Below are 55598 nucleotides of genomic sequence, written 5' to 3'. Positions count from 1 at the left end.
TGCGTGTCAGGCATCCGGCGATGGCCGGGAAGGCCGGTGAGCCGCTAACATGGCCGCCCCGCGGGCGGTGGTCGCGCACTGTGCCGGATTCGTCGGAAGCTGGGCTTCTGGCCCTGAGTAACTTCCAACGAAATCAATCCCTTATCTCGCCCCCCGAGTGTAACAGAATAAACAGCCTGATGACCGCCCAAGACCCCACCAAGCCAGCTGGCGACAAGCCATCCGTGCGCATGATCACCGTTCCCGCCGACCGCGCCGGCCAGCGCCTGGATAATTTCCTGCTCGGCCAGCTGAAAGGGGCCCCGCGCAGCCTGGTCTACAAGCTGGTGCGCAGCGGGCAGGTGCGGGTCAATGGCGGCCGCGCCAAGGCCGAGCGCAAGCTGGAGGCGGGCGACGAGGTGCGGGTGCCGCCGGTCCGTCTCACCGAGGAGGGAGACAAGGCTGGTCCTCCCGAGTCGTTCATGCGCCGTCTGGAACAGGCCATCGTCTTCGAGGACGCACGGCTGCTGGCGCTGAACAAACCCTCGGGCGTGGCCAGTCATGGCGGCAGCGGGATCAGCTTCGGCGCCATCGAGACCCTGCGCGCCCTGCGCCCGGGCCAGACGCTGGAACTGGTCCACCGTCTCGACCGCGATACGTCGGGCCTGCTGGTGGTGGCCAAGAAGCGCTCGGCGCTGAGCGAGCTGCAGGCGCTGCTGCGTGAAGACCATGGCGCCGGCATCCGCAAGCGTTACCTGACCCTGCTGACCGGACGCATGCCCGACGGGGTGATGACGGTGGACGCGCCGCTGCACGTGGGCCTGCGCCAGGGCGGTGAGCGACATGTCCAGGTCAATGCGATCGGCAAGGAATCGATCAGTCATTTCCGCGTGCTGGAGCGGCGTGGGGGCCATTCCTATTGCGAGGTGCGCATCGAGACCGGCCGGACCCATCAGATCCGGGTGCACGCCCAGCATCTGGGGCATGCGGTGGCCGGTGACGACAAGTACGGCGATCCTGCGGTGAACAAGCGGCTTCGTGAGCAGATCGGCCTGAAGCGGTTGTTCCTGCACGCGGCCTCGCTGGAGTTCGCGCTGGACGACGGCAAGACCCCCTACGTGCTGAACGCTCCGCTGGCGGATGAGTTGGTCGAGGCGCTGGACCGCCTGCGCTGACGGCGGTTCGGCGGCGCCGGGCGCTTGGTCGGCACCGTCGCTTCCCTGCGATGAGTGGGCTTGTCACTTTCTTTGCTCGTGCAAAGAAAGTAGCCAAAGAAACACGCCGCCATCCGCGCCGGCGCTGCGCGCCGGTGCCCTGCGCTCCTCGGCTCGCTACAAGGCGGACCTGACAGCCGCAGCGTAGACCCATACCCGCACGCAGCCCTTGTACAGTCGAGCCACGCTCGACTGACGCGCGCAGCGCGGGCTTCGCTTTTTCATTCTTTCATCGCGCGGCTGGCGCGCGCCTATAGCCTGTCAGAGCCTGGTCCAACCCCGGGATCTCGCTCCGCCAGCCGCGAGGGGGCTCAGCCCGTTGGTCGCAACCCGCTCACCACTTGAACAGCACCAGGCTGACCGCCAGCGTTCCCATGCCTGCAACCAGGCCGTACACCGTTTCGTGACCCTTGGCGTAGCGCTTGGCCGCCGGCAGCAGTTCATCCAGGGCCAGGAACACCATCACGCCGGCGATCAGGCCGAACACCCAGCCGAACGTGGCGTGCGACAGCGATCCGGACAGCAGCCAGTAGCCCAGCATGGCCCCCACCGGCTCGGCCAGGCCTGACAGCAGGCTGGCGCCGAACGCATAGAACTTGTTCTGGGTGGCGAAGTACACCGGGACCGCGATTGCGATGCCCTCGGGAATGTTGTGGATGGCGATGGCGAAGGCCAGCGGCATGCCCACCGACGGGCTTTCCAGCGTAGCGAAGAAGGTCGCCAGCCCTTCCGGGAAATTGTGTGCGGTGATCGCCACCGAGGTCAGCAGCGCGACCCGCTTCAGGTACTCGCGGCTGTTCTCGCGGAACGCAGGGTCCTGCTTGTCCAGGCTGTCGTGCGGATTGGGAATGAAGTGATCGATCAGCACGATCACGATCACACCGGCCAGGAACGCCAGCGTGCCGTAGGTGAAGCCGGTGCGCTCGCCATAGGCCAGGGCGAACGACGCGATGGACTTGTTGAGGATCTCCGACAGCGACACGTAGACCATCGCGCCGCCGGCGAAGGCCAGGCCGAACGCCAGCAGGCGCGGGTTGGGGCGGCGCGAGAACAGCACCAGCAGGCTGCCGATGGCGGTCGCCAGGCCGGCCGCGAGGGTGACCGCCAGCGCGATCCAGATGTTTTCGGGGGGGATCTGCAGCATGTACCGACGCGGTCCTGGTCAACAGACAACCGCCCCGGGCACTGCCGGGGCGGCAAGGGCGAGGCGGGCGTCGGCTGGCCTCGTCATGGTGTGCGGTCAGCCGCCGCGGCGCAGGCGCTCTTCCACCGCGAAACACTGGTCCGGCTTCGGCTGCGGCGGGTTGAAGCTGACCGGCACCTGGATGGTGGCGGGCACGGCCTGGCCATTGCGGGTGGCGGCCTTGAACTGCCAGCCCTGCACGGCATTCCTGGCCAGCTCATCCAGCTGCGGGTTGCCCGCGCCGCTCAGCAGGGTCACTTCGCTGGGCTTGCCGTCGGTGCCGATGGTCACCTTGAAGGTGCTGGTGCCGCCTGTACCGGTACAGGCCAGCTCGAGCGGGTACTGCGGTGGCGGCGTCTTCACCGCAGCCACCTCGGTCGGCGGCGGCACGGGCGGCGACGGCTCGGAGGCGCCACAGCCGGCGAGGCCGGTCACAGCGATCAGGGACAGGCTCAGCACTCGCACATTCATGGCAGTTGCTCCGTGAGGGCCGATGTCTTGGCCGCGCAGATGAAGTCGTTCTCGCTCAGGCCGCCGACGTCGTGGGTCGAATAGCGCACCACGGCGCGGTCGTAGTGCACGCCCAGGTCCGGGTGGTGATCCTCGTGGTGGGCGATCCAGGCCAGTGCATTCACAAAGGCCATGGTGGCGTAGTAGTCCTTGAAGCGGAAGGTGCGCAGCAGCGCCTGGCCGCCTTCGGTCAGTTCCCAGCCGGGAATCTGCGGCAGCAGCTCGGCCAGGCGGGCCTCGCCCAGCTTGTGGTCGCTGCCTTTGCGCGGCACGCAACGGGCCTGGGCCAGTGGAATCAGGTCGGCCATGGGAATCTCCACCTCGTGTTGACTGAACAATGCGCCGGACGGTGTATAAACCGAATGAGCGGTTGACACTTACTTGGCTAGAATAGCCTGATGATCCAGATCTCCGACACTGCCCAGACCCATTTCCGCAAGCTGATCGAACGCGAGGGCGCGCCCGGCATGGGCGTACGCCTGAGCGCGGTTGATCCCGGCACTCCGCGTGCCGATGCGCGGCTGGAATTCGCCGAACCCTCGGACCTGCACGGCGACGAGTGGGCCGTGGACTGCGACGGGTTCACCCTGTATGTCGACGCCGGCAGCGTCGGCTGGCTCGATGGCGCGGAGATCGACATCGTGGCTGGCGCGGCAGGTGCCCAGCAGTTGACCATCAAGGCGCCGCGCATCAAGGGCGAAGCGCCCGGGGAGGCCGCTTCGCTGGTCGAGCGTGTGCACTGGGTGGTGGAGAATGAAATCAATCCACAGCTCGCCTCCCATGGCGGCAAGGTCGCAGTGCAGGAAGTCTCGGCCGAGGGCGTGGTGCTGCTGCGTTTCGGTGGTGGCTGCCAGGGCTGTGGCATGGCCGATGTGACCCTCAAGCAGGGCATCGAAAAGACCTTGATGGGCCGGGTGCCCGGCGTGACCGCAGTGCGCGACGCGACCGACCACGACAGCGGCCACGCGCCGTACATCCCGCGCGGCAACGCCGCCTGATCGCCGACGCGTGCCTCTGCCCAGAGCCGAGCAACTCATCGACCTGCTGCTGGCGCGCCAGCAGCAACCGATCATCCTGGAGAAGAACACGCGCCTGCCTTATGGCTGGGCGCTGTGGCTGCGCTCGCTGAGCCCGTTGCCACGCCCGTTCCATGCGCGCGAGGTGATCGCGGTGCTGCTGCCCAGGCCTCTGCCGGGACGCCCCGGGACGCTGCCGGCGCTGCCCCGCTGGCAGGCGCTGCGGCGCCTGTTGTGGCAGGACTGGGAGCCGGCGCCGCGTGACCAGCGCTGGATGCGCTGGACGTCGGCCGTCGCCAGTGCATTGCTGCACCTGCTGTTCTTCCTGCTGCTGCTGTGGGTGGCGGTGATCCGCACCTCGGTGCCCGCCGAGCAGGGATCCGACGGTGAGCGCGTGCAGATCGAGTTTGTCGGCCGCGCCAGCCAGGAGGGCGGAGGCGACCAGCCCGGCGCCGAATCGGCTGCAGCAGCTGCAGCCGGCCGCACGGCTGCAGGAGACGCGGCAGGATCGGCAACTGCGCCGCAGCCGCGACCGGTCGCGGCGCGCCCGCAGCCACCCCCTGCTGCGGCCCCCACTGCCGCCAGTACGCCTCCGCAAGCCATGCCGACCGAGCCGGCCCCACCGGCCACGCCGCCGCCTTCGCCGGTCCAGGCGACCGACGTGGCGCAGGCCACGACCGATTTCGTGGTGCCGCCGGTCAGCGTGCCGCGCACCGAAGTGAGCATCGTGCCGCGCGACACAACGCCCAGCGTACGCGAGCGCAGCGTGCAGCCGCTGGAGGCGCCGCCCACACCGCAAGCGCTGCGCACACCGGATGTGCAGGTGAGGGTGCCGCAGATCCGCCAGCCGCAGGTGCAGGAACGTGAGGTGGCCATCGTGGAGACACCCGTTGTGGCTCCGGCGGTGCGCGCAGCGGAAGTACCGATCCGCGTTCCGCAGCAGGATGTGCAGGTGCGCGAACGCGAAGTGCAGGCGGTTGTCGATCCGCAGGTGCGGATGGCGCCGATCGCAGGCCGTGAGCCTGCAGTACGGGCGCCCGCGGGCCGCGACGTGCAGGTGCGCGAACGTGAGGTGGCGTCTGCACCGGTCGCTTCGCCTGCGCCTTCCGGTGGCAGTGCCGCAACCTCCGCCCCCGCAGCCCAGGGCAGCGCGGCTGCGGTGAGCAGTCCCGCGGCGCGCCCATCAGCCGTCGCCACGACACCGGCACAGGCCGGTGCCCGCCCGACGCCGACCCCGGGCAACTGGGCTACGCCGGCCCGGGGCGACGACTGGGGGGCCTCGGATCGCACTCGTGATGGCGCCCGCAGCGGTGCCGCGCAGGCGAGCAGCGCGGGCCGGGGCAACGGCCTGTTCAACGCCGACGGCAGCGTGCGTGTACCGGGGCAGGACGGCCCCGGCAATGCGGAGCGCGGCGCTCCCGGGGGGGACAACGACGGCTGGAGCAAGGAACGCATCGCCCAGTCGGGGACATGGCTGAAGCGACCGCCCTACGACTACACGCCCACCTCGTTCGACAAATACTGGGTGCCGCAGGAGTCGCTGCTGGCCGAGTGGGTGCGCAAGGGCGTCAAGGCGATGGAGATTCCGCTTCCCGGCACCAGCACCCGGATTTCCTGCGTCATCTCCATTCTGCAGGCGGGTGGCGGCTGCGGCCTGACCGACCCGAACATGCAGGACCAGCCGGCCGTGGCCCGGCCGCCGCCGGATATCCCGTTCAAGAAGGAACTGCAGGAAGACAATGGGAGCCGCTAGCGGCTCCCATTGTCCACGCATGTTTCCTTATCTCCGCGCCGTTGGCGCGCCCCCTTTGAACAACAAGGGGGCTCTTCGCCGGAACCATTGCGGGCGGCCGGCCTTGGTCGGCGTCGCCCCTTTACTCGCTCTGTGACAGGAACACCCAGAACGGCACGTCGCGGCCGACCCAATCCCGGCTGGCTTCGTCCAGCACGTCGAGCAGGGTGTCGAAATCCTTGGCTGCGCCAGCGCGCAGCGCGTCGACATCCGCCAGGAACAGCGCATAACCGCTGGCCGGCAGCCACTGCAGGTCGCGAAGATTGTCCGACAGGGCATCCCAGTTGCCGCCGAAGCCGGCCGGGAAGTCCAGCTGCGCGGACAGCCGCGCCAGCAGGGTGCGCTTGTCGGTCACGCCCTCCAGATCGATGCGGATCACCCTCAGGCCGGCATCGCGCATGGCCGCGGCAAGCGCGCCGATGTCCGCGCTGTCGATGGCATACACGCCGGCGTTGTTGATGTCGTGCAGGCCGAGGCCGAAATCATCGTGGCTCATCGAGCGTCTCCGGGGGATGGAACGGTGAAGCTGCGGAATGAGCCGTAATGGTCATCGGTGTAGTACCACGCCTCTGCCGGATCGCCGCCCGTGACGATGCGGCGTGCCCCCCGGTTGCCCGCACCGGGGGTGTCGACCGTGTACTCGCGGTAGTAGCCACGCGGCCGCTGCGGCAGGCGCTGCTCGCGGTTACCGAAGGTGCTGCCATCCTGGCGGTGCGGGAAGGGCCCGCCCCGCTGGATCAGGGTGATGGTCTGGCGTGCTTCGGCGGGAAGGAAGGCGGGCAGGCCGCTGCGTGCGCCATCGCCGTGTGCCGGGGTCGGGGCACTCCGGGCCGGGGCGCCCTGCAGGTCCGGCGCGAACTGCGGTGCCGGCGGCCGCTGCATGACGTGGTTGACGACCAGGCCGAGCAGCAGCAGGGCGATGGCAGTGATCAGCAGCCGGGGGTTGCGCATGGGCACGAACGGGTGAGGGTGGTGCATGCACTGTAGCGCCTGTGCGCTGCACGCTGCATGAGGAACCGCCGCGTCACCGCTGCGTAACAATTGCCGGCATGCTCACCGGCAGGACGCAATTTCCTTTACATCCCCCTTGGTAATCTAGTGGTCTGTCCCCATCATTCACCGCGCTACACCCGACACCGTCGGGTGCCCTCGCAATCAGGAGATGCATCATGGCCTATACCCTGCCCAAGCTGTCCTACGCCTACGACGCGCTGGAGCCGCATATCGACGCGGCGACGATGGAGATCCATCACACCAAGCATCACCAGACCTACATCAACAACGTCAACGCGGCGCTGGAAGGCACCGAGTACGCTGACCTGCCGGTGGAAGAGCTGGTGAAGAAGCTGAAGTCGCTGCCGGAGAACCTGCAGGGCCCGGTGCGCAACAACGGCGGTGGCCATGCCAACCACTCGCTGTTCTGGACGGTGATGGCGCCGAACGCGGGCGGCAACCCGGTGGGCGACGTGGCCAAGGCCATCGACAAGGACCTGGGCGGTTTCGACAAGTTCAAGGACGCCTTCACCAAGGCGGCGCTGACCCGCTTCGGCAGCGGCTGGGCATGGTTGAGCGTCACCCCCGACAAGAAGGTCGTGGTGGAAAGCACCGGCAACCAGGACAGCCCGCTGATGGAAGGCAACACGCCCATCCTCGGTCTGGACGTGTGGGAGCACGCGTACTACCTGAAGTACCAGAACCGTCGTCCGGAATACATCGGCGCGTTCTTCAACGTCATCGACTGGAACGAAGTCGAGCGCCGTTACCAGGACGCGATCGCCTGAAGGCGGTGACGGGATGACATGAGAAGGCCGGGGGAGACCCCGGCCTTTTTGTTTGCCAGCTTCTGGACGTCGGGCGGGACCTGGTGGGTGCCGAGGGCGGGCCTATTCCGCGGTGGCCGTATCGCCCTGCAGGCGCAGGGTGGCCATCATCCCCAGGCGCAGTCCAGGCAGCTCGCCGTCGGCCGGCAGCAGGATGGGCTGCTGGCGGATGCCGCCGAAATGCTTGACCTGGAACAGCACATCCAGACCGTGACCGCTGGCGCCGCCGGCACCGGAGGCTGACGCTTCCGCCCGGCCGCCCGGGCTGCGCCGGGCCGGCTGGAAGCCCGGCGTAGCGCGCACCAGTTCCACCGTGCCGGCGGAAAAATCGCCTGCGATCACACTGGGCAGGCCTTCGGCGGTCGCGCTGATCCAGGCCATGAGATCGCTGGTCTGGTGCTGGCGGGCCGCCGCTTCATCCGGCTCCGGGCGCAGGCGTGTCACGTAGACATTGACCAGGGCCTCGCCCAGCCGCAGCCGCATCATGCCCGCCGCGCTGAACGTACCGGGCGGGTGCAGCAGGGTCACGCCATCCTCGCTGACCGGCAGCCGCGTCAGCATCGCATTGCCGTGCCGCAGCGGCTGGCTGGGCGGGTCGGCCGTGACGAAGTCGCAGCTGTAGCGCAGCCGGTTGGCCAGCCAGCAGGCCGGGTTGCGCCCCTGCTGCTGCCGTACCTGCTGCACCGAGATGACGTCCGGCTGCAGCTCGGTCAACAGCTGCGCCACCTGTTCGCGGCGTTGCTTCCACTGCGCATCGTCCCGCCCGGGCAGTTCCAGGGCCGCCACGGTCAGCTGCCGGGCCTGCGCGTCGAGGGTCGCGGTGTCCGCGGCCTGCTGCGGCCGCGCCGGTGCCGGCAATGCAAGCAGCAACAGGCAGCAGCCGAGCAGGGGGCGGACGAGGACGAGGGCGCGCATAACGATAAGTTTACGCTTTTGTCGTGCAGGTGCCGTGACTTCCGGCAGGGCACCGGTACCGCCTGCCATGGATCGGCGGCGCTGTCATGCAGCCCCGCAGCGTGCTTCCAGCCCGCAGGTTCCGGTAACCTTGCGGCTTTCGCTTTGCAGGAATGCCTTACAGGATGAGCCACGACGCAGTCGCCCCCATCGCCGGCCAGGGAAAGATGCCGCGCCAGATCCCGTACATCATCGGCAATGAGGCCTGCGAACGGTTCAGCTTCTACGGGATGCGCAACATCCTGGTGCAGTTCCTGATCACCTCGCTGCTGCTGCAGGAAATCACTGCGGAAGGCCGTGCCGGTGAAGCCAAGGACATCATGCACAGCTTCATGATCGGCGTGTACTTCTTCCCGCTGCTGGGCGGCTGGCTGGCCGACAGGTTCTTCGGCAAGTACCACACGATCCTCTGGTTCAGCCTGGTCTACTGCGCCGGCCACCTGTGCCTGGCGCTGTTCGAGAACAGCCGCCAGGGCTTCTTCCTCGGCCTGGGCCTGATCGCGCTGGGTGCCGGTGGCATCAAGCCGCTGGTGGCCTCGTTCATGGGTGACCAGTTCGACCAGAGCAACAAGCACCTGGCCAAGCTGGTGTTCGATGCCTTCTACTGGATCATCAACTTCGGCTCGCTGTTTGCGTCGCTGCTGATTCCGCTGGTGCTGAAGAACTGGGGCCCGCAGTGGGCGTTCGGCATTCCGGGCATCCTGATGTTCGTGGCGACCTTCGTGTTCTGGCTTGGCCGCAAGCGCTACGTACTGGTGCCGCTGCCGCCGAAGGACCCGCATTCGTTCGCCAACGTGGCGCGCACGGCGCTGACCGCGCGGGTGGCGGGCCAGGGCCGTCCGGGCCTGGCGATCGCCGTGGCCGGCCTGGTGCTGGCGGTGGCATCGTTCGGTCTGGTCGGCTCGTTGGGCATCGTGATCTGCCTGTGCCTTGCGCTGGTGGCGATCCTGGCTGGTGTCGGTGGCGGCACCTGGCTGCAGCTGGACCGCGCCCGCGCGCACCATCCGGCCGAAGCCGTGGAGGGCGTGCGTTCGGTGCTGCGCGTGCTGGTGATCTTCGCGTTGACCACGCCGTTCTTCTCGCTGTTCGACCAGAAGGCCTCGACCTGGGTGCTGCAGGGACAGCAGATGCAGATGCCGAGCTGGTTCACCGCCTCGCAGATGCAGGCGCTGAACCCGCTGCTGGTGATGATCCTCATCCCGTTCAACAACCTGGTGCTGTACCCGGCCCTGCGCCGCTTCGGCTTCGAGCCGACCGCGCTGCGCCGGATGACCGCCGGCATCGCCTTCAGCGGCCTGGCCTGGATCGTCGTCGGCAGCATCCAGGTGGTGATGGATGGCGGCAATGCCATGTCGATCTTCTGGCAGATCCTGCCGTACGCGCTGCTGACCTTCGGTGAGGTCCTGGTGTCCGCGACCGGCCTGGAGTTCGCCTACAGCCAGGCGCCCCAGGCGATGAAGGGGGTGGTGATGAGCTTCTGGAACCTGACCACCACCATCGGCAACCTGTGGGTGCTGCTGTCCAATGCGGCCGTACGCAACGAAACGGTGACCCACCAGATCGCCGGCACCGGCTTGAGCGAGGCGGCCTTCCTGATGTTCTTCTTCGCCGGCTTCGCCTTCATCGCGGCGTTGGCCTTCGGTTGGTACGCGAAACGCTATCGTATGGTCGACAACTACCGCGCTGCCTGAGCCTGACATGACCCCCGTCAATCTGCTGTTGATCGCCATCACCGCCATCCTGTCATGGAGGGCGTTCAACCACCGCGCGCTGGCCGACCGCCTGATCCTGTGGCCACCGGCCATCGACCGCCACCGCCAGTACGACCGGCTGGTGACCTATGGATTCATCCACGCGGACTGGTCGCACCTGATCTTCAACATGATCACCCTGTTCTTCTTCGGGGGATTCATCGAGAGCGTGATGGTGCAGCTGACCGGCAGCTACCTGACCTATCCGGCGTTCTACATCGGCGCGCTGGTGGTCTCGATCCTGCCGAGCTACCTGAAGAACCAGAAGAATCCGAACTACCTCAGCCTGGGGGCTTCGGGTGCGGTGTCGGCGGTGCTGTTCGCCTTCATCCTGATCAAGCCGTGGTCGATCATCCTGGTGTTCTTCATCCCCGCACCAGCCATCGTGTACGCCGCGTTCTATGTCGGCTACAGCATCTGGATGGACAAGCGCGGCGGCGACCGCATCAACCACAGCGCGCACCTGGCCGGCGCGGCATTCGGCGTGATCTTCATGCTGGCCATGCAGCCGAGCATCTTCACCCACTTCCTGCGCGAACTGTCCAACCCGACCTTCCGCTTGGGCGGCGGTTGAGGGCCTGGGGTCGGATCCGCTGGATCCGACCCCGGGGCAGGGCCCCCGCTCGTGGTCAGGCCCGGGTCTGCTGGCCGTAGGTGTCCAGCAGGCGGGCGAAGACTTCCTCGCCGATACGCTGGAAGGCCTGCTCGCCGGTCTGGCCTTCCACGGCGAGCTGGAGCAGGCCCTCCAGCAGGGCGCGGTCGGTATCGGAATGGGAATCGCTGGGGTGCATCGGGGGCCTCCACGGCAGTCGCACGGTCTACGGTCGCAAGGGCCGTGCCAGCGTGGCCGGACCCCTCCGCAGGCGATAGCGGCCGCGGGCGCTCCAGCTTTAGGGTCGCAAACTGACGTGGAGGGCCTGGACTTGCCCCTGTTCAGGCTTCACGCGATCATGGCGCCCGGCTGCGCACCATCCACGCAGTCGCCGCAGGAGACAGTCCCATGGCTTCGGTCACGCCCCCCGGTCTGGCCTACGAGGTCGATCACGACCAGGCCAACCATCGCTTCACTGCCCGTGTGCGTGGACAGGTGGCGGTGCTCGATTACCAGATCAAGCGCAGACGCATGGTCATCACCCACACCGAGGTGCCCGAGCCGATCGCCGGCCGGGGCATCGCCGGCGAGTTGACCCGCGTGGCGCTGCGGTTCGCGCGGGAGCAGAAGTACAAGGTCGTGCCGGCGTGTGCCTACGCCGAGGCATTCCTGCAGCGGCATGAGGAGTATCACGACCTTCTGGCGGGATGACGCCAGCGGGCTACGCTTAAGCCAGGGCGGGCGATGATGGATGAACATGAACAGGGGATCCCGATGAAGATTGGAAACAACCGGCTGCTGCGCGGAAGCGTGCTGGCCGGTGTGGCAGGCGTGCTGTTGCTGGCGGGCTGCCAGCGTGAAGCCGAAACCCCGGCACCGGTGGCCGACGCGGCGCCGGCCGCCGATGCCTCCGCCACGGGCGAGGCGCCCGCTGCGGAAGCACCGCTCGACCTGCGCGACGTGATCGAGAACAACGAACGCGAGGTGGTGGGCATCAGCTATCCGGCAGGCATCGACCGCTATCCGGGCCTGGCGCGTGCGCTCCAGGACTACGCCACCACGGCCCGCAGCGAGCTGCAGCAGGCGCTCGATGGGCTGGGCAACGACAAGCCGACCATGCCCTACGAACTCTCGCTGAGCTTCGAGAAGGTGCTGGAGACGCCGCAGCTGGTGGTGGTGAGTGCCGATGGCAGCCGTTACACCGGCGGCGCCCACGGCGAACCCCTGGTGGCACGTTTCGTCTGGCTGCCGGAGCAACAGCAGATGCTCAGCGCCGACAAGCTGGTGACCGACAGCAAGGGCTGGAAGGCGATCAGCGATTTCGTCGCGGACCAGCTGCGCGAGCGCGTGGCGACACGCCTCAGCGGCGAGGACATGGAGCCGGCCGAGCTGCAGGAGTCGCTGCGCAATGCATCGCGCATGATCGCCGATGGCACCGGCCCGCAGCCCGACAATTTCAGCCAGTTCCAGCCGCTGACCGACGACAAGGGGCAGATCACCGCGCTGCGCTTTGTTTTCCCGCCCTACCAGGTGGGTCCATACTCGGATGGAACGCAGACCGCCGATGTGCCGGCGGCGGTGCTGTTGCCGCACGTGGCCAAGGATTACGTGGAGCTGTTCGCACGCGGTTGAGCGCAGACGAGGAGGGGGCGTGGATACAGGGTTGCAGGAGCGGGTCAGCGGCCTGCTCCACGAAGCCGGGGTCCGCATTGGCGGCTCCCGGCCACAGGACATCCAGGTACATGATCCGAGGTTCTTCGCACGGGTCATGGCGCACGGTTCGCTCGGCCTGGGCGAGAGCTACATGGATGGTTGGTGGGACGCCAACGTCCTGGACGAATTCCTGGTCCACCTCATGCAGGCGCATCTGGACGAACGGGTGCACGGCTGGCGGGAAGTGGCCGACGCGCTGAAGGCGCGCCTGTTCAACCTGCAGGCCGGGCAGGGAAGCTACGAAGTCGGCCGTCGCCACTACGATCTGGGCAACGATCTGTACCAGGCGATGCTGGGCCGGCGCCTGGTGTACAGCTGTGGCTACTGGCGGCAGGCCGATGACCTGGACGCTGCACAGGAAGCCAAGCTGGACCTGGTCTGCCGCAAGCTGGGATTGCGCCCGGGCCAGCGGGTGCTGGATATCGGCTGCGGTTGGGGTGAGGCCCTGAAGTTCGCTGCCGAACGCTATGGAGTCAGCGGGGTCGGTGTAACGATCTCGCAGGAGCAGGCGGAATTCGCGCGCGAGCTGTGCGCCGGTCTGCCGATCGAGATCCGCCTGCAGGACTACCGCGCGCTGGACGAACCCTTCGATGCGATCTTCTCGATCGGCATGTTCGAGCACGTCGGTGACAAGAACTACCGCAGTTTCTTCGAGGTGGCGCGGCGCTGCCTGTCGCCACGTGGCCTGCTGCTGCTGCACAGCATCGGGACCAACGTGTCGCGGCATCGTACCGATCCGTGGATCGCGCGCTACATCTTTCCCAACTCGATGCTGCCCTCGGCGGCGCAGATCAGCAGGGCGTTCGAGGGGCGGTTCGTGTTGGAGGACTGGCACAATTTCGGCACCGACTACGACCTGACCCTGCAGGCGTGGCGGCGCAACGTGGAAGCGGCGTGGCCCCGGCTGGATGCGCGCTATGACGAGCATTTCCGGCGGATGTGGCGCTTCTATCTGGCCGGTTCGATGGCGACCTTCCGTTGCCGGCACGCGCAGTTGTGGCAGCTGGTACTTTCGCCGGAAGGTGTGCCGGGAGGCTATGTGGCGCCGCGATGAAGCCAGAGCGGGGGCAGATCCCTTTCGCAGAATAGGGCTCTGACCCCAACCACAACGAAAAAACCGCCCGGTTTCCCGGGCGGTTCTGTTTTCAGCTCAGCGTACCGGCGATCAGTTGCCGGTGCCGGTCAGGCCACGCTTCTCCAGCAGCGGTTCGATCTGCGGCTCGTGGCCGGCGAAATCGCGGAACAGCTGCATCGCGTCGACGCTGCCGCCACGCGACAGCAGGGTAGCGCGGAAGTGGTCGCCGTTCTTGCGGCTCAGGCCACCGTTCTCGCGGAACCACTTCTGGGTGTTGGCGTCCAGCACTTCCGACCAGATGTAGGCGTAGTAGCCGGCCGAGTAGCCGCCCATGATGTGGCTGAAGTACGGGGTCTTGTAACGCGGCGGAACCGGTGCGTAGTAGATGCCGTCCTTCTCCAGCGCGGCGCGCTCGAAGGCCATCACGTCCTTGGCGGCCGGCACCTGGTCCGGGCCGATCTGGTGCCAGCGCTGGTCCAGCATGGCCGCACCCAGGTACTCGGTGGTGGCGAAGCCCTGGTTGAACTTGGCCGCGGCGATCACCTTGTCCAGCAGTGCCTGCGGCATCGCCGTGCCGTTCTGGTAGTGCTTGGCGTAGTTCTTCAGGATGGCGCTGTCATCGGCCCACATCTCGTTGACCTGCGAGGGGAACTCGACGAAGTCACGCGGCACCGAGGTGCCCGAGAAGTACGGGTACTTCACGTTCGAGAACATGCCGTGCAGGGCGTGGCCGAATTCGTGGAAGGTGGTCGTCACCTCATCCCAGGTCAGCAGGGTCGGCTGGCCGGCCGGCGGCTTGGGGATGTTGAGGTGGTTGGCCACCACCGGCTTGAAGCCGGTCAGCTTCGACTGCGAGACATACGAGTTCATCCATGCCCCGCCGCGCTTGGAGGCACGGGCGTACGGGTCGAACAGGAAAATCGCCAGCTGGCTGCCGTCGGCGTCGAACACGTCGTAGACGGTGACATCATCGTGATAGACCGGCAGGTCGGTGCGCTGCTTGAAGGTGAGGCCGAATTCCTGGTCGGCGGCGAAGAACACGCCGTTCTCCAGCACGTTCTTCAGTTCGAAGTACGGCTTCAGCTGCGACTCGTCGAAGTTGTACTTGGCCTGGCGCACCTTCTCGCTGTAGAAGGCCCAGTCCCACGGCTCCAGCGCGAACGTCGGCTTGCCCGCGGCCTTCTGCTCCTGGTCGATCATTGCCTGCAGGTCGGCCGCTTCGCGCTTGGCGTTGGCCACTGCGGCCGGGGCCAGCTTGCCCAGCATCGCGTTGACCGCCTCTGGGGTCTTGGCGGTCTGGTTGGTCAGGTTGTACGCGGCGAAGTTGGCAAAGCCCATCAGCTTGGCCTTGTCGGCACGCAGCTGCATGATGCGCGAGACAATGGCGGTGTTGTCGAACTCGCCGCCGCGGCTGCCACGGCTGACCGACGCTTCGTAGATCTTCTGGCGCAGGGCGCGGTTGGCCAGGTTGGTCAGGGGCGGCTGGCCGGTGGTGTTGAGCAGGGTGATCACATACTTGCCATCCAGGCCACGGGCCTTGGCGGCTTCGGCGGCGGCGGCGATCTGCTCCCTGGACAGACCATCCAGTTCCTTCACGTCATCAACGGTGATCGCCGAAGCGTTCACTTCCGACTGCACGTTCTGGCTGAAGCGGGTACCGAGGTTGGCCAGCTCGGCGTTCATTTCCTTCAGCTTCGCCTTGTCCGCGTCAGACAGCTTGGCGCCGGCGCGCACGTAGTTGTCATAGTACTTCTCGACCAGGCGCACGCCTTCGGCGTCCAGACCCAGCTGCGTGCGGGTGTCATACAGCGCCTGGATGCGCGCGAACAGCTTGCTGTTCAGGGCGATCGCATCGCTGTGCGCGGCGAACCTGGCCGAGTAGTCGGCCTGCAGCTTCTTGCGGGTGTCGTTGGTGTCCGCGCCGACCAGGGCGAAGAACACGGTGGTCGCGCGGTCAAGGATGTCACCGCTCTTTTCCAGGGCGATGATGGTGTTGTCGAAGGTCGGCTTGGCCCTGTTGTTGGCGATGGCCTCGATTTCCTTCAGCTGCTGCGCCATGCCGGCGTCGAAGGCCGGAGCGAAGTCGCTGTCCTTGATCTTGTCGAACTGCGGATAGTGCAGTGCCAGCGGGCTTTCGGCGAAGAACGGGTTGGCCTGCTGTGCGGTGGTGCTGGCAGCCGGGGTGGCGGCGCCGGCGGAATAGGCGGGCAGGGCAAGGCCGAGGGTCATGGCCACGGCAAGGGCAAGGCGGGTGGTCAAGGCGGTACTCCGGTAAGGCAGACAAGTGCCCGAGGTTAACCCGGGGTAATGGGATCGGGCTTGTGTCGAAAGGCATGGGCGGGGATACCATCGGAAGCCCCCATTGCGGAGATCTGCCATGACCACTGCGTTCGATTTCGGTTTCACCGACCTGGACGGCCAGCCGCAGGCCCTGGAGCAGTACCGCGGCAAGGCGCTGCTGCTGGTCAACGTGGCCAGCAAGTGCGGTTTCACCCCGCAGTACGAGGGACTGGAGGCGCTGTGGCGCGAGTACGGCCCGAAGGGCCTGGTGGTGATCGGCTTCCCCTGCGACCAGTTCGGCCACCAGGAACCGGGCAATGCCGAGGAGATCCGCAGCTTCTGTGCGCTGACCTATGCAGTGGACTTCCCGCTGTCGGAGAAGATCCAGGTCAACGGCGACGGTGCACACCCGCTGTGGAAGTGGCTGAAGTCCGAGAAGACCGGCCTGCTGGGGCTGAGCGCGATCAAATGGAACTTCAGCAAGTTCCTGGTCGGACGCGACGGGCAGGTGCTGAAACGCTACGCTCCGACCGACAAGCCGGAAAGCCTTCGCGGGGACATCGAGAAAGCGTTGCAGTCCCGGCAGTAAGGGCTGCCGCTTCCCGCAGCAGCGCCGGACGCAGGCCCGGCGCTACGGGTTACTTCTCGACGAAGGCGCGCTCGAACACGTAGTGACCCGGCTGGCCGATGCGCGGGGAGACCTGGAAGCCACGGGCGTCGAGCACCGTGCGCAGGTCGGCCAGCATCTGCGGGCTGCCGCAGATCATCGCGCGGTCATTCTCCGGGCTCAGTTCCGGCAGGCCCAGGGTGCGCTGCATTTCCCCGCTTTCCATCAGCGAGGTCAGGCGCCCCTGGTTGGCGAACGGTTCGCGGGTGACGGCCGGGTAGTACAACAGCTTGTCGCCGATCATCTCGCCGAGGAACTCGTGCTCACGCAGGTCCTTCTCGAAATAGTCGCGGTACGCCAGGTCCTTCTCGTAGCGCACGCCGTGGCACAGGATCACCTTCTCGAAACGCTCGTAGGTCTCCGGGTCCTTGATGATCGACAGCCAGGGCGCCAGGCCGGTGCCCGTGCCCAGCAGGTACAGGTTCCTGCCGGGATGCAGATCGCTGATCAGCAGGGTGCCGGTGGGCTTCTTGCCTACCAGAACCTTGTCGCCGGGCTTGATGTGCTGCAGGCGCGAGGTCAGGGGGCCGTCCTGCACCTTGATGCTGAAGAACTCCAGCTGCTCTTCCCAGTTCGCGCTGGCGATGGAGTAGGCGCGCAGCAGCGGCCGGGCGTCGGTTTCCAGGCCGATCATCACGAACTGGCCGTTCTCGAAGCGGAAACCGCTGTCGCGGGTGAGGGTGAAGCTGAAGTAGGCATCGGTCCAGTGGCGGACCTCAAGCACCGTTTCGGCGCCGAAAGCGGAAGACATGGGCGTATCTGTTGGAAGTCGTCGGGGTAATTCTATCTCAAATGAGACAGGTTCTCATTAGGCGGAACGAGAGGCGTTCTCAGCGGTAGCCGGCGGCCTGCAGCTCGAACAGCTCGGCGTAGCGGCCGCCCTGGGCCATCAGCTGCTCGTGGGTGCCGCTGGCCTCGATCCGGCCATCGGCCAGCACCAGGATGCGGTCGGCCATGCGCACCGACGAGAAGCGATGGGAGATGAGTACGGCAGTGCGATTGTCCGCCAGTTCCCTGAACCGCTGGAATACCTCGAACTCGCTGCGCGCATCCAGCGCTGCGGTCGGCTCGTCCAGGATCATCACCTGCGCATTGCGCATCCACGCGCGGGCGATGGCGATCTTCTGCCACTGCCCGCCGGAGAGGTCCACGCCCTCCTTGAAGCGACGCCCGATCAGCTGGTCGTAGCCGCGTGGCAGCGACTCGATCACTTCCTGGGCCATGCCCCGGCGCGCGGCATCGGCAACCCGTTCCCGGTCCGCCATCGCCTCGACCTGGCCAACGCCGATGTTCTCGCCGGCGCTCAGGTTGTAGCGCACGAAGTCCTGGAAGATCACCCCGAGATTGGCGCGCAGGTCATCCAGGTCATAGTCGCGCAGGTCCCGGCCGTCGAGCAGGATGCGCCCCTCGTCGGGCTCGTACAGCCGTGCCAGCAGTTTGACCAGCGTGGTCTTGCCGGCACCGTTCTCGCCGACCAGTGCCAGCACTTCGCCGGCATGCAGCTGGAAATCGAGGTGGCGGACGGCCCATTGCTCGGCATCGGGATAGCGGAAGCCGACGTTCTCGAACACGAAGCCCTGGCGGATGGGCTGCGGCACGGCTGCGGCGCCCTCGCGCGAATGGATCTCCGGCTGGATCTGGAAAAACGAGAACAGATCGTCCAGGTACAGGGCCTGGCTGGCCACCTGCGAGAAGCCGATCAGCAGGCCCTCCAGCAGCTGGCGCAGGCGCAGGAAGCTGCCGGCGAGGAAGGTCAGGTCGCCGATCGAGAAATCGCCGCGCACCGTGCGCCAGGCGATGTAGGCGTAGGCGGTGTAATAACCCAGCGTGCCCAGCGCGGCCAGCAGGGTGCCCCACAAGGCACGGCGCCGGGCCAACGCCCGGTTGGCCTTGAACAGCGCCACCGACAGGCTCCTGTAACGCTCCACCAGGAAGCGGTGCAGGTTGTAGATCTTCACTTCCTTGGCCGTCTCCACGCTGGCGCCGAGCTGGCGCAGGTAGTCGAGCTGGCGGCGCTCGGGCGTCCATTGGAAATTCAGGCTGTAGCCGGCGGCGTTGAAGTGCGATTCGCCGATGAAGGCAGGCACCAGGGCCAGCGCCAGCAGCAGGATCAGCCACGGCGCGTAGACCAGCAGGCCCACCGCCAGGCTGACCACCGTGATGGCGTCCTGCACCTGGCCGAACAGCTGGCTCATCAGGTTCATCCGGCCCATCGTCTGGCGTCGTGCGCGGTCCAGCTTGTCCTGCAGGTCCGGATCCTCGAAGTCCTCCAGATCCAGCGTTGCGGCGTGCTCCATCAGCCGGATGCTGGTGGCGTTGGCGAACAGCTCCGACAGCAGGGCATCGGCGTAGGCCACCATCCGGCCCAGCAGGTCGGAGACGATGGCCAGGCCCAGTTCCAGGGCCAGCAACCCGAGCAGCGGGTTGAGCAGGCCGCTGGCCAGGGCCTCGCCCAGCGGCGGAAAGCCGGCGTCGTGCCGGCTCAGCTGCAGCGCGCTGTCGATGATCAGCTTGCCCACATACAGCATGGCGACCGGCAGCAGGGCACGGATCAGGCGCAGCCCCAGGCTGACCAGGGTCAGTGCGGGGCTGGTCTTCCACACCAGCCGCAGGAACGGTGGCACGTTGCGCATCGCATTGAAGCGCTGGCGCAGGCTGGGTTTCTTTTCGGCTGAAGGCATGTCGCCATTGTGCGCGCCGGAGCCGTGGCGAAGGCATGAATGCGACGCCCGCAGGGAGCGTGCGCGTCAGCGCGCCACCGGTGCGGAGCCGCGCCGGGCGAGGCCCCGCATTCTTGTGGATCAGGGCAGCGGCGGCAGCAGGCCGGCGCCGAGGCGGTTCCAGGCGTTGATCACCGCGATGCCCATGCTCAGGTCGCTGATGCCCTTCTCATCGAAGTGCGGTGCCAGCGCATCGAACGCTGCCTGCGATGGCGCGGCGTCGGTGAGCCGGGTCAGGGCCTCGGCCCAGCCCAGCGCAGCGCGCTCACGCGCATCGAAGAAGCGGCTTTCGTGCCAGGCGGGCAGGGTGTCCAGCTTGCGCGGCTCGATGCCACTCTTGCGCAGCGCCGTCCCGTGCATGTCCATGCAGTAGCCGCAGCCGTTGAGCTGCGACACGCGCAGGAACACCAGTTCCATCAGGGTCGGATCGATCGAACTGTCATGCACTGCCTGGCTGGTATCGAGCAGGCCCTTGAAAGCCTTGGCGGCCAAGCGGGTATAGGGAACGCGGGGTGAGGCGGGGTTGGACATCGTGGGCTCCACGGCGGCCCCGATGGCCGCCTTCCCTTACCAGGACGCCGCCGCGTCTGCGTGCGTGACAACCGCGGGCAGTTTTTCCGGATTGAGCACGCTGTACAGGCGCGCGATGCGGCCATCGATCACCTCGATGGTGGTGACCGAATGCAGGCGATCGCCGTCGAAGCCCAGGATCGCCGGCTCGCCGTTGACGTAGCCCAGCCGGGCCGGGTGCGTGCCGCCGCGGCGGGCAATGGCCCAGAACAGGCGGCCGATGCGTTCGGCACCCCGCAGCGGGCGCACCGCTGCGGTGACCACGCCGCCTCCATCGGAGACCATCAGCGCGTTGGCATGCAGCAGGGCCTGGATCGCCTCGCTGTCGCCACGCTGCGACGCATCCATGAAGCGTGCCAGCAACTGCCGGTGCTGGCCGGCGTCGGCATTGAAGCGCGGCCGGCCGGCCTGCAGCCGCTGCCGGGCCCGGTGCACCAGTTGCCGGCAGTTGGCCTCGCTATGGCCGATCAGGTCGGCGATCTCGCGATAGTCGTGGTCGAACGCTTCCTTCAGCAGGAACGCGGCGCGCTCCTCCGGGCCGAGCTGTTCAAGCAGGGTCAGGAAGGCCACCGATACATCATCGGCCAGGGCATGCAACTGGGCCGGGCCGGGCGCCGGGTCGGGCTCCAGGGTGACCGCCATCGGTTCAGCCAGCCACGGGCCCACGTAATGCGCGCGCTCGCGCTTGGCCGCACGCAGACGGTCCAGTCCCAGGCGCGTGGTGGTGGTGACCAGCCATGCCTCGGCATCGCGGACGCTGGCCGGGTCGGCGCCGGACCAGCGCAGCCAGGCGTCCTGGACGACGTCCTCGGCGTCGGCGCGGCTGCCCAGCAGGCGGTAGGCGAGGGCCATCAGGCGCGGACGGTGGGTCTGGAAGGCGGTTTCGGCGTTCATGCGGGCAAGGACGCCGCAGCGGGCAGGGGCGTGACAAGGGCTTGGGGTCAGAACCCTTTCCCCGGGAAAGGGTTCTGACCCCATAGACTCTACCCGCAGCCGGGGAGGGGGTAAAATGGGCGGATTACCCCCGCCAGCCTCGAGCAAGCGAGCAAGCCGTGACATCGATCAAGCAGGAAGACCTCATCCAGTCCATCGCCGACGCGCTGCAGTACATCTCGTACTACCACCCGGTCGACTACATCAAGAATCTCGCCGCTGCCTACGAGCGCGAGGAGTCGCCGGCCGCGAAGGAGGCGATGGCCCAGATCCTGATCAATTCGCGGATGTGCGCCGAAGGCCATCGTCCGATCTGCCAGGACACCGGCATCGTCACCGTGTTCCTGGAAATCGGCATGGATGTGCGCTGGGACGACGCCACCATGGGCGTGGAAGACATGGCCAATGAAGGCGTGCGCCGCGCCTATCTGCATCCGGACAACAAGCTGCGTGCTTCCGTGCTGGCGGATCCGGCCGGCAAGCGCATCAACACGAAGGACAACACCCCGGGCGTGGTCAACGTCAAGGTCGTGCCGGGCAACAAGGTGGATGTGATCGTGGCCGCAAAGGGTGGCGGTTCGGAAGCCAAGACCAAGTTCGCCATGCTCAATCCGTCCGACTCCATCGTCGACTGGGTGCTCAAGACCGTGCCGACCATGGGGGCCGGCTGGTGCCCGCCGGGCATGCTGGGCATCGGCATCGGCGGCACCGCGGAGAAGGCCATGCTGCTGGCCAAGGAAGCGCTGATGGAGCCGATCGACATCACCGAGCTGCAGGCCCGTGGAGCGTCCAACCGGATCGAAGAGCTGCGCCTGGAGCTGTACGAGAAGGTCAATGCGCTGGGCATCGGCGCGCAGGGCCTGGGTGGCCTGACCACGGTGCTGGACATCAAGATCAACGATTACCCGACCCACGCGGCCAACCTGCCGGTGGCGATGATCCCGAACTGCGCCGCGACCCGCCACGCGCACTTCACCCTGGATGGCAGCGGTCCGGTGATGCTGGATCCGCCGTCGCTGGAGGACTGGCCGAAGCTGACCTACGACGCCTCCAAGGGCACCCGGGTGGACCTGGATACGATCACCCCGGAGGAGGTGGCCAGCTGGAAGCCGGGCCAGACGCTTCTGCTCAACGGCAAGCTGCTGACCGGCCGCGACGCCGCGCACAAGCGCATGGTTGACATGCTCAACAAGGGCGAGCAACTGCCGGTCGATCTGAAGGGACGCTTCATCTACTACGTCGGCCCGGTCGATCCGGTGCGCGATGAAGTGGTCGGTCCGGCCGGGCCGACCACGGCAACGCGCATGGACAAGTTCACCCGCCAGGTGCTGGAACAGACCGGTCTGCTGGGCATGGTCGGCAAGGCCGAGCGCGGCCCGGCTGCGATCGAGGCGATCCGTGACAACAAGTCGGCGTACCTGATGGCGGTCGGTGGCTCGGCCTACCTGGTGTCCAAGGCGATCAAGGCGGCCAAGGTGGTCGGGTTCGCCGATCTCGGCATGGAAGCGATCTACGAGTTCACCGTGCAGGACATGCCGGTGACGGTGGCGGTCGACTCCACCGGTGAATCGGTGCACAAGACCGGCCCGCGCGAATGGCAGGCCCGCATCGGCAAGATTCCGGTGGTGGTGGAGTAAGCGCGGCACACGCTTGGTGGCAAACGGCGCCTGTTGGCGCCGTTTGTCGTTTAACGAGCCGGCACGGAACATCTGCTAGTTTCCATGCGACTCGAACCGGGAACGTTCATGCCGCTGTTACGGAACTTCGCGCTTGCCGGGCTGTTCGCACTGGTCGGCTGCAGCAGCACCTCCTCCTCGTATGAAGGAGCGGATTTCAGCGCATCGGCGCAATGCCGCATGCAGTGCCAGGCCAGCCATCGCAGCTGCATGGCGCAGGCGGACAGCCTGGGCAGTCGGCAGAGCAGCTGCGAACAGCAGATGGCTCCGGCTGCCGACAAGCGCTGCAAGGACATCGCCAATGCCGATCTGCGCCGCTCGTGCGAACTGAAGGCGCATGACTGCACGCTGCGGCAGCCGATGATGAGCTGCGGCGAACGTCGCGACACCTGCATGAGCAGCTGCGGTTGAGCAGTGGCCGCCGGGCGGGCGCATAATCGCTGGCTCCACCCGCAACGGATCCCGCGCATGAGCACCACCCTGTATGGTTCGTCGAGTACCGCTTCGCTGGTCGTGCACTGGCTGCTGATCGAACTGGGCATCGAGCACGAACTGGTGCTGCTGGATTTCGACAGGCGCGAGCACAAGGCGGCGGACTACCTGGCGTTGAATCCGGCCGGGAGGGTGCCGACCCTGAGGATCGATGGCCTGCTGTTGACCGAGGCAGCGGCCATCGCGCTGTACCTGGCCGACCGCCATCCCGAAGCGGGGTTGCTGCCGGCCGTGGGCACGCCCGCGCGGGGCGAGGCCTATCGCTGGATGTTCTGGTGCGCCAACACCCTGCAGCCTGCCTATCGTGCATGGTTCTATCCGCACGAAGCGGCGGGCGAGGCCTGCGTGGAGGCAACGCGTGCGATGGCCCGGCAGCAGCTGGAGGCGGCCTGGCAGCATGTGGCGGCGCACCTGCAGGCGCACGGGCCTTACCTGCTGGGCGACGCGCCCAGCGTGGTCGATTTCATGCTGGTGATGCTGATGCGCTGGTCGCGCAACATGCCCCGGCCCACTGACACCTGGCCGGTGCTGAAGGCGCACGCAACCGCGCTGAAGGCGCGCCCCGCCTTCGCGGAAGTCTATCGACGCGAAGGCATCAGCGACTGGCGGTGATCGCCGGCGTTGAGCCGAGCGCGTGCCGCCGGGCATGGCCCGGCGCTGCCGGGTGGTGCGTCCGGGCTACAGGATCTCCAGCACCGTTTCCGGCGGGCGGCACAGGCGCGTGCCCTTGGCCGTGCGCACCACGGGCCGGTTGATCAGGCGCGGGTGCGTCGCCATCGCCGCCAGCAGGGTCGCCTCATCGGCCCCGGCCAGCGCCAGACCGGCAAACTCCGGTTCCTTGCTGCGCACCAGGTCGGCGGCGGCCAGCCCGGATTCGGCAAGCAGCTGGCGCAGGGTCGCCACGTCGGGCGGTGCCTGCAGGTACTCGATCACCTCCGGCTCGATGCCGGCGTCGCGGATGAGCTTCAGTGCGCCGCGCGAATTGCTGCACGCCGAGTTGTGCCAGATCGTCACGCCCATCAGAACCATTCCAGCAGCGACACGCCCACGCCCACGTAGGTGGCCTTGTGGTTGTAGTCGATCAGGCTTTCGCCGTATCCGTCGAAGACCTGGATGTGGCCGCGCAGCAGGTTGCTGATCGGGAAACCGTAGTCGAGCTGCAGGGCGCCATGCGAACGGTCGCCGGTACGCAGCGAATGGCGCGCCATCAGGGACACTTCGTGGCCATTGCGGTTCCAGATCAGGGTCGCGTCGCCGCGGCCCATGTAATCCTCGATGTCCGGGTTGTTGTCATCGCTGCGCGTTTCGGGAATGCGGTACCAGGGCCGCAGCACCAGCGCCCAGTTCTCGCGGTCCAGCCCGACGTTGAGCATCACCCGGTTCCAGCTGCGCGAAAGGGGATCGGCGCGGCCGTTGGACTGATGGTTGAGGCTGATGCCGGTCATGCGTCCGCGCCAGCCACCAATGGAGTAGCCGTTGCGGAACACCATCATCACTTCCGGCTCGTAATTGGTCTCGCGGAACGGGCGCGAATTCTCGGCGTTGTAGGCCTGCCAGCGCGAGCTCTGGGTATAGCCGGCCCAGATGTCGCCGTTGTCGCCGAACAGGTTCTCGGCGATCTTGGTCTTGAAGCTGATCTGGAACTTCAGCTCGGCACTGTCCAGCGCCTGCGGCTCGGTCACGCTGTTGGCCGGATTCGGCGACTGCGGCATCTGGTTCTTGTCGCTGGTCCAGAACGCCGGCAGCAGGTACACCGGCTTGTAGGCCCGCAGCTGGAACGGTCCCAGCTTCGAGTCTTCCGCCAGTTCCCAGCGGCTGTCCAGCAGGGAACCGCGGCCTGCATTGGCCAGGGCGCTGTCGTCGGGGGCGGGGCGCAGCACATCGCCGACCCGCGCCCGCAGGTTCTCTTCGCCCTGGCTCAGGCGGGCGGCGCGACGCTGTTCGCGCAGCGCCTGCGCGGCCTGCTGCGCGGCGGCATCGGCCTCGGCGGTGGCCGGTGCGGTACGGCCGAACAGGCGGTCGTAGCACGACAGTCGGGCGGCGTCGGTTTCAATGGCCGCGCAACCGGCCGGCGTGGTGGTCGTGGCAGGCGCGATTTCCTGCGCGGCCAGCGGCGCGCTGGCCAGGGCAAGCGCCAACGGCGCCAGACGGGGGAGCAACGGCGGGAGGGTCATTGCAGCAGGCCCTTCGGGATGACTACGGGAAGACGCACAGTGTGGCGGCTGCCCGCAGCAACGGCCAGCCCTACGGAGTCTTATGCCCGGCGCAGGTGTGCGCGCGGCGTGAAGACCGTGCGGTATGTGTTACAGGAACCAGGCAAATGCGAACAGCCCCAGCATCGCGATGACCATCGCCAGTTTCAGCGCCAGGCCCAGCAGGATGCCCAGCCAGGTGGCGAGGCCAACCTTGGTCGAGCGGCCCAGTTCGCGCGTGTGCCAGTACTCGCCCAGCAGAGCACCGACCAGCGGGCCGGCGAACAGGCCGATGGGCATGAAGAACAGTCCGGCGATGCTGCCGATGAAGGTGCCCCACAGCGCTTTGCGACTGGCCCCTACGCGCTGGGCCCCGACCACCGTGGCCAGTACATCGGCCAGCAGCGAAAGCAGGGTCAGCACGCCCAGTACCAGCAGGGTTGGCCAGCCGACATGGGTGAAGCCGTCGGCCCACGCTGCCAGCAGCAGGCCGACGAACACCAGAGGGACGCCTGGAAGTGCCGGCAGGACGATGCCGGCAATACCAACGAGGACAAAAATGACCGCTAGCAGATACAAGATGAATGAGAGGCCCATGCTGTCCCGTATGGTTGTCTTTTTGGGGTTGACAGTGAAAGATTTTGCCAGTTGCTTTTTCGTTTTGGCCGGGTTAAGTTGCAGTCGCTGAGCTTGGCAAGGTCACCGTGGATCGTGGCCTGATGAAGCAAGATCTTCCCGATCCGCTGCATCGATGCACCTCGCTTCCCCCTTGCTTGTCAGCCGCCCACAAGGCGTTTCCAACAACAAGAGAGAGTCATCAGGGAGTTAGTGAGATGTCCGAACGCGAGAACGGTACTGTCAAGTGGTTCAACGATGCAAAGGGCTTTGGCTTCATCAGCCGTGAAAACGGCGAAGACGTGTTCGTGCACTTCCGCGCCATCCAGACCCAGGGCTTCAAGAGCCTGAAGGAAGGCCAGAAGGTCACCTTCACCGTCGTGCAGGGCCAGAAGGGCCTGCAGGCCGACGCCGTGCAGCCGATCTGACCGGTCTGCAGCCGTCACATGAAAAAGGCCCGCGCAAGCGGGCCTTTTTCTTTGTCCGGGGCCGGCAGCGGATCAGCGCAGGATCACCCGGCCGTTGACCACGCGAACGTAGGTGTTTTCGCGGATGCCGCCCAGATCACGCTGGTTGACGACGATGGTGCGTCCGTCATCCATGCGCACGCTGATGTCATACGTATCGCTGGTCACGTTCTTCTGGATCTGGTTGCCGGCCAGCGCGCCACCCACGGCACCCGCCGCTGCGGCGATGTTCTTGTTGCCGCGGCTGCCGCCGGTGTGGTCGGAGATCTCATGGCCGGCAACCGCACCCACGATGCCGCCGAGGATCGCGCCGGTCGCGCTGGGCGCAGTGCGGCCGGACTGCACGGTGTTGATGCGGGTGACGATGCCGCAGTCGGCGCAACGGCCCTGGTTGTAGCCGGAGTTGTTGCCGTAGCCGCCGTTGTTGTACCCATTGTTGTAGCCGCCGCCGCCGTAACCCGGCGAGGTGGCGCAGCCGGCCAGGGCGAGGGTGGCGATGGCACTGGCGGCGATGAGCTGGATCTTCATGGGGCGTCTCCTGGCCGTGAAGGCGGATGTGTTGGGTGGTACTGCGTCATGCAGCAGGGTGCGCGAATCGTCTCCTTTCCAACGTGAACAAGACGCCAATCAACGCCGCCATGACCGGCTGCGGGATGAACGCTGTTCAACGGAAATCCTGATGGCAGGCGCGGCAGTCCGCCTGCAGCGTCTGCACCACCTGGGCCAGCGCGGTGCAGTCTGCCGGTGGCGTCGCCAGGGCGGCATTGAGGCCGGCCCGGTACTGGCTGGCATGCTGCTGGAACTGCGCGCTGTCCTTCAGGCCGGGGAAGGCCAGGTCCAGGTCGTTGGAGAGCAGGCGCAGCGTCTGCAGGCGCGGCACGCTGTCGGCCAGGCTGCAGCGGTTCTGCTGTTGAGCCTGCTGCAGCAACTGGGATTGCCGCTGCATCACCTGCATCAGGCTGTCCGGGAAGGGGTCACGGCGGGCCTGCAGGGCGCGGCCGACCATCACCGTGGCGATCAGGCCGATCAGCAGACCCAGCGCGAGCACGAACAGGTAGCGATAGGCGGTAGACGGCGGGCGAGGGGGGCTGGCGTTCATGGCGGGCTCTCCGGGTGTGCAACGGTAGGTTCGACCCGGCGTGCTGTGGACGCCGGCCGCTGCACGTTAAAATAGACCGATGAACGAACAGGTCAAACAACGCTTCGCCGGCATCGAACGGCTGTATGGCGTGGGTGCGCTCGAGCGCCTGCAGGGCAGCCGCGTAGCGGTGGTCGGCATGGGCGGGGTCGGCTCGTGGGTGGTCGAGGCGCTCGCGCGCTCGGCGGTCGGCCATCTCACCCTGATCGATGCGGACGACATCTGCGTGTCCAACACCAACCGGCAGCTGCCGGCGCTGGAGGGCAATTACGGGCGCAACAAGGCCGACGCCATGGCCGAGCGCTGCCGGGCGATCAACCCGGAACTCGATGTCGACGCGGTGCAGGCGTTCCTGACCACCGCCAACATGGCGGAACTGCTTGATCGTCGCTTCGATCTGGTGATCGATGCCTGCGACAGCTTCCGGGTCAAGGTGGAGACCATCGCCTGGTGCCGCCGCCGCAAGCTGCCACTGCTGACGGTCGGCGCCGCGGGTGGCCGCACCGATCCGACCCTGGTACGCATCCGCGATGTCTCGCGCACCGAGCACGACGCGATGCTGGCGCTGATCCGCAAGAAGCTGCGCAGCGAGTTCAACTTCCCCAAGAACGCCAAGCGTTACTTCGGCGTGCCGGCGGTGTACTCGCTGGAGAACGTGAAGTATCCGCAGGCCGATGGCAGTGTCTGTGGCCTCCGTCCCAACCTGGGGGCGGACGCTGCGCTCAAGCTTGATTGCGGCGCAGGGCTGGGGGCAGCCACCCATATCACCGGTGCCTTCGCCTTTGCCGCCGTCGGCAAGGCGCTGGAAATGCTGCTGGAGCCGAAGAGGGTCAAGTCCGAATCCGTTGAGGCTTGACCGGTAGCGCCGGGCCATGCCCGGCGAAACGGCGATCAGGCGGCCGGCAGCGCGAACAGCCGCCGCGCGTTGTCGGTCGTGGTCCTCGCTACCGTCTCCAGGTCGGTCTGCCGCAACGCCGCGACGTGGCGCGCGATGATCGAGAGGCGTGCCGGCTCATTGCGCTGCCCACGGATGGCCGCGTCGGGCTGATCGGGCGCGTCCGTTTCCAGCAGCAGCTGCTCCAGCGGCATCTCCCGGACCAGCCGTTGCAGGCGCTGTGCCCGTTCGTAGGTCAGGGGGCCGCCCAGACCCAGCAGGAAGCCCTGCCGATGCAGCTGTGCCGCCTGCTCCGGGCTGCCGGAGAAACTGTGCACCACGCCGCGCAGGCCACCGATGCGGCGGATCGCTGCGATCACCGCATCTACGGCCCGACGCGCATGCACGATCACCGGCAGGTCGAAGTCGCGCGCCAAGCGCAGCTGGCCGGTGAAATAGGTCTGCTGCGCCTCCGCATCCAGGCCTTCCACGAAATAATCCAGGCCGCATTCGCCGATCGCCCGCGGACGCTCACGCTCGATCCATTCCCGCAGCAGCGGAAGGTGCCCGGCACGATGCTCGGCAAGAAACATCGGATGCAGCCCGTACGCGGGGTACAGGCCGGGTGCCTGCTGGCAGACCTCGCGCAGCTTCGGCCAGCTGGCGGCGGTGACGGCCGGCACGACCTGGAACTGCACCCCGGCCGCGCGCGCGCGCTCGATCACGGCGGCACGGTCGGGGTCGAACTCGCCTGCATCGAGATGGCAATGGCTGTCGACCAGCACGCTCAGCGCTGCTCCAGCGGTGGCGGCGTGCGGGTGCCGCGGCTCTTCCAGTTGGCCAGCAGCAGTGTGGCCAGGCCCAGCACCAGCTCATCGACGAAGGGAAGCGGATCGGGAATGAACAGGGTCAGCGCGAACAGCCCTGCCGTGAGCTTGAACAGCGTGGGGTAGCGCAGCCGGCGCGCCCATTGCAGTACCGGCAGCAGCATCGGGTTGGCCATGGCGGGATCCTCCTGGTGAATATGCAAACGCTACCACGGGCCCAGCATTTCCCGATGCTGAATGGGTTACGGCGACGAGCAGGAAATGTGGAGATTCCGTTCAGGGAGGCCGTGCTGCAATCTGTGCCGAGAACGTTGCGGACGGTCCGCAAGGAGCAGGTCATGAAAAGCACAACTACAACTGTCCTGGTCGCAGCGGGCGCGCTGCTGGTGGGTGGTATCGCCACGGCCGCCTTCATGAAGAGCGGCAACCCGTCGCCGGATTCCATCAGCGCCGGCGCCCCCAACGGCGAATCGCGCCTGGCCGATGGCAGCGGCACCGACGATGGTGCGCGTGGCAACCAGCTCGATGCCACCGCGCCGCGCGGCCTGGAGTATGCCGATGTGCTGAAGGTCGACCCGATCACCGAAAAGCAGAAGGCGTACGCCACCGTCATCGGCACCGACGCGGTGCGCGAGACCTCCACCACCCAGACGCCGCACGAGGTCTGCCAGGATGTGGTCGTGCAGGAACGCCTGCCCGAGCGTGATGGCAACGTCGGTGGCACCGTCGCCGGCGCGGTGATCGGTGGCCTGCTGGGTAATCAGGTTGGCGGCGGCAATGGCAGGAAGGCGGCGACCGCAGCCGGTGCCGTGGCCGGCGGCCTGATCGGCAACCAGGTGGACAAGCGCCACGTCGGTGGCCGTGTGGTCAACCGCACCGAGCGCCAGTGCCACACCGAGACCGCCACCTCCGAGTCGAGCCGTGTCACCGGCTACAACGTCACCTATCGCAACGAGGACGGCACCACCGGCACCATGCGCATGGCCAGCAAGCCCGGCAACCGCATCGCCATGGGCACCAACGACGTGGTCAAGGGTTACAACGTGACCTACCGCTATGATGGTGCCGAGAAGACCGTGCGCATGGACAACAAGCCAGCCAGCGATCGCCTGCCGGTGGTCGATGGCCAGCTGGTCACGCAGACAGCGGCAGCCGGCGCCACGGCACCGACCCGCCAGTAATCCCGCCGCTGCAGCGGACAGGCGACAGGCCGGCTTCTGCCGGCCTGTCTGTTTTTGTGGCCGGGTGACATTTGCGATGATGGCGCTCCGTCATCGCCCTGGAGTCGGCATGAGCATCTTCGACCTGCGCCTGGAAACCGAGCGCCTGATCCTGCGCCCACCGCATCGCGAGGATTTCGAGCCCTATCTGGCGTTCTGCGCGGATGAAGAGGTGATGCGCACGCTGGGCGGAGTACAGCCACCGTCAGTGGCATGGCGTGGATTCTGCAGCCTGGCTGGCGCGTGGCAGTTGTTCGGCTTTTCGATGTTCAGCGTGATCGAGAAATCCAGTGGTGAGTGGGTCGGTCGCATGGGGCCCTGGCAGCCACAGGACTGGCCGGGCACCGAGGTCGGCTGGAGCATCCGGCGTGCCAGCTGGGGCAAGGGCTACGCGCCGGAGGCGGCGACCGCTGCGATCGACTGGGCATTCAACGCACTCGGGTGGGAGGAGGTGATCCATACCATTGCCGAGGACAACGAGAATTCCCGTGTCGTGGCCCGCAAGCTGGGCAGTACGCTGCTGCGCATGGGCGAGCTGCCGCCGCCGTACCAGGGCAAACCGATGCAGATCTGGGGGCAGTCGCGCCAGCAGTGGCAGCAGCGCGTGCGCTGAGGGGCCCGACGGGCTGCATCCAGCGGCGGGCTGCGCGGTGGGCATGCTGCACCCGCGCTTGGCATCGGCGGGCGCGCTTGCCAGACTGCGCGCAACCGGTCGTCGGCCGGGTCTCCTGGAGCAGGCAATGGTGGAAGAACGCGTTCCGTTGACGGTGCATGGCATGTCCGTTTCAGGCAATTGCCACAAGGTGCGCATGCTGCTGGAACACCTCGGCAGCCGCTATCGCTGGGTGGAGGTGGACAGCGCCCATGGCCAGACCCACACGCCGGAGTTCCTGGCATTGAATCCCAATGCGAAGGTGCCGTTGATCGTGCGCGAGGACGGCCGCGTGTTGACCGAATCGAACGCGATCCTGTTCTGGCTGGCCGAGGGCACGCCCTACCTGCCCGGCGATGGCTGGGAGCGGGCGCAGGCGTTGAGCTGGATGTTCTTCGAGCAGTACACGCATGAACCCTGCGTGGCGGTGGCCCGTTTCATCCGTGGCTGGACGCCGGCCGACTCCCCGCGGCGCGCCGAACTGCCGCGCCTGCAGGAGCGCGCCAGCACCGCACTGGCGGTAATGGAACAGCACCTGCGGCAGTCGCCCTGGTTCACCGGCCGCAGTTATGGCATCGCCGATATCGCGCTGTTTGCCTACACCGACGTTGCCAGCGATGGTGGCATCCGCCTTGATCCGTTCCCGCAGGTGCAGGCCTGGCTACAGCGGGTCCGGGCGCAGCCGCGGTTCGTGCCGATGCCGGCCGTGGGCGCGGAGGTGCTGGCGCGATTCAACGCGGTGGCCTGATTCCAAGGGGAGCGTCGGGCAGGCCGACTGCGGGGGAAGCCGGGCGGGCCCGCGCCACGCTACGCAACAACGACACGGAGGGTGTTCGATGTTCGCTGTGGTTCCAGATCCCATTCCCGCGCGCATGCGCGGGCTCAACCGCGCCGAAGTGTGCGACGTCAATTTCCTGGAGGCGGTGCGCGGCTGGCGGGGCACGCCACGGCCACGGCCCGCGCCGCACGCGCCGATCCTGCCAGGCAGCACGCTCAGCGCGGCGGCCTTTGCCGACCTGTTCGATTCGCAGCTGGCCAGCCGCCAGCTGGACCTGATGGCACGCGTGCTGCGCGTGCAGAACAAGGTCTTCTACACCATCGGCTCGTCCGGACACGAGGGCAATGCGCTGTTGGCGCGGGCCTGCCGGCACACCGATCCTGCGTTCCTGCACTACCGCTCCGGCGCCTTCATGGCCGAGCGCGCGCGGCAGGTGCCGGGCATGGATCCAGTGCGCGACGCGGCACTGTCGTTCGCCGCCAGCGCCGACGATCCTGCCAGCGGAGGCCGGCACAAGGTGTGGGGCAGCCGGCCGCTGTGGGTGTTGCCACAGACCTCGACGATCGCCTCGCACCTGCCCAAGGCGCTGGGCACTGCGTTGGCCATCGAGAGCGGCAAGCGCCTGGGCCAGCCGTTGCCGATTCCGGCCGACAGCATCGTGGTCTGTTCCTTCGGCGACGCCTCGGCCAATCACGCCACCGCACAGACGGCGTTCAACACCGCCATGTGGTCGGCCTACCAGAAACTGCCGGCGCCCATCCTGTTCGTCTGCGAGGACAATGGCCTGGGCATTTCGGTGAAAACACCGGAGGGATGGATCGCCGAGCGCTTTGGCGGCCAGCCGGGACTGGACTACTTCTTCGCTGACGGGCTGGATCTGGCCAGCGGCCATGCGCAGGTGCAGGCCGCGGTCGAGCATTGCCGGGCAACCCGCAGGCCGACCTTCCTGCACCTGCGTACCACGCGGCTGATGGGGCATGCCGGTACCGATTTCGAGGTGGAGTGGCGCGCGTTGCCGGAGCTGTGTGCGGCGGAGGCGCAGGATCCGCTGCTGCGCTCGGCGCAGATCGCGATGGAGTCGGGCTGGATGGATGCCGCGGCCGTCGAGGCGGCCTATGAAGCGATGCGTGTGCGCTGCATGGCGGCCGCCGCCGACGCCGAGCGCCAGCCGAAGCTGCAGTCCCTTGAGCAGGTGATGGCACCGCTGGCGCCCTATACACCTGCAGCGGTGCACGCCGAGGCCCGGCGCGCGGTCGCGGACGAGGCGCGACTGTCGCTGTATGGCGGCGCCGACGCATTGCCGGAGCGACAACCGCCGCGTCATCTGGCCATCCAGATCAATCACGGACTGCAGGAACTGCTGTGCAAGTATCCGCAAAGCCTGTTGTTCGGCGAGGATGTGGCGCAGAAGGGAGGCGTGTACACCTTGACCCGCGACCTGCTGCGTCGTTTCGGCCCGCGTCGGGTGTTCAACACGCTGCTGGACGAGACCATGATCCTGGGCATGGCGCAGGGGCTGGCCAACATGGGCATGCTGCCGATCCCCGAGATCCAGTACCTGGCCTACCTGCACAATGCCATCGACCAGATACGTGGCGAGGCGTGTTCGCTGCAGTTCTTCTCCAATGACCAGTTCCGCAACCCGATGCTGGTGCGGGTGGCAGGGCTGGGCTACCAGAAGGGATTCGGTGGCCATTTCCACAACGACAATTCGATCACCGCCCTGCGCGACATTCCCGGCCTGGTGGTGGGCTGTCCCTCGCGTGGCGACGACGCCGTGATGATGCTGCGCACGTTGGCGGCGCTGGCCCGGGTGGATGGCCGCGTGGCGGTGTTCCTGGAGCCGATCGCGCTGTACATGAGCAAGGACCTGCACGAGCCGGGTGACGGCCAGTGGCTGTTCGACTACCCGCAACAGGGCCAGGCGCTGCTGCCGGGGGAGGGCCGGGTGTATGCCCCCGAGGCGCAGGATCTGGTGATCTACACCTATGGCAATGGCGTGCCGATGGCGCTGCGTGCCGCGCGGGTGATCGACCAGCAGCTCGGGTGGCAGGTGAGGGTGGTTGACCTGCGCTGGCTGGTGCCGCTGGACGGCGGATTCATTGCCACCCAGGCGGCCACGGCGCGGCGCGTGCTGGTGCTGGACGAGGGGCGTCACAGCGGTGGCGTGGGCGAGGGGGTGGTCACGGCCCTGGTCGAGGCCGGCTTCGGTCACCTGCCGCTGCGTCGGGTCTGCGGCGCCGATACCTATACGCCGCTGGCGGGGGCAGCAATGTTCGGGCTTCCAAGCGACAATGCGGTGATTGGCGCCGCCCTCGACCTGGCGCAGGAACCCTGATGCATGTGTGGATTGGCGGGAATGCTGTTGCCGGCACCGATGGTGCCGGCCGAGGAACTGCAGGCACAGGCCCTGGCCATGGGCCAGGCGCTGCACCATCGCGGGCCGGATGATGGTGGCACCTGGGTCGATGCCGCTGCCGGGATCGCACTGGCGCACCGCCGGCTGAGCATCCTCGATCTGTCCCCGCTGGGCCACCAGCCGATGGCATCGTCCGACGGCCGCTATGTGATGGCCTACAACGGCGAGGTCTACAACTTCGCGGCCCTGCGCGCCGAACTGGAGCCGCTGGGCCATGCGTTCCGTGGCCACTCCGATACCGAGGTGCTGCTGGCTGCGATCCTGCAGTGGGGCCTGGAAGACACCCTGCAGCGCTGCAACGGCATGTTCGCCATCGCTCTGTGGGACCGCAGCGAGCAGTGCCTCTGGCTGGCCCGCGACCGGGTCGGCAAGAAGCCGCTGTACTACGGCTGGGCCGGTGACGCGCTGGTGTTCGGTTCCGAGCTGAAGGCACTGTGGCAGCATCCAGCGTTCGACAACGATATCGATCGGGATGCGTTGACGCTGCTGTTGCGGCTGGATTACATCCCGGCGCCGCACAGCATCCATCAGCGCTGCTACAAGCTGATGCCCGGCCGGGTGCTGCGGGTGGATGCGCCGATGGTTGCCGCCGGAGCCGGCGCGCACCGGCCGGAGCAGGCGCAGCGTCCGTACTGGGACGCGCGTGCGCGCATGCAGGCCGCACTGGCTGCACCCTTCCAGGGCCGCATCGAGGAGGCCGAGGAGCAGCTTGATGCCCTGCTGCGCGACGCCGTGGCGTTGCGCATGGTCGCGGACGTGCCCGTCGGCGTGTTCCTGTCCGGGGGGACCGATTCGTCGCTGGTGGCGGCGCTGATGCAGGCGCAGAGCAGGCAGCCGGTGCACAGCTTCAGCATCGGTTTCCAGGATTCAAGCCACGATGAGGCACCGCTGGCCAGGGAACTGGCCGCGCATCTGGGCTGCGACCACACCGAACTCTACGTCAGCGGGGCCGACGCACTGGCGGTGGTGCCGCAGTTGCCGACGATGTTCGACGAGCCTTTTGCCGATGCCTCGCAGGTGCCGACCGCGCTGGTGGCCCGGCTGGCAAGGCAGGGGGTGACCGTGGCCTTGTCCGGCGATGGTGGCGATGAGCTGTTCTTCGGCTACACCCGCTACGTGCGCGCGCTGCGCAACTGGCAGATGCTGGGTCGCGTGCCGGGCCCGCTGCGGCGCTGGATGGGGGCCCGCGCGCAGCAGCAGGGCGAGGCGTCGCGCACGGGAGGTCTGGCGGCGCTGCTGGCCGAAACCGGCGCCCGCGGCATCGGCGATGTGTACCGCAACCGCATTTCGCGCTGGCGTGACCCGGCGGCGGTGGTGCCCGGTGCGCAGCCGGCTGGCAGCTTCTATGACCTGGCCGATCCGCTGCACGGTGCGGGCACGCCGGCAGACGCGATGATGCTGGCCGATTTCGTGACCTACCTGCCTGATGACCTGCTGTGCAAGGTCGACCGCACTTCGATGGCGGTCAGCCTGGAGGCGCGTGCGCCGTTGCTGGACTGGCGGGTGGCCGAGTTCGCCTGGTCGCTGCCGCTGGGCTTCAAGCGCAGTGAAACGACCAGCAAGGTCCTGCTCAAGCGCGTGCTGGGCCGATACGTCCCGCACGCGATGGTGCACCGGCCCAAGCGTGGTTTCGGTGCGCCTGTCAGCGACTGGCTGAAGGGCGACCTGCGGCCGTGGGCCGACGATCTGCTGCAGCCTTCGCGGCTGGAACGCGAAGGCGTGCTGTCGGCGGCCGCGGTGCAGCCGCTGTGGCAGCAGTTCCTTGGCGGCCAGCGCAAGTGGCACACGCATCTGTGGAACGTGCTGATGTTCCAGGCATGGCAGGCCCACTGGCGCCAGGTCCGGGCCAGCATCAGCGGCTGACCTTCACTGCCTGGAAAGGGGACGGTGAATAGGATGGGTTTCCCGCACCATGAGGAGTCCGTCCGATGTCCGTTCCCACCATCGCCGTGTTCGTCGGAAGCCTGCGCCGGGAGTCATGCAACCGCCGGCTGGCCCATGCACTTGAAAAGCTTGCCGGCGACCGGGCCCGGTTCCAGTACGTGCAGATCCGCGACCTTCCCCTGTATGACCAGGATTTCGACGCCGATTACCCGCCATCGTGTGTCCGCCTGAAGGAGCAGGTGCGTGCCGCCGACGCCGTGCTGTTCGTGACACCCGAATACAACCGTTCGGTGCCGGGCGTGCTGAAGAACGCCATCGACATCGGCTCGCGCCCCTATGGCGACAGCGCATTCGCAGGCAAGCCGGCTGCGGTGATCGGTGCGTCCATCGGCCAGATCGGCACCGCGGTGGCCCAGCAGCACCTGCGCAACAGCCTGGCCTTCCTCGACATGCATGTGCTCGGCCAGCCGGAAGCGTTCATCCATTTCAAGGACGGCCTGATCGAGGCCGACGGCACGATCAACAACGACGCCACGCGGGAATTCCTGCAGGGGTATGTGGACCGGTTCCTGGCGCTGATCGCGGTGCACGTGAAGGGCGATTGAGACGTATGGGGTCAGAGCCCTCTGCGTTGCAGAGGGATCCGACCCCAGCCACATCCGGGGTCGGATCCCGGCGCGCAGCGGCGGGCTCTGACCCCACTTGCAGCTGAGCGGGCCAGAGCCCGTACGCTGCACGGAATCCGACCCTGGCCGGCTGATCTGCGATAATGACGCACTCGGGCGTCGCACGGGCGCCCGTCGCAGGCAGTGCGACGCCTCCGCGCCATTCTGGCCAGGCTCCGGCGGATATCCCCCGTTCTTCCACGGCTTATCCACAGGCTTGTCCATGGCCGCCAGGGTCGGCGCATGCCTACACTCGTCTGGCCCCACTTTTGCAGGAAACACCGCCGCATGTCCGCCCGTCCCGGCTTCCGTTCCAACCGCAGAGACCGCGGTGATGGCTTCGAACGCGATGATTCGCGCATCGACCAGCTGCGGGTGCCACCGCATTCGGTGGAGGCCGAGCAGGCGGTGCTGGGTGGCCTGATGCTGGCACCCGAAGCGTTCGACCGGGTCAACGACCAGCTGACCGAGACCGACTTCTATCGCCGCGATCATCAGATGATCTACCGCGCGATCCGAGAGCTGTCCGAGCGTGACCGACCCTTCGATGCGGTGACGCTGGGCGAATGGTTCGAATCGCAGGGCAAGCTGGAGCTGGTAGGGGATGGCGCTTATCTGATCGAACTGGCCAGCACCACGCCTTCGGCGGCGAACATCGCGGCCTACGCCGAGATCGTACGTGACAAGGCGGTGCTGCGGCAGCTGATCCAGGTCGGTACCGACATCGTCAACGATGGTTTCCAGCCGGAAGGCCGCGACAGCAGCGAGCTGCTGGCGTCGGCGGAAAAGAGCGTGTTCGCCATTGCCGAGCAGGGCGCACGCGGGCGTACGGATTTCGTCGCCATGCCCGGCGCGCTGAAGGATGCCTTCGAGGAACTGCGCAACCGCTTCGAGAACGGCGGCAACATCACCGGCCTGCCAACCGGCTACAACGATTTCGACGCGATGACGGCCGGCCTGCAGCCGACCGACCTGATCATCCTGGCCGCGCGCCCGGCGATGGGCAAGACCACCTTCGCGCTGAACATCGCCGAGTATGCGGCGATCAAGTCGAAGAAGGGCGTGGCGGTGTTCTCGATGGAAATGTCCGCATCACAGCTGGCGATGCGACTGATCTCCTCCAATGGCCGGATCAACGCGCAGCGCCTGCGTACCGGCCAGCTGGAAGACGAGGACTGGAGCCGCGTCACCAGCGCGATCAAGATGCTGAAGGAAACCAAGATCTTCATCGACGACACGCCGGGCGTATCGCCGGAAGTGCTGCGCTCCAAGTGCCGCCGCCTCAAGCGCGAGCACGACCTGGGCCTGATCGTGATCGATTACCTGCAGCTGATGAGCGTGCCCGGCAACAGCGAGAACCGCGCGACAGAAATCTCGGAGATCTCGCGTTCGCTGAAGGGCTTGGCCAAGGAGCTGAACGTGCCGGTGATCGCACTTTCCCAGCTCAACCGCTCGCTGGAAACGCGTACCGACAAGCGCCCGGTGATGGCTGACCTGCGCGAATCGGGCGCCATCGAGCAGGACGCGGACATGATCGTGTTCATCTACCGCGACGACTACTACAACAAGGAAAACTCACCGGACAAGGGCCTGGCCGAAATCATCATCGGCAAGCACCGTGGCGGCCCGACCGGTTCGTGCAAACTGAAGTTCTTCGGCGAGTACACGCGTTTCGACAATCTGGCCCACGATTCGGTCGGTTCGTTCGAGTAGGGCTGCCGGCCGCGGGCCGGCGATCTCCTTCTGTTCTGCAAGAGTCGGGCGCGTGCCCGGCTCTTTGCGTTGGTGCGAGCGCAAGGCGCGTACCTTGCCGGGCGATGGTCACATGACGTGTAACTGACATGTAACTGGGCCTTCCTACCATGCCGCCGCTGTCCTCCCACTTCCGACGCCCGTCGCTGGCGTCCAGCGCGTCCAAGGAATCCGCCTCCCATGCCGTCCCACGCTCCGCTCCGCCGCAATCTGCTGGCTCTGCTGGTCTGTGCCTCGCTGCCGTCGCTGGCGGCCGCTGAAACCGCCCCCACCTCCGATGCACAGTCGGCGACCACCCTCGATTCGATCTCGGTGATCGGCCGCGGCGAAGCGCGCCAGGTGCAGCGTGTCACCGCCGAGGACATGAAGGTGCTGCCGCCGGGCGCGAATCCGCTCAAGCTGCTGGCCAGCAAGCCGGGCGTGCATTTCGAGTCGGGTGACGCCACCGGTGCCTACGAGTGGTCGACCAGCATCAGCCTGCGCGGCTTCAACCAGAACCGGCTTGGCTACACGCTGGACGGCATTCCGCTGGGCAACATGAGCTACGGCAACAGCAACGGCCTTCATGTCAGCCGCGCGGTCATCAGCGAGAACCTGGGCGGTGCGGAAGTCTCCACCGGCATCGGCGCGCTGGGGACGCCGTCCACCAGCAACCTGGGGGGCGTGTTCCAGTTCTATTCGATCGATCCTTCCACCGAGTACGGCGTGGTGCTGGCGCAGGGCTTCGGCAGCGACAACGCGCGGCGCAGCTATGCCCGCCTGGAGACCGGCGAGCACCAGGGGTTTGCCGCGTACCTGTCCGGCGTGTACTCCGAAGGCGACAAGTGGAAGGGAAAGGGCTCGCAGGAGCTCAAGCAGTTCAACGGCAAGGCCGTTTACAACTTCGGCGTGGACAGCAGGATCACCGCGCTGTTCAACGCATCACGCCGGGTCGAGGCGGACTACCAGGATCTGTCGCTGGAGATGATCGACCGCCTCGGCTGGACCTGGGACAACTACGCGCCGGACTGGGACCGCGCGCTGGCCGCGGCACGCGGGCAGTTCAGTGGCGGCGTCAACAGCCCCTGGGATGCGTACTACTCCGGTCATGGCCTGCGCAACGACGATATCTCCAGCGTCGCCGGCGACTTCGGCCTCAACGAAGCGATGCGCCTGAAGGTCAATGTCTACAATCACAGCAACCGCGGGCAGGGCCACTGGTTCAGTCCGTCCAATCCCTCCAATCCGGGCACCGCGCGCGAGATCCCGATCTCGATCCGCACCACCGAGTACGCGATCGACCGTACCGGCGTGACCTCCGCGTTCACCTGGAACGTCGGCGGGCACGAGCTGGAAGCCGGCCTGTGGTACGAGGACAACGGCCACAGCGTGCAGCGCAACTTCTACTACATCGATGGCCCGATCACCGATGACTTCTTCCTGCGCAATCCGGACCAGCGCGTGTGGCGCCAGCTCTACACCACCATCACCCGCCAGTTCTATGTGCAGGACCGCTTCCGTCTGTTCGACGACCGCCTGACGGTGGACATCGGCGCGAAGTCGCCGCACACCCGCACCCGCGTCCGCACGCCGCTGGGCAGCTATGCCAACAACAGCAGCCTGACCTCCAGCAAGGGACTGCTGCCGCAGGCCGGCTTCAATTTCAAGCTCAACGAAGGCAATGAAATCTTCGGTTCGTTCGCCAGGAACATCGCCGCCTATGCGCTGGGCGTGGGCAGTCCGTTCAACGTGCCGCAGCAGGCCTTCGACGCCAGTGCACGCAACCTCAAGCCGGAGCAGTCGCGCACGATCGAACTGGGCTGGCGCGGCTACGGGCAGGGGTATGAGGCGTCGGTCGCGGTGTACGACGTGAAGTTCGACAACCGCCTGCTTGCCATCGCCCAGTGCGTGGGCATCCTCGGCTGCCCTGCGTTGTTCTCCAACGTCGGTTCGGTGACCAGCCGCGGTGCCGAGGCGACCCTGCAGCTGAAGCCGGTGCAGGACGTCACCTGGTCCAACGCGCTGTCGTGGAACGACAGCACCTACGACGACGACTACGTCAACAACGGGGTGGTACCGACCCGCGGCAGGAAGACCGTGGATACGCCGGAATGGATGTTCGCCAGCACCCTGGCCTGGACGCCGGGCCCGTGGGACATGCGCCTGTCCGCCAACCATGTCGGCAAGCGTTACGTGACCTATACCAATGACCTGTCGGTTCCCGGTTACTGGCTGGTCAACGCCTCGGTGGCTTACGATTTCGGCTCCCTGGGGCCCGCGCAGAACCTGACAGTGGCAGTGAACCTGACCAACCTGGCGGACAAGCGTTACCTGTCTTCGATCAACACCAACGGCACCTATGCCGCAGATCCCACGCGCAGCCTGGCGACCATGCAGGTGGGTGCGCCGCGGCAGGTGATGGCGACGGCGACCGTGCGCTTCTGATGCAGCGGCCCATGGATCCGGAGCACCGTCGTCGCCTGCTGCGCATGGCGTGGCAGGGTACGGGGGCGGCGATCGCACTGGCGGCGATGCCGGGGCTGGCCACGGCAGGCCCACGGCCACGTCTGGGCCGCGATCCGTTCACCCTCGGCGTCGCCGCCGGCGATCCGGATCCGCAGGGGGCGGTGCTGTGGACACGGCTCGCCCCCGATCCGCTCAACGGTGGTGGCATGCCGCCGCGGGCGGTGCCGGTGCGCTGGTTCGTGGCCGAAGATCCCGGCATGCGCCGTCCGGTGCAGCGTGGCGTCGCCGCAGCGGTGCCCGAGCTGGCGCATTCGGTGCACGTGGAGATCAATGGCCTTCGTCCCGGCCGTGACTATTACTACCGTTTTGCCTGCGACGCTGATGAGGAAAGCACGGTCGGCCACTTCCGCACCGCGCCGCTGCCGGACGCGCAGCTGCAGCAGCTGCGCCTGGCCCTGTGCACCTGCCAGGCCTGGAACAGCGGCTACTACCCGGTACTGCGTGATATCGCGCGGAGCGATGTCGACCTGGTGCTGCATGCCGGCGACTATCTGTACGAGTACAGTCCACTGCAGAACGCACGCGGCCGCACACTGGATGCGGAGCGATTCAGCGGCGAGACCGTCAGTCTGCAGCGTTATCGCGACCAGTACGCGCTGTACAAGCTCGATCCGGACCTTCAGGCAGCGCACGCCGCGCACGCCTTTGCGGTGATCTGGGATGACCATGAGGTGCAGAACGACTATTCCGGCGTCCATCCTGAAAAGGACAGCGTGCCGGTGGAGGACTTCATCGTCCGGCGGGCCGCTGCCTATCGTGCCTTCTACGAGCACCTGCCCATGCGCAGCGCTCCGGCCGGCAATGATGGCCTGCGGGTGCACCGGCGCCTGCGCTACGGCGACCTCGCGCAGCTGAGCCTGCTCGATTGCCGCCAGTTCCGTCCGGCCAACCCCTGCGGCGTGGGCGAGTCACCGCGCTGCGAGGCGGCACTGGACCCGCGCATGAGCATGCTCGGGTCCGGCCAGGAGGCGTGGTTCGCACAGTCGATGGCGGCCGCGCGGGGCACGCGCTGGAATGTGGTGGTGCAGCAGCTGCTGATGGCGCAGCTGCGGCTGGACGGCGGCACCCCGCGCGAGCGGTTCTGGAACGATGCCTGGGATGGGTATCCTGCCGCGCGCAACCGGTTGCTGCAGGCGCTGCAGGCGGGCGGGCAGGGCAATGCGATCGTGCTGGGAGGCGACTGGCATTCCACCTTCGTCAACGATCTGAAGCTGGACTTCGATGCGGCTGATGCTCCCGTGGTGGCCACCGAGTTCATCGCCCCCGCCATCAGCAGTGGCGGAGACGACACACCGTATGGCCCTTACTACGGACCGTCGATTCCCCTGAATCCGCACATCCGCTATTTCGACGGCGATCGCCGTGGCTGGTGGAAGCTGCAGCTCAACCGGCAGGCCGTGGATGCGGAACTGCGCTTGGCCGACAGCGTGCTGCGTACCGATGCCGCGGTGCGGACCGCCGCGCGTTTCCAGGTCGCCCACGGCCGCCCGGGGGCGGTGCAGGTATAGCGGCTGCGTTCCGGGTTTCATCGCGCCCTGCCGGGTTTCGTCGCAAACCGTTTGCTCCCTCCGGGGCAGGGCGGCACTGTGGTCGCAGGCGGCAAGGGGCCGCTGCAAGGAGACCGTGATGAAGACCCTGTTCGCGCTGGGCGTGTGGTGCCTGCTGTTCGTGCTGTGCTGGCCGTTGGCGATCCTTGCCCTGATCGCCTGGCCGTTCGTGTGGCTGCTGAGCCTGCCGTTCCGCCTGGTCGGCATCACGTTCTCGGCGCTGTTCGCGTTCCTGCGCGCGCTGTTCATGCTGCCGGCACGCCTGCTGGGTGGCGGCCGCGGTCCGGTGGCTGCGTGATGACGCCGGCCATCGCGGTACTGGCATTGGCGCTCGCGGCGCCGGCCCCTGCCACGCCCGCGACACCGCCATCAGCCTGGCTGGAACGCCAGCAGACCGCCGCTGCCGACGAAGCGGATGCTGCGGCGGCCAAGCTCGCCAAGCCTGACAGGCTCAAGGAACGCTGCAGGGTGGTGAAGGAATGGAAGGTGGGTGAAACCGTGGTGCAGCATCGCATCTGTGACGATGCACCGGAGCCGCCTGCTGGAAAGGTGTAGCGCCGGGCCCATGCTCGGCTCCACATCAGAAGGCCAAACAAAAAAACCCCGCCGAGGCGGGGTTTTCCTGTCATGCCACCGGGCCGATCAATTGGCCTTGTGGATGGCGCGCTTGCTGACCGCCATCGCCGCGTCGTGGACCACTTCCGACAGCGACGGGTGGGCGTGGCAGATACGGGCCAGATCATCGGCCGAACCGCTGAACTCCATGGTCAGCACGCCTTCGTGCACCAGCTCGGACACGTTGGCGCCGACCAGGTGCATGCCGAGGATGCGATCAGTCTCGGCATGCGCCAGGATCTTCACGAAACCTGCCGGCTCGATCATTGCCACGGCACGGCCGTTGGCGGCGAACGGGAAGCTGCCGGCCTTGTACGGGATGCCTTCGGCCTTCAGCTGTGCTTCGGTCTTGCCCACCCAGGCCAGTTCCGGCTCGGTGTAGATGACCCACGGAATCGTGTCGAAGTTGACGTGACCCGGCAGGCCGGCGATCAGTTCGGCCACGGCGATGCCTTCCTCGAAGCCCTTGTGCGCCAGCATCGGGCCGCGCACGCAGTCGCCCACCGCCCAGACGCCATCGACGCCGGTGTGGCAATGCGCATCGACTTCGATCTGGCCACGCTCGTTGACCTTCACGCCGGTGCCTTCAGCCAGCAGGCCCTTGGTGGCAGCGCGACGGCCGACGGCCACCAGCAGCTTGTCCACGGTCAGGGTCTTCTCGCCTTCGCTGTCGGTGTAGGTGACAACGACTTCCTTCTTCTTGCCCTTGCCAGTGATCTCGGTCTTGGAGACCTTGGCGCCCAGGCGGATGTCCAGGCCCTGCTTCTTGAATTCCTTGGCCGCGGTCTTGGCGACTTCGGCGTCGGCGACGGCCAGGAACTCCGGCAGCGCCTCGAGGATGGTGACTTCAGCGCCCAGGCGCTTCCACACGCTGCCCAGCTCCAGACCGATCACGCCGGCGCCGATCACCGCCAGGCGGTTCGGCACTTCGGTGAAGTCCAGGCCGCCGACGTTGTCGACGATGGTCTCGCCGTCGAACTTGGCGAACGGCAGTTCGATCGAATCCGAACCGGCGGCGATGATGACGTTGGTGCCCTTCAGCTCGACTTCCGAGCCGTCGTGCTGCTTCACCTTGACCACGTTGCCCGGCTGCAGTTCGCCGAAGCCGTAGTAGGTGGCGACCTTGTTGGCCTTGAACAGCATGGCGATGCCGCCGGTGAACTGCTTGACGATCTTGTCCTTGCGGCCAACCATCGCCTCGACGTCCATCTTGGCGTCCTTGAAGCTGATGCCGTGGTCGCCAAAGATGTGGCTCATGTTCCAGAACTGGCGCGAGGAATCCAGCAGCGCCTTGGACGGGATGCAGCCCACGCGCAGGCAAGTGCCGCCCAGCGCCGGCTTGCCATCCTTGCCCAGCGCTGCGTCGATGCAGGCGGTCTTCAGGCCCAGCTGGGCCGCGCGGATGGCAGCGTGGTAACCGGCCGGGCCCGCACCGATGACGACGACGTCGAATTGTTCAGCCATTGAATTAGTCCTTGATGCTTTACCGGAACCCCCTTCCGCGCGGGCGCGGAAGAGGGCGGGAGGTCTTACAGGCCGAACAGCATGCGGCCCGGGTTTTCCAGCTGGTTCTTGATGTCCACCAGGAACTGCACCGAGTCCTTGCCGTCGATGATGCGGTGGTCGTAGGACAGCGCCAGGTACATCATCGGCGCGATCACGACCTGGCCGTTCTGGGCGATCGGACGCTCCTTGATGGCGTGCATGCCCAGGATGGCGCTCTGCGGCGGGTTGATGATCGGCGTGGACAGCAGCGAGCCGAAGGTGCCGCCGTTGGTCACGGTGAAGGTGCCGCCCTGCAGTTCTTCCAGGCTCAGCTTGCCGTCACGGGCCTTCTTGGCGTAGTCGGCGATGGTCTTCTCGATGTCGGCGAACGACATGCGCTCGACGTTGCGCAGCACCGGGGTCACCAGGCCCTTCTCGGTCGACACGGCGATGGAGATGTCCGAGTAGCCGTGGTAGATGATGTCGTCACCATCGATCGACGCGTTGACCAGCGGGAAGCGCTGCAGCGCGTTGGCGGCGGCCTTCACGAAGAAGCTCATGAAGCCCAGCTTGATGCCGTGGGCCTTGACGAACTCGTCCTGCAGTTCCTTGCGCGCGGCCGACACCTTGGACAGGTCGACTTCGTTGAAGGTGGTCAGCATGGCGGTGGAGTTCTTGGACTCCATCAGGCGTTCGGCGATGCGCTTGCGGATGCGGGTCATCGGCACGCGTTCTTCCGGACGTGCGCCACCGGCCTTGCCGGCGCCGCCGTTGCGGGCGAAGTTGACGATGTCTTCCTTGGTCACCGCGCCGCGACGGCCGGTGCCGTCCACGTCGGCCGGGTTCACGCCCTCGGTGATGGCGGTGAAGCGGGCACCCGGCGGCAGCGCATCGGCAGCCGACTTGGCTGCCGGGGCCGGAGCCGCGGCGGGAGCCGGAGCAGCGGCTGCGGCCGGAGCCGGGGCATCGGCCTTCTTCTCTTCAGCGGCCGGAGCCGGGGCAGCCGCCACGGCGCCTTCCTCGATGATCGCCACGACCTGGCTGGAGGTCACGGTGGCGCCCACGTCGAACTTGATCTCCTTCAGCACGCCATCGACCGGCGACGGCACTTCCAGGACGACCTTGTCGGTTTCCAGGTCAAGCAGGTTTTCGTCGCGCTTGACGGCGTCGCCCACCTTCTTGTGCCAGGTGGCGATGGTGCCGTCGGCGACGGATTCGGGCAGTACCGGGGCTTTGACTTCGGTGGCCATGCGGGAGCTTCCTGGTTTGTCTTCTAAATAAGGGGGAGGAGAGTTATTCAGCGACCTGGTCGTTGAACGGGTTGACCAGTGCGTCGGCAATCAGCTGCTGCTGCTCGCGGACATGGTCAGCCATGTGACCGGCAGCCGGCGACGCCGAACGTGCGCGACCGGCGTAATGCAGGTTCTGGCCCTCGGCCAGGCAGAACTGCAGGTGGTGGCGGATCTGGTACCACGCGCCCTGGTTCTGCGGTTCTTCCTGCGTCCACACCACGTCGGTGGCTTTGCCATACTTCTTCAGTTCGGCAGCCAGCAGGGCACGCGGGAACGGATACAGCTGCTCCACGCGGATGATCGCCACGTCGTCCTGGCCACGCTTGGTCTGGTCTTCCAGCAGGTCGTAGTAGACCTTGCCCGAGCACAGCACCACGCGCTTGACCTTCTTGGCGTCGGCATTGGCATCGCCGATCAGGTGCTGGAACTCGCCGTTGGCCAGCTCGTCCAGGGTCGACACCGCCAGCTTGTGGCGCAGCAGCGACTTCGGCGACATCACCACCAGCGGCTTGCGGGTGGTCATGTGCAGCTGGCGACGCAGCATGTGGAAGGCCTGGGCCGGGGTCGACGGCACGACCACCAGCATGTTCTCCAGCGCGCACAGCTGCAGGAAGCGCTCCAGGCGCGCCGAGCTGTGTTCCGGGCCTTGCCCTTCATAGCCATGCGGCAGCAGCAGGGTCAGGCCGGAAATGCGGCCCCACTTGGCTTCACCGGCGGCGATGAACTGATCGATCACCACCTGGGCGCCGTTGGCGAAGTCGCCGAACTGGCCTTCCCAGATGCACAGCGTGTTCGGATCGGTGGTGGAGAAGCCGTACTCGTAGGCCATCACCGCTTCTTCGCTCAGCAGCGAATCGATGACGGTGGCCTTCTCCGGCGAATCCACCAGCTGCCGCAGCGGCATGTAGTAGTTGTCGGTCTTCTGGTCGTGCAGGATCGCGTGGCGGTGCGTGAACGTACCGCGGCCGACGTCCTGGCCGACCAGGCGCAGTGCATGGCCTTCGTCCAGCAGGGTGGCGTAGGCCAGGTTCTCGGCAAAGCCCCAGTCGCCCGGAATCTCGCCAGCGGCCATCTTGCGGCGGTCGTCGTAGACCTTGGCCACGCGCGAGTGCAGCTGCACTTCGTCCGGGATGGTGTTGATCAGCTTGGCCAGCTCGACCAGCTTGTTCTTCTCGAACTTGGTCGAGACCGGGTCGGACAGCTTGCCTTCCAGCAGCTTCGGCCAATCAACGAACAGCGGGCTGCTCGGCGGAGTCTTCTCGACCTTGGCCAGTTCGGTGGTCACTTCGCCGGCGTCCAGCTTCTCGCGGTAGGCATCGACCATCGCCTTGCCGGCGCCGGCGGCGATCACGCCCGCCTTTTCCAGCTGCTCGGCATACATCTCGCGGGTGGTCGGGTGCTTGCGGATCACCTGGTACATCAGCGGCTGGGTGATCGCCGGCTCGTCGGCCTCGTTGTGGCCCCAACGGCGGTAGCACATCAGGTCGATGACCACGTCCTTGGCAAACTTCTGGCGGAACTCGAACGCCAGCTGCGCGGCGAACACCACCGCTTCCGGGTCATCTCCGTTCACGTGCAGCACCGGTGCGGCAATCATCTTCGCCACGTCGGTGGCATAGCGCGTGGAGCGCGTATCCAGCGGATTGGAGGTGGTGAAGCCGACCTGGTTGTTGACCACGATGTGCACGGTGCCGCCGACGGCGAAGCCGCGGGCCTGCGACATCTGGAACAGTTCCATGACCACGCCCTGGCCGGAGAAGGCCGCGTCGCCGTGGATCAGGATCGGCATGACCTGCTTGCGGGCGGTGTCCTTGCGGCGCTCCTGGCGCGAACGCACGGAACCGGCCACGACCGGGTCGGCGATTTCAAGGTGCGACGGGTTGAACGCCAGCGCCAGGTGGACCGGGCCACCCTCGGTGGCCACGTCGGCGGAGAAGCCCATGTGGTACTTCACGTCGCCGGCCGAGGCGTGCTCGTCGTGCTCGAACTTGCCTTCGAACTCGTCGAACAGCTTGCGCGGGTTCTTGCCCAGGGTGTTGACCAGCACGTTCAGGCGGCCGCGGTGGGCCATGCCGATCACCACGTCCTTGACGCCGTCCTTGCCGGCGCTGCGGATGATGGTGTCCATCATCGGGATCAGCGCATCGCCGCCTTCCAGCGAGAAGCGCTTCTGGCCGACGTACTTGGTGTGCAGGTAGCGCTCCAGGCCTTCGGCCGCGGTCAGGCGCTCCAGGGTGCGGCGCTGGGTGTCAGCGTCCAGCTGGTAGTTGCCGCCGGCCAGTTCCAGCTTCTTGTAGATCCACTGGCGCTGCTCGACCTCGGCGATGTGCATGAACTCCGCACCGATCGAACCGGTGTAGGTCGCCTTAAGGCGCGCCAGCAGATCGCGCAGCTTCATGCGCGGCTGGCCGCCGACGCCACCGGTGCTGAACTCGCTGTTGAGGTCGGCATCGGACAGGCTGTGGAACGGCAGGCCCAGGTCCGGCGTATTGACCGGCGCAGCCAGGCCCAGCGGGTCCAGGCGGGCGTCCAGGTGGCCGCGCGAGCGGTAGGCGGTGATCAGACGACCGACATTGCGCTCACGCTCGTCGCCCGCACCTGCGCCGGTGCCGGCCTTCAGCGCATCCTTGGCCGCGTCCGCGATGTGGGAAATGACGGCCGAGTGCGGAATGTCACCTGCTTCGCGGCCCTTGAAGCCGTCGAAGTAGGTCTTCCATTTGGGATCGACACTGTCCGGGGAGACGAGGTACTGCTCGTACAGATCCTCGACATAGGAGGCGTTGCCGCCGGCGAGTTGCGAAGATTGCGCAAACTGCTTCAGTAGATTGTCCACGATGGAGGGTGTTGATTCGCTTTGTGGGGTATGGCTTAAGAAGGACCCGGCAGGAAGATGAATAGCCCTGCGCAGGCGCGTTCAAACAGCCAAATTGTACCTCCATCCGGACACGAAGGGGCATCGCGGAGGCCATCGTGCGTCCCCCGGTGCCGCTTCCAGACAGGTTGAACCCGACCGTCGCGCTCAGAGGCCGAGCGCGCGGAGTTCGCTGCAATCGCGCGAACGGTCCCAGACGCGCTGCAATTGCTGCTCGAACTGCCGCGAACGTGCCGGCAGCGCGGTGCCGGCCTCGCCGTCGAGGCGATGGCCGATCAGACGAAAGTAGAAGTCGCCCCTGTCATTGATCAGGCAGGCGGACGCCAGTGCCCGGTCGATCGGATCGGCCACCTCGCGGAACAGGATCACGCTGGGCAGCCGCTGTGCCATCGCCAGCAGCGGCGCGCCGGCACGGCCAATGGCTGCCGCGTCATGCACGATCACCCGCAGCTGCTTGTCGTGGCGGGCACTGGCGAAGCGGCGCAGGGCGGCCTGTACCGGGCCGGCATCGAGCAGGCCCGGGTCCAGCAGGTGGCTGTGCAGCCACACCTGGCGACGGGCACGGTGGAGGATGGCGGTGGTGGCGGCCACGGCCTCGGCGCGGCTGTTGATCGCGCTGGCCGCATCCAGCCGGCGGCGCATCTGCTGGTGCCCCAGGCCGGCCTCCTTGAAGACCTCGCCCTCAGGCAGGAAGCCCTGCCGCGCGTAGAAGTCGCGGGCGGGCAGCTGTGCGTGCAGATGCAGCTCGGCCAGGCCGAGGCCATGGCCGGCCTCGACCAGGGCCTCAAGCAGGGCTTCACCGATGCCCTGGCTGCGGTGGCTCGCCAGCACCGCCATGCGGCCGACGCGACCATCAGGTGTGAGCCGACCCGTGCCGACCGGCGTGCCGTCGGCATCCAGCGCCAGTACATGGGCGCTGACCGGGTCCATCGCGTCGCGCTCCAGTTCGCTGGCAATGCCCTGTTCCTGCACGAACACCTGCTGGCGCACAGCGTGGATGGCGCCATGCGCATCGGCATGACCGACCTGATGGACGCGGATCGAGGGCATGACTCAGGCGCGACCGGCGTCGCTGTCGTCTTCTTCGTCGTCTTCGAAGTTGACGATGACCTCGATGCCATCGTCATGCACGGTCACCACGTGGACATCGTCGGACACGGCGTCGTCATCGATCACCTCCACCTGGTCGCGGCCTTCGACCACCTCACCGAGGACGCCTTCATCCTCGCTCTCGTCGTCGGCGCCATACAGCTCGCTGGGGTCGATCAGCTGGAACACGCCGCCGACCAGCAGCTGCTGGACCACCGCGCGGCCCTTGTCCGACAGTCCGCGATAGGCGGCCGCGTCGAGCTGCTCGGCACCGGCCAGGCGCTGCGCATCCTTCACCGGCAGCGCGAAGTCCTGGCCGCTGACGTACAGGCTGGCGCCCCGCTTGGCCCGCCGCCAGGCCAGGCGGGCCCAGGGGTGGCGTTGCAGCAGAAGGCCGGACTGCAGGGCGGCGACCACCTCTTCCTGTTCCGGCGCGGCCTGGTGGGCCATCACTTCGCCGGCGGCGCGGTAGGTGGTGATGAAGCGGCCGAACCAGTCGCCCAGCTTGTCCGGGTCGTTCATGCGGATGGCGTTGAGGGCGGTGATCACCCGTGCCATCGCCACCGTGTCGATCTCGTTCGGATCGGCCGGCAGCTTCAGGTCGGGGTCCTGATAGCGGATGTTCTCGTCGGCATCGGCGATCAGGGTGTCCAGGTAGTCACTGATGAGTTCGGCCGAGGACGGCGCGCGCATGCCGAAGGAGAACGTCAGGCAGGGGTCTTCGGCGACGCCGTGGTGTGGCACGTTCGGCGGCAGATAGAGCATGTCGCCGGGCGCCAGCACCCAGTCGTGGGTGGGCTTGAACACCTCCAGCAGCTTCAGTTCCACGTCCGGACGGAACCCCAGCGGCGGGCGCCGGCCCTTGATCGACTCGCTGGCGTCGATCTGCCAGCGACGATGGCCCTGGGCCTGCAGCAGGAACACGTCGTACTGGTCGACGTGGGCACCGACCGAGCCGCCGGTGGCGGCGAAGCTGATCATGACGTCGTCCATGCGCCAGCGCGGGAGGAAGCGGAAGTGCTCGATCAGCGCGCGCACGTCCGGGTCCCACTTGTCCACGTCCTGCACCAGCAGGGTCCAGTCGTGGTCGGGCAGGGCGGGGAATACGTCTTCCTGGAACGGGCCGGTACGTACGCGCCAGCCGTCCTGGCGCTTGTCGTGCTCGATCAGGCGTGCCAGCACGCCTTCTTCGCAGGCCAGCCCGGCCAGGTCTTCCGGCTGCACCGGAGACTGGAAATCAGCGAAGGCGTTGCGGGTCAGCAGCGGACGCTTCTGCCAGAAATCGCGCAGGAACACGGCCGGGGACATGCCCAGCGGCTGGCCGGGACGGGCGGTGACTTCGATGAGCGGGGCGGAGGACTTGCGGGCGGCCATGGGGGAATCCTTGCAGCGGAAAGCGGGAGGGCGGCGCGGCGTGCCGCCAAGGCGTCCATTGTCCGACGTTCGTTGGGATTGCGCACGTGCGGTGGTTTGTCGCGGGGTGTCCTGCCAACGGCGGAGCCCCTCGTGGCGGGTGCTTGGTCGCGTGAAGGCAAAAAAGCCGTGCCTGGCCGGGCGGGTGGGCTGCGCGGGGGACGCTGCAAGTACGTCCCTGTAAGCTTGGCCGCCGCATCCATGCGGCGGACACCCCCGCGCAGCCCACCCGCCCGGCCCCTGACAGTTTCCTGCGGGGTCCGCCACGGAATGGAAGAAGAAAATCAAAGGCAACAGCGGGTCACACGCTGCGCTTGCTCGGCTCTGCAGAATCCCAAAAACAAGGAGGGACGCGGCAAAGCCGCGTCCCTCCTTCACATTCCGTCCCGACAACAAATGCTCTTCGATCCGTCACCGGGACGCTGTCAGAGGTGGGGCGGGTTGGGTTCGCGGGGGTGTCCGCGGCATGGATGCCGCGGCCAAGCCCCCAGGGATGGGTTCACGGCGTCCCCCGCGAACCCAATCCGCCCCGCCAAACACGGCAGAAACCCAGAGCCGCCTTTGACGTTGCCGTTGCTGTTGCCGTTGCCTGCCGCAGGCAGCGCCCGCGGCCGCCGCCGCAAAGGAAACCCCTTAAATCTTCTTCGCCAGCGCCTCGGCCAGACCGGTATAGCTGCCCGGGGTCATCTCCAGCAGCCGCTGCTTCGCATCCGCCGGCAGCTCCAGCCCCTGTACGAACGCCCGCATCGACTCGGCGGTGATGCCCTGGCCGCGGGTCAGTGCCTTCAGCTGCTCGTACGGGTTCGGCAGGCCGTGGCGGCGCATCACCGTCTGCACCGCTTCGGCCAGCACTTCCCACGCCGCATCCAGGTCGGCATCCAGGCGCTGCGGATTCACCTCCAGCTTGCCCAGTCCCTTGGCCAGCGAGTCCAGCGCCACCTGGCTGTGGCCGAAGGCGGTACCCAGCGCCCGCAGCACGGTGGAGTCGGTCAGGTCGCGCTGCCAGCGGCTGATCGGCAGCTTCGCGCTGAAATGCTCGAACAGCGCGTTGGCGATGCCGAAGTTGCCTTCGGCATTTTCGAAATCGATCGGGTTGACCTTGTGCGGCATGGTCGACGAGCCGACTTCGCCTTCCTTCAGGCGCTGCTTGAAGTAGCCCAGCGAGATGTAGCCCCAGATGTCGCGGGCCAGGTCGATCAGGATGATGTTGGCGCGGCGGGCGGCATCGCCGATTTCGGCGACGTTGTCGTGCGGCTCGATCTGCGTGGTGTACGGGTTGAACACCAGGCCCAGCCCGGTCACGAAGCGTTCGGCGAAGGCCGGCCAGTCCACGTCCGGGTAGCTGGCGACGTGCGCGTTGTAGTTGCCGACCGCACCGTTGATCTTGCCGGTCAGCTCGACCGCGGCGATCTGGCGGCGCTGACGCTCCAGGCGCGCCACCACGTTCGCCAGCTCCTTGCCCAGGGTGGTCGGCGAAGCGGTCTGGCCGTGCGTGCGCGACAGCATCGGCCGCGCGGCCTGGGCGTGGGCCAGGCCACGCAGGGTGGCGGCGATGCCGTCGAGCGTCGGCAGCAGCACCTCGCGGCGCGCCTGCTCGAGCATCAGGCCGTAGCTGAGGTTGTTGATGTCCTCGCTGGTGCAGGCGAAATGCACGAACTCCAGTGCCGGCGCCAGCTCGGCGTCGTCCTTCAGCTGCTCCTTGATGAAGTACTCCACCGCCTTGACGTCATGGTTGGTGGTGCGCTCGATCTCCTTCACCCGGGCGGCATGGGCGGGGCTGAAACCGCTGGCCAGTGCGCGCAGACGGGCGGTGGCGGCTTCGGAGAACGCTGCAAGCTCGACGATGCCCGGCTCGGCGGCCAGCGCCAGCAGCCACTCCACCTCGACCGTGACGCGGGCCTTGATCAGGCCGTACTCGGAGAAGATCGGGCGCAGGGCATCGACCTTGCCGGCGTAGCGGCCATCGAGCGGGGACAGGGCGAGCAGGGCGGAATCGGACATGTCGGCAGGGCGGGAGCGAGCGGCGGGGCCGATATTCTACGACGCGTGGCCTTCGCATGCTTGGCAGCACCGGGCCACGCCGGGCGCAGGGAGGCTGCGCGCTGTCCTCGCCCGGCCGGGCCCGCCGCTCCCGATGGGCAACGGTGCCGCAGATGAAACGATCCGGCCCGCTTCCGTCATGCCATGCAACGGGCAAGAGAGTATCGTGATTACCGCCGCCAGCCCGGGAAGCGACACCCTGCCAGCCGCCGCTTCCCTTTCCCCAACTGAAGTAGTGCGGAGTCGATGCAATGAGCAAAGCTGCAAGCAAGGGTGCCTCCCGGGCGTTCCGGATCGAACACGACAGCATGGGCGAGCTGCAGGTGCCTGCCGACGCCCTGTGGGGCGCGCAGACCCAGCGCGCCGTGCAGAATTTCCCGGTGTCCGGCCAGCGCATGCCGCGCGGGTTCATCCGTGCGCTGGGTCTGGTCAAGGGCGCCGCTGCCGGCGTCAACGCCGAACTGGGCCACCTGCCCAGGAACGTGGCCAAGGCGATCCAGGCCGCCGCCGCGGAAGTGGCGGCGGGCGACTGGGACGCGCATTTCCCCATCGATGTCTACCAGACCGGTTCGGGTACGTCCTCGAACATGAATGCCAACGAGGTCATCGCGACCCTGGCCAACCGCGCCGGCAAGGCCGGCAAGACCACGGTCCATCCCAACGACCACGTCAACCAGGGGCAGAGCTCCAATGACGTGATCCCGACCGCGCTGCGCGTCTCGGCGGTGCTGGCGGCGCACGAACAGCTGCTGCCCGCGCTGGCGCATCTGCGCAGGACCATCGACAGGAAGGGCCGCAGCCTGCGCAAGGTGGTCAAGACCGGCCGTACCCACCTGATGGACGCCATGCCGCTGACCTTCGAGCAGGAGTTCGGTGCCTGGTCGGCACAGCTGGCATCGGCACAGGCGCGCATCGAGGACAGCCTCAAGCGCGTCCGCCGGCTGCCGCTGGGCGGCACCGCCATCGGTACCGGCATCAATGCCGATCCGCGTTTCGGCGCTCAGGTGGCCAAGGCCCTCAAGCAGCACTCGGGTTTCAAGTTCGACAGTGCCGACAACAAGTTTGAAGGCCTGGCCGCGCAGGACGATGCGGTGGAGCTGTCCGGCCAGCTCAATGCGCTGGCGGTGGCGCTGATCAAGATCGCCAACGATCTGCGCTGGATGAATGCCGGGCCGCTGGCGGGGCTGGGCGAGATCGAACTGCCGGCCCTGCAGCCGGGCAGCTCGATCATGCCGGGCAAGGTCAATCCGGTGATTCCGGAGGCGACGGTGATGGCCTGCGCGCAGGTGATCGGTCACCACACGGCGATCACGGTGGCCGGGCAGACCGGCAATTTCCAGCTCAATGTGACCCTGCCGCTGATCGCGGTGAACCTGCTCGAAGGCATCGGCCTGCTGGCCAACGTGTCGACGCTGCTGGCCGACAGCGCCATCGCAGGCCTGAAGGTGCGCGAGGATCGCGTGGCGGAGGCGCTGGCGCGCAACCCGATCCTGGTCACTGCGCTGAACCCGATCATCGGCTATGAGAAGGCCGCGGCAATCGCCAAGCGCGCCTACAAGGAACAGCGGCCGGTGCTGGAGGTGGCGCTGGAGGACAGCGGCCTGGGCGAAGCGGAACTGCGGCGACTGCTGGATCCGACGGCGCTGACCGCTGGCGGCATCCATGCGGGAGGCGGTGGCGGCGGTTGATCTGCCGAGCAGGCTTGCCGGGCCAATGAGAAACGCCGCCCTCGGGCGGCGTTTGCGTTCAGCGACGGTCGGCGACGATGTTGTCGAAGGTCTCGGTGTAGTCCTTGAACTCGGGGATGCGCTGGATCAGGTCGCCTGGAATGACGTCCATGCCCTCCGGCGGCTGGATCTTCACCGGCTGCATGTTCGGATCGGCCGGGGCGGCCACCAGCGTGTTCTGGCGCAGTACCTGCAGCTTGCCGAACATCGTCTGCAGCATCTGTTTCTGCGCATCGTCCAGCGGAATCTGGATCTCGTCCATCTTCATCGTGCCGTCGGCCAGGATGATGATGTTCGGTGCCGGTGGACGGCGCACGGTCACCATGCCTTCGCTGACGGAGATCTTGGGCTTGCCACGCTCTGCGCGGTGGTTGCGGTAATCCTGGTCGCAGCCGGCCAGGCCCAGGCAGAACAGGGCAGCCAGCAGCAGAAACAGCTTCTTCATGACGATTTGATCGGGGGCGTCCGGGGTGCCCATTGTAAGCCCGGTGCCGGCAGCGGGGGCCCGCTGCCGGCCGGCTGCGCTGAAGTGTCTCAGTTGGAGAAGGTGACCGAGCTGTCCTTCCCGCAGTCGTCGACGTCGCTCTGGTCCA

At 67.0% G+C, this 55598-nt stretch carries 54 protein-coding genes (1 of these 54 only partly in view); 27 read left to right on the top strand and 27 right to left on the bottom strand.

The window, feature by feature from the left end:
- Positions 1-179 precede the first annotated feature (179 nt).
- Positions 180-1154: an RluA family pseudouridine synthase gene (locus tag ACZK08_RS13100; RefSeq protein WP_065181953.1), complete on the top strand. Its 975-nt coding sequence runs from the start codon at positions 180-182 to the stop codon at positions 1152-1154.
- A gap of 373 nt (positions 1155-1527) precedes the next feature.
- Here ACZK08_RS13100 and zupT read toward each other — a convergent pair whose 3' ends face one another.
- The 3 genes from zupT to ACZK08_RS13085 form a co-directional block, all read right to left on the bottom strand.
- A complete protein-coding gene (gene zupT / locus ACZK08_RS13095; RefSeq protein WP_053516897.1) occupies positions 1528-2337 on the bottom strand; it encodes a zinc transporter ZupT in 810 nt (269 codons plus the stop codon).
- A gap of 96 nt (positions 2338-2433) precedes the next feature.
- Positions 2434-2847: an energy transducer TonB gene (locus ACZK08_RS13090; protein ID WP_053516898.1), complete on the bottom strand. Its 414-nt coding sequence runs from the start codon at positions 2845-2847 to the stop codon at positions 2434-2436.
- Complete coding sequence (locus ACZK08_RS13085; protein WP_065181954.1) at positions 2844-3194, bottom strand: 4a-hydroxytetrahydrobiopterin dehydratase; 351 nt, start codon at positions 3192-3194, stop codon at positions 2844-2846. Before ACZK08_RS13085 ends, ACZK08_RS13090 begins: the two co-directional genes overlap by 4 nt.
- A gap of 90 nt (positions 3195-3284) precedes the next feature.
- Here ACZK08_RS13085 and ACZK08_RS13080 point away from each other — a divergent pair, with 90 nt between their 5' ends.
- Together ACZK08_RS13080 and ACZK08_RS13075 are read left to right on the top strand one after the other, a co-directional pair.
- Positions 3285-3884, top strand: a complete 600-nt coding sequence (locus ACZK08_RS13080) for an NfuA family Fe-S biogenesis protein (RefSeq protein ID WP_065175480.1) — start codon at positions 3285-3287, stop codon at positions 3882-3884.
- Positions 3885-3894: 10 nt separating this feature from the next.
- The gene (locus tag ACZK08_RS13075; protein WP_065181955.1) at positions 3895-5655 is read left to right on the top strand and encodes a hypothetical protein; all 1761 of its coding nucleotides are present in this window, start codon (positions 3895-3897) and stop codon (positions 5653-5655) included.
- A gap of 121 nt (positions 5656-5776) precedes the next feature.
- On the opposite strand, the gene ACZK08_RS13070 is transcribed toward ACZK08_RS13075, so the two are convergent.
- Both ACZK08_RS13070 and ACZK08_RS13065 read right to left on the bottom strand, forming a co-directional pair.
- Positions 5777-6190: a barstar family protein gene (locus tag ACZK08_RS13070; RefSeq protein WP_065181956.1), complete on the bottom strand. Its 414-nt coding sequence runs from the start codon at positions 6188-6190 to the stop codon at positions 5777-5779.
- Entirely contained in the window at positions 6187-6645 is a 459-nt protein-coding gene (locus ACZK08_RS13065) for a guanyl-specific ribonuclease (RefSeq protein ID WP_053516903.1), read from the bottom strand. Before ACZK08_RS13065 ends, ACZK08_RS13070 begins: the two co-directional genes overlap by 4 nt.
- A 218-nt stretch (positions 6646-6863) precedes the next feature.
- Between ACZK08_RS13065 and ACZK08_RS13060 the strand changes: the two genes are divergently transcribed.
- The gene (locus tag ACZK08_RS13060; protein WP_049458515.1) at positions 6864-7475 is read left to right on the top strand and encodes a superoxide dismutase; all 612 of its coding nucleotides are present in this window, start codon (positions 6864-6866) and stop codon (positions 7473-7475) included.
- A gap of 102 nt (positions 7476-7577) precedes the next feature.
- Here ACZK08_RS13060 and ACZK08_RS13055 read toward each other — a convergent pair whose 3' ends face one another.
- Positions 7578-8429 (bottom strand): endonuclease/exonuclease/phosphatase family protein, encoded by an 852-nt coding sequence (locus tag ACZK08_RS13055; protein WP_065181957.1) that lies wholly within the window; start codon positions 8427-8429, stop codon positions 7578-7580.
- Between the two features lie 164 nt (positions 8430-8593).
- Between ACZK08_RS13055 and ACZK08_RS13050 the strand changes: the two genes are divergently transcribed.
- Positions 8594-10159: a POT-type proton-dependent oligopeptide transporter gene (locus ACZK08_RS13050; RefSeq protein WP_053516906.1), complete on the top strand. Its 1566-nt coding sequence runs from the start codon at positions 8594-8596 to the stop codon at positions 10157-10159.
- 7 nt (positions 10160-10166) lie between these two features.
- Entirely contained in the window at positions 10167-10793 is a 627-nt protein-coding gene (locus tag ACZK08_RS13045; RefSeq protein ID WP_053516907.1) for a rhomboid family intramembrane serine protease, read from the top strand.
- 55 nt (positions 10794-10848) lie between these two features.
- Here the strand turns inward: ACZK08_RS13045 and ACZK08_RS13040 are convergent, their stop codons facing one another.
- Positions 10849-11010: a hypothetical protein gene (locus tag ACZK08_RS13040; protein ID WP_196768743.1), complete on the bottom strand. Its 162-nt coding sequence runs from the start codon at positions 11008-11010 to the stop codon at positions 10849-10851.
- A 209-nt stretch (positions 11011-11219) separates the two neighbouring features.
- Between ACZK08_RS13040 and ACZK08_RS13035 the strand changes: the two genes are divergently transcribed.
- From ACZK08_RS13035 to cfa, 3 genes are read left to right on the top strand one after another with little or no spacing between them, the layout of a single operon-like run.
- Positions 11220-11522, top strand: coding sequence for a GNAT family N-acetyltransferase (locus ACZK08_RS13035; RefSeq protein ID WP_053516908.1), 303 nt, complete (start codon positions 11220-11222; stop codon positions 11520-11522).
- A gap of 36 nt (positions 11523-11558) precedes the next feature.
- On the top strand, positions 11559-12443 hold the full coding sequence (locus ACZK08_RS13030; protein ID WP_053516935.1) for a DUF3298 and DUF4163 domain-containing protein: 885 nt from the start codon (positions 11559-11561) through the stop codon (positions 12441-12443).
- A gap of 19 nt (positions 12444-12462) precedes the next feature.
- Positions 12463-13578: a cyclopropane fatty acyl phospholipid synthase gene (cfa, locus tag ACZK08_RS13025; protein WP_065175474.1), complete on the top strand. Its 1116-nt coding sequence runs from the start codon at positions 12463-12465 to the stop codon at positions 13576-13578.
- Between the two features lie 111 nt (positions 13579-13689).
- Here cfa and ACZK08_RS13020 read toward each other — a convergent pair whose 3' ends face one another.
- Positions 13690-15858, bottom strand: coding sequence for a M3 family metallopeptidase (locus ACZK08_RS13020; RefSeq protein ID WP_065181958.1), 2169 nt, complete (start codon positions 15856-15858; stop codon positions 13690-13692).
- A gap of 118 nt (positions 15859-15976) precedes the next feature.
- Between ACZK08_RS13020 and ACZK08_RS13015 the strand changes: the two genes are divergently transcribed.
- A complete protein-coding gene (locus ACZK08_RS13015; RefSeq protein WP_065181959.1) occupies positions 15977-16468 on the top strand; it encodes a glutathione peroxidase in 492 nt (163 codons plus the stop codon).
- Positions 16469-16517: 49 nt separating this feature from the next.
- Here the strand turns inward: ACZK08_RS13015 and ACZK08_RS13010 are convergent, their stop codons facing one another.
- The 4 genes from ACZK08_RS13010 to ACZK08_RS12995 all read right to left on the bottom strand — a co-directional run bounded on the left by ACZK08_RS13010 (position 16518) and on the right by ACZK08_RS12995 (position 20730).
- Positions 16518-17297, bottom strand: coding sequence for a ferredoxin--NADP reductase (locus ACZK08_RS13010; protein ID WP_053516913.1), 780 nt, complete (start codon positions 17295-17297; stop codon positions 16518-16520).
- 79 nt (positions 17298-17376) lie between these two features.
- The gene (locus ACZK08_RS13005) at positions 17377-19227 is read right to left on the bottom strand and encodes an ABC transporter ATP-binding protein (protein WP_065181960.1); all 1851 of its coding nucleotides are present in this window, start codon (positions 19225-19227) and stop codon (positions 17377-17379) included.
- 120 nt (positions 19228-19347) lie between these two features.
- Positions 19348-19797: a carboxymuconolactone decarboxylase family protein gene (locus ACZK08_RS13000; protein WP_065181961.1), complete on the bottom strand. Its 450-nt coding sequence runs from the start codon at positions 19795-19797 to the stop codon at positions 19348-19350.
- A gap of 36 nt (positions 19798-19833) precedes the next feature.
- Positions 19834-20730, bottom strand: a complete 897-nt coding sequence (locus ACZK08_RS12995; protein ID WP_053516916.1) for an RNA polymerase sigma-70 factor — start codon at positions 20728-20730, stop codon at positions 19834-19836.
- A gap of 158 nt (positions 20731-20888) precedes the next feature.
- Here ACZK08_RS12995 and ACZK08_RS12990 point away from each other — a divergent pair, with 158 nt between their 5' ends.
- From ACZK08_RS12990 to ACZK08_RS12980, 3 genes are all read left to right on the top strand, one after another.
- Entirely contained in the window at positions 20889-22406 is a 1518-nt protein-coding gene (locus tag ACZK08_RS12990) for a fumarate hydratase (RefSeq protein ID WP_478452227.1), read from the top strand.
- A gap of 108 nt (positions 22407-22514) precedes the next feature.
- A complete protein-coding gene (locus ACZK08_RS12985; RefSeq protein ID WP_065181994.1) occupies positions 22515-22856 on the top strand; it encodes a hypothetical protein in 342 nt (113 codons plus the stop codon).
- 57 nt (positions 22857-22913) lie between these two features.
- The gene (locus ACZK08_RS12980; RefSeq protein ID WP_065181963.1) at positions 22914-23549 is read left to right on the top strand and encodes a glutathione S-transferase family protein; all 636 of its coding nucleotides are present in this window, start codon (positions 22914-22916) and stop codon (positions 23547-23549) included.
- A gap of 66 nt (positions 23550-23615) precedes the next feature.
- On the opposite strand, the gene arsC is transcribed toward ACZK08_RS12980, so the two are convergent.
- The 3 genes from arsC to ACZK08_RS12965 form a co-directional block, all read right to left on the bottom strand.
- On the bottom strand, positions 23616-23957 hold the full coding sequence (gene arsC, locus ACZK08_RS12975) for an arsenate reductase (glutaredoxin) (RefSeq protein ID WP_065181964.1): 342 nt from the start codon (positions 23955-23957) through the stop codon (positions 23616-23618).
- Entirely contained in the window at positions 23957-25111 is a 1155-nt protein-coding gene (locus ACZK08_RS12970) for a phospholipase A (protein ID WP_053516921.1), read from the bottom strand. The genes arsC and ACZK08_RS12970 overlap by 1 nt, the downstream gene beginning before the upstream one ends.
- Positions 25112-25240: 129 nt before the next feature.
- The gene (locus ACZK08_RS12965; protein ID WP_065181965.1) at positions 25241-25726 is read right to left on the bottom strand and encodes a DUF456 domain-containing protein; all 486 of its coding nucleotides are present in this window, start codon (positions 25724-25726) and stop codon (positions 25241-25243) included.
- Between the two features lie 236 nt (positions 25727-25962).
- On the opposite strand from ACZK08_RS12965, the gene ACZK08_RS12960 reads away from it, so the two are divergent.
- Positions 25963-26172 carry a cold-shock protein gene (locus ACZK08_RS12960; protein WP_053516923.1) on the top strand — a complete coding sequence of 70 codons (210 nt, stop codon included), beginning with the start codon at positions 25963-25965 and terminating at the stop codon, positions 26170-26172.
- 72 nt (positions 26173-26244) lie between these two features.
- Here ACZK08_RS12960 and ACZK08_RS12955 read toward each other — a convergent pair whose 3' ends face one another.
- Both ACZK08_RS12955 and ACZK08_RS12950 read right to left on the bottom strand, forming a co-directional pair.
- Complete coding sequence (locus ACZK08_RS12955) at positions 26245-26739, bottom strand: glycine zipper 2TM domain-containing protein (RefSeq protein ID WP_053516924.1); 495 nt, start codon at positions 26737-26739, stop codon at positions 26245-26247.
- Positions 26740-26875: 136 nt separating this feature from the next.
- Positions 26876-27310 (bottom strand): hypothetical protein, encoded by a 435-nt coding sequence (locus tag ACZK08_RS12950; protein ID WP_065181966.1) that lies wholly within the window; start codon positions 27308-27310, stop codon positions 26876-26878.
- A 79-nt stretch (positions 27311-27389) separates the two neighbouring features.
- Here ACZK08_RS12950 and ACZK08_RS12945 point away from each other — a divergent pair, with 79 nt between their 5' ends.
- Positions 27390-28205, top strand: coding sequence for a tRNA threonylcarbamoyladenosine dehydratase (locus tag ACZK08_RS12945; RefSeq protein ID WP_065181967.1), 816 nt, complete (start codon positions 27390-27392; stop codon positions 28203-28205).
- A gap of 35 nt (positions 28206-28240) precedes the next feature.
- On the opposite strand, the gene ACZK08_RS12940 is transcribed toward ACZK08_RS12945, so the two are convergent.
- Both ACZK08_RS12940 and ACZK08_RS12935 read right to left on the bottom strand, forming a co-directional pair.
- A complete protein-coding gene (locus ACZK08_RS12940) occupies positions 28241-29014 on the bottom strand; it encodes a TatD family hydrolase (RefSeq protein ID WP_065175469.1) in 774 nt (257 codons plus the stop codon).
- Positions 29011-29226: a DUF6116 family protein gene (locus ACZK08_RS12935; RefSeq protein WP_065181968.1), complete on the bottom strand. Its 216-nt coding sequence runs from the start codon at positions 29224-29226 to the stop codon at positions 29011-29013. The genes ACZK08_RS12940 and ACZK08_RS12935 overlap by 4 nt, the downstream gene beginning before the upstream one ends.
- Before the next feature lie 162 nt (positions 29227-29388).
- On the opposite strand from ACZK08_RS12935, the gene ACZK08_RS12930 reads away from it, so the two are divergent.
- The 11 genes from ACZK08_RS12930 to ACZK08_RS12880 all read left to right on the top strand — a co-directional run bounded on the left by ACZK08_RS12930 (position 29389) and on the right by ACZK08_RS12880 (position 43027).
- A complete protein-coding gene (locus tag ACZK08_RS12930) occupies positions 29389-30231 on the top strand; it encodes a glycine zipper 2TM domain-containing protein (protein WP_053515348.1) in 843 nt (280 codons plus the stop codon).
- 109 nt (positions 30232-30340) lie between these two features.
- Positions 30341-30883, top strand: a complete 543-nt coding sequence (locus ACZK08_RS12925) for a GNAT family N-acetyltransferase (protein WP_053515349.1) — start codon at positions 30341-30343, stop codon at positions 30881-30883.
- Between the two features lie 127 nt (positions 30884-31010).
- Entirely contained in the window at positions 31011-31670 is a 660-nt protein-coding gene (locus ACZK08_RS12920) for a glutathione S-transferase family protein (protein WP_053515351.1), read from the top strand.
- An 88-nt stretch (positions 31671-31758) separates the two neighbouring features.
- Entirely contained in the window at positions 31759-34038 is a 2280-nt protein-coding gene (locus ACZK08_RS12915; protein ID WP_065181969.1) for a thiamine pyrophosphate-dependent enzyme, read from the top strand.
- 3 nt (positions 34039-34041) lie between these two features.
- A complete protein-coding gene (gene asnB, locus ACZK08_RS12910; protein WP_065181970.1) occupies positions 34042-35982 on the top strand; it encodes an asparagine synthase (glutamine-hydrolyzing) in 1941 nt (646 codons plus the stop codon).
- 65 nt (positions 35983-36047) lie between these two features.
- The gene (locus ACZK08_RS12905; RefSeq protein ID WP_065181971.1) at positions 36048-36608 is read left to right on the top strand and encodes an NADPH-dependent FMN reductase; all 561 of its coding nucleotides are present in this window, start codon (positions 36048-36050) and stop codon (positions 36606-36608) included.
- 348 nt (positions 36609-36956) lie between these two features.
- A complete protein-coding gene (locus tag ACZK08_RS12900) occupies positions 36957-38381 on the top strand; it encodes a replicative DNA helicase (protein WP_053515359.1) in 1425 nt (474 codons plus the stop codon).
- Between the two features lie 219 nt (positions 38382-38600).
- Positions 38601-40844 (top strand): TonB-dependent receptor family protein, encoded by a 2244-nt coding sequence (locus tag ACZK08_RS12895; protein WP_065181972.1) that lies wholly within the window; start codon positions 38601-38603, stop codon positions 40842-40844.
- Positions 40844-42433, top strand: coding sequence for an alkaline phosphatase D family protein (locus tag ACZK08_RS12890; protein WP_065181973.1), 1590 nt, complete (start codon positions 40844-40846; stop codon positions 42431-42433). Before ACZK08_RS12895 ends, ACZK08_RS12890 begins: the two co-directional genes overlap by 1 nt.
- Before the next feature lie 118 nt (positions 42434-42551).
- The gene (locus ACZK08_RS12885) at positions 42552-42770 is read left to right on the top strand and encodes a hypothetical protein (RefSeq protein WP_053515365.1); all 219 of its coding nucleotides are present in this window, start codon (positions 42552-42554) and stop codon (positions 42768-42770) included.
- Entirely contained in the window at positions 42770-43027 is a 258-nt protein-coding gene (locus tag ACZK08_RS12880; RefSeq protein WP_053515367.1) for a hypothetical protein, read from the top strand. The genes ACZK08_RS12885 and ACZK08_RS12880 overlap by 1 nt, the downstream gene beginning before the upstream one ends.
- An 87-nt stretch (positions 43028-43114) precedes the next feature.
- On the opposite strand, the gene lpdA is transcribed toward ACZK08_RS12880, so the two are convergent.
- The 6 genes from lpdA to purB all read right to left on the bottom strand — a co-directional run bounded on the left by lpdA (position 43115) and on the right by purB (position 53239).
- A complete protein-coding gene (gene lpdA, locus ACZK08_RS12875) occupies positions 43115-44551 on the bottom strand; it encodes a dihydrolipoyl dehydrogenase (protein WP_053515369.1) in 1437 nt (478 codons plus the stop codon).
- 65 nt (positions 44552-44616) lie between these two features.
- Positions 44617-45822 carry a dihydrolipoyllysine-residue succinyltransferase gene (sucB, locus tag ACZK08_RS12870; RefSeq protein WP_065175459.1) on the bottom strand — a complete coding sequence of 402 codons (1206 nt, stop codon included), beginning with the start codon at positions 45820-45822 and terminating at the stop codon, positions 44617-44619.
- 43 nt (positions 45823-45865) lie between these two features.
- Positions 45866-48697 carry a 2-oxoglutarate dehydrogenase E1 component gene (locus tag ACZK08_RS12865; protein WP_065181974.1) on the bottom strand — a complete coding sequence of 944 codons (2832 nt, stop codon included), beginning with the start codon at positions 48695-48697 and terminating at the stop codon, positions 45866-45868.
- A gap of 186 nt (positions 48698-48883) precedes the next feature.
- Positions 48884-49786 (bottom strand): GNAT family N-acetyltransferase, encoded by a 903-nt coding sequence (locus ACZK08_RS12860; protein ID WP_065181975.1) that lies wholly within the window; start codon positions 49784-49786, stop codon positions 48884-48886.
- Between the two features lie 3 nt (positions 49787-49789).
- Positions 49790-51199 carry a ribosomal protein uL16 3-hydroxylase gene (locus tag ACZK08_RS12855; protein ID WP_065181976.1) on the bottom strand — a complete coding sequence of 470 codons (1410 nt, stop codon included), beginning with the start codon at positions 51197-51199 and terminating at the stop codon, positions 49790-49792.
- 672 nt (positions 51200-51871) lie between these two features.
- Positions 51872-53239: an adenylosuccinate lyase gene (gene purB / locus ACZK08_RS12850; RefSeq protein WP_065182915.1), complete on the bottom strand. Its 1368-nt coding sequence runs from the start codon at positions 53237-53239 to the stop codon at positions 51872-51874.
- 290 nt (positions 53240-53529) lie between these two features.
- On the opposite strand from purB, the gene ACZK08_RS12845 reads away from it, so the two are divergent.
- The gene (locus ACZK08_RS12845; protein WP_065182914.1) at positions 53530-54966 is read left to right on the top strand and encodes a class II fumarate hydratase; all 1437 of its coding nucleotides are present in this window, start codon (positions 53530-53532) and stop codon (positions 54964-54966) included.
- Positions 54967-55024: 58 nt separating this feature from the next.
- Here ACZK08_RS12845 and ACZK08_RS12840 read toward each other — a convergent pair whose 3' ends face one another.
- Both ACZK08_RS12840 and ACZK08_RS12835 read right to left on the bottom strand, forming a co-directional pair.
- A complete protein-coding gene (locus ACZK08_RS12840; protein WP_065182913.1) occupies positions 55025-55450 on the bottom strand; it encodes a hypothetical protein in 426 nt (141 codons plus the stop codon).
- 89 nt (positions 55451-55539) lie between these two features.
- Positions 55540-55598, bottom strand: the 3' portion of a protein-coding gene (locus ACZK08_RS12835; RefSeq protein WP_065182912.1) for a YggN family protein. Its footprint extends 553 nt past the window's final position; 59 of the gene's 612 nt are visible here — the last part of the coding sequence; the start codon falls outside the window, past its right edge; its stop codon occupies positions 55540-55542.

Source organism: Stenotrophomonas sp. 112478_Sma (assembly GCF_056479905.1).
The sequence above is the reverse complement of the archived record's forward strand: the minus strand, read 5'-3'. Positions and strand labels throughout refer to the sequence as shown.

Coding starts and splice junctions, on each gene's coding strand:
- ACZK08_RS13100 (WP_065181953.1), top strand. CDS start 180: ATGACCGCCCAAGACCCCACCAAGCCAGCTGGCGACAAGCCATCCGTG.
- zupT (WP_053516897.1), bottom strand. CDS start 2,337: ATGCTGCAGATCCCCCCCGAAAACATCTGGATCGCGCTGGCGGTCACC.
- ACZK08_RS13090 (WP_053516898.1), bottom strand. CDS start 2,847: ATGAATGTGCGAGTGCTGAGCCTGTCCCTGATCGCTGTGACCGGCCTC.
- ACZK08_RS13085 (WP_065181954.1), bottom strand. CDS start 3,194: ATGGCCGACCTGATTCCACTGGCCCAGGCCCGTTGCGTGCCGCGCAAA.
- ACZK08_RS13080 (WP_065175480.1), top strand. CDS start 3,285: ATGATCCAGATCTCCGACACTGCCCAGACCCATTTCCGCAAGCTGATC.
- ACZK08_RS13070 (WP_065181956.1), bottom strand. CDS start 6,190: ATGAGCCACGATGATTTCGGCCTCGGCCTGCACGACATCAACAACGCC.
- ACZK08_RS13065 (WP_053516903.1), bottom strand. CDS start 6,645: ATGCGCAACCCCCGGCTGCTGATCACTGCCATCGCCCTGCTGCTGCTC.
- ACZK08_RS13060 (WP_049458515.1), top strand. CDS start 6,864: ATGGCCTATACCCTGCCCAAGCTGTCCTACGCCTACGACGCGCTGGAG.
- ACZK08_RS13055 (WP_065181957.1), bottom strand. CDS start 8,429: ATGCGCGCCCTCGTCCTCGTCCGCCCCCTGCTCGGCTGCTGCCTGTTG.
- ACZK08_RS13050 (WP_053516906.1), top strand. CDS start 8,594: ATGAGCCACGACGCAGTCGCCCCCATCGCCGGCCAGGGAAAGATGCCG.
- ACZK08_RS13045 (WP_053516907.1), top strand. CDS start 10,167: ATGACCCCCGTCAATCTGCTGTTGATCGCCATCACCGCCATCCTGTCA.
- ACZK08_RS13040 (WP_196768743.1), bottom strand. CDS start 11,010: ATGCACCCCAGCGATTCCCATTCCGATACCGACCGCGCCCTGCTGGAG.
- ACZK08_RS13035 (WP_053516908.1), top strand. CDS start 11,220: ATGGCTTCGGTCACGCCCCCCGGTCTGGCCTACGAGGTCGATCACGAC.
- ACZK08_RS13030 (WP_053516935.1), top strand. CDS start 11,559: ATGGATGAACATGAACAGGGGATCCCGATGAAGATTGGAAACAACCGG.
- ACZK08_RS13015 (WP_065181959.1), top strand. CDS start 15,977: ATGACCACTGCGTTCGATTTCGGTTTCACCGACCTGGACGGCCAGCCG.
- ACZK08_RS13010 (WP_053516913.1), bottom strand. CDS start 17,297: ATGTCTTCCGCTTTCGGCGCCGAAACGGTGCTTGAGGTCCGCCACTGG.
- ACZK08_RS13005 (WP_065181960.1), bottom strand. CDS start 19,227: ATGCCTTCAGCCGAAAAGAAACCCAGCCTGCGCCAGCGCTTCAATGCG.
- ACZK08_RS13000 (WP_065181961.1), bottom strand. CDS start 19,797: ATGTCCAACCCCGCCTCACCCCGCGTTCCCTATACCCGCTTGGCCGCC.
- ACZK08_RS12995 (WP_053516916.1), bottom strand. CDS start 20,730: ATGAACGCCGAAACCGCCTTCCAGACCCACCGTCCGCGCCTGATGGCC.
- ACZK08_RS12985 (WP_065181994.1), top strand. CDS start 22,515: ATGCCGCTGTTACGGAACTTCGCGCTTGCCGGGCTGTTCGCACTGGTC.
- ACZK08_RS12980 (WP_065181963.1), top strand. CDS start 22,914: ATGAGCACCACCCTGTATGGTTCGTCGAGTACCGCTTCGCTGGTCGTG.
- arsC (WP_065181964.1), bottom strand. CDS start 23,957: ATGGGCGTGACGATCTGGCACAACTCGGCGTGCAGCAATTCGCGCGGC.
- ACZK08_RS12970 (WP_053516921.1), bottom strand. CDS start 25,111: ATGACCCTCCCGCCGTTGCTCCCCCGTCTGGCGCCGTTGGCGCTTGCC.
- ACZK08_RS12965 (WP_065181965.1), bottom strand. CDS start 25,726: ATGGGCCTCTCATTCATCTTGTATCTGCTAGCGGTCATTTTTGTCCTC.
- ACZK08_RS12960 (WP_053516923.1), top strand. CDS start 25,963: ATGTCCGAACGCGAGAACGGTACTGTCAAGTGGTTCAACGATGCAAAG.
- ACZK08_RS12955 (WP_053516924.1), bottom strand. CDS start 26,739: ATGAAGATCCAGCTCATCGCCGCCAGTGCCATCGCCACCCTCGCCCTG.
- ACZK08_RS12950 (WP_065181966.1), bottom strand. CDS start 27,310: ATGAACGCCAGCCCCCCTCGCCCGCCGTCTACCGCCTATCGCTACCTG.
- ACZK08_RS12945 (WP_065181967.1), top strand. CDS start 27,390: ATGAACGAACAGGTCAAACAACGCTTCGCCGGCATCGAACGGCTGTAT.
- ACZK08_RS12935 (WP_065181968.1), bottom strand. CDS start 29,226: ATGGCCAACCCGATGCTGCTGCCGGTACTGCAATGGGCGCGCCGGCTG.
- ACZK08_RS12930 (WP_053515348.1), top strand. CDS start 29,389: ATGAAAAGCACAACTACAACTGTCCTGGTCGCAGCGGGCGCGCTGCTG.
- ACZK08_RS12925 (WP_053515349.1), top strand. CDS start 30,341: ATGAGCATCTTCGACCTGCGCCTGGAAACCGAGCGCCTGATCCTGCGC.
- ACZK08_RS12920 (WP_053515351.1), top strand. CDS start 31,011: ATGGTGGAAGAACGCGTTCCGTTGACGGTGCATGGCATGTCCGTTTCA.
- ACZK08_RS12915 (WP_065181969.1), top strand. CDS start 31,759: ATGTTCGCTGTGGTTCCAGATCCCATTCCCGCGCGCATGCGCGGGCTC.
- asnB (WP_065181970.1), top strand. CDS start 34,042: ATGTGTGGATTGGCGGGAATGCTGTTGCCGGCACCGATGGTGCCGGCC.
- ACZK08_RS12905 (WP_065181971.1), top strand. CDS start 36,048: ATGTCCGTTCCCACCATCGCCGTGTTCGTCGGAAGCCTGCGCCGGGAG.
- ACZK08_RS12900 (WP_053515359.1), top strand. CDS start 36,957: ATGTCCGCCCGTCCCGGCTTCCGTTCCAACCGCAGAGACCGCGGTGAT.
- ACZK08_RS12895 (WP_065181972.1), top strand. CDS start 38,601: ATGCCGTCCCACGCTCCGCTCCGCCGCAATCTGCTGGCTCTGCTGGTC.
- ACZK08_RS12890 (WP_065181973.1), top strand. CDS start 40,844: ATGCAGCGGCCCATGGATCCGGAGCACCGTCGTCGCCTGCTGCGCATG.
- ACZK08_RS12885 (WP_053515365.1), top strand. CDS start 42,552: ATGAAGACCCTGTTCGCGCTGGGCGTGTGGTGCCTGCTGTTCGTGCTG.
- ACZK08_RS12880 (WP_053515367.1), top strand. CDS start 42,770: ATGACGCCGGCCATCGCGGTACTGGCATTGGCGCTCGCGGCGCCGGCC.
- lpdA (WP_053515369.1), bottom strand. CDS start 44,551: ATGGCTGAACAATTCGACGTCGTCGTCATCGGTGCGGGCCCGGCCGGT.
- sucB (WP_065175459.1), bottom strand. CDS start 45,822: ATGGCCACCGAAGTCAAAGCCCCGGTACTGCCCGAATCCGTCGCCGAC.
- ACZK08_RS12860 (WP_065181975.1), bottom strand. CDS start 49,786: ATGCCCTCGATCCGCGTCCATCAGGTCGGTCATGCCGATGCGCATGGC.
- ACZK08_RS12855 (WP_065181976.1), bottom strand. CDS start 51,199: ATGGCCGCCCGCAAGTCCTCCGCCCCGCTCATCGAAGTCACCGCCCGT.
- purB (WP_065182915.1), bottom strand. CDS start 53,239: ATGTCCGATTCCGCCCTGCTCGCCCTGTCCCCGCTCGATGGCCGCTAC.
- ACZK08_RS12845 (WP_065182914.1), top strand. CDS start 53,530: ATGAGCAAAGCTGCAAGCAAGGGTGCCTCCCGGGCGTTCCGGATCGAA.
- ACZK08_RS12840 (WP_065182913.1), bottom strand. CDS start 55,450: ATGAAGAAGCTGTTTCTGCTGCTGGCTGCCCTGTTCTGCCTGGGCCTG.